Source organism: Microbacterium sp. GXF7504, from assembly GCF_054798235.1.
This window is the reverse complement of the sequence record NZ_JBSJZI010000002.1, coordinates 561772-616249: the sequence shown is the minus strand read 5'-3', so window position 1 is coordinate 616249 and position 54478 is coordinate 561772. Positions and strand designations below refer to the sequence as shown.

Sequence of the window (54478 nt, the reverse complement as noted above, 5' to 3'; positions counted from 1 at the left end):
CCGGCGGCAGGACCCGCAAGAACGTCGTCGGCTACGACCTCACCGGACTGTTCGTCGGATCCGAGGGCACCCTCGGGGTGATCACGCGTGCCACGGTCCGGCTCGAGCCGATCCCGCCGGGGGAGCCGTGCACGTTCCGCGCGAGCTTCGACAGCCTGCCGGACGCCGGACGTGCGGTCACCGCGATCGTCTCCAGCCCCGCGCGGCCGGAGGTGCTGGAACTCCTGGACGCGGCCAGTGTGCGGATCATCGAGCGGTACCGGCCCAGCGGGCTCACCGAACCGGGCGCCGCCCTGCTCGTGGGCCAGGCGGTGGGTGCGGATGCGGCCGCGCACGCGGAGGCGATCGTCGCGCTGTGCCGGGAGCACGGTGCGGTGGACACCGCCGTCAGTGACGGCGACGCGCTCCTGGAGGCCCGCCGGCTCGCGAACCCGGCGCTGAACGCCGCGGGGCTGCGGGTGTCGTGCGACGTCGGTGTCCCGGTTGCGCAACTCGCCGAGATGTTCGCCGGGATCGAGGAGATCTCCCAGCGTCACGGCCGTGGCATCAGCACCGTCGCGCACGCGGGCGACGGCAACCTGCATCCGACCGTCGAGGCTGCCGACACCCCCGAGGAGCACGAGGCGGCCGGTGTCGTCATCGACGACATCACCCGGCTCGCCCTGTCGCTCGGCGGCACCATCAGCGGTGAACATGGCATCGGCTCGGTCAAGCAACATGAACTCGACTGGCAGCTTGACGCGACGAACCGGTCGGTGCACCATGCGATCAAGGCCGCGCTCGACCCGCGCGGCATCCTCACCCCGCACCGCGCGATCTGACCTTCAGCCCCCGATCCGCGCCTGCACGAGCCGCAGGACGTCGGGGTCGCGCACGACGATCCGCGCCTCCGTGACCGCGGACGCGGTGGATGCGAGCGTCCCGACCGCGACGTCGACCGCGTCCTCCAGCGGCCAGGCGTAGATGCCGGCGCTCACGAGCGGGAACGCGAGGGTCTGCGCGCCGAGTGCGTCGGCGACCTCGAGGGCGCGGCGGTAGCACGACACGAGGAGTCCCCGGTCGCGTTCCCCGGCGGCGTGGTTCGGGCCGACCACATGGATGACCCACCGCGCGGGGAGCTCGCCCGCATCCGTCCACCCGGCGTCACCGGTGGCGAGACCGTGCGGGAAGCGTTCGATGCACGAGCGCAGGATGCGGGGCCCGCCGGCGCGGTGGATCGCGCCGTCGACGCCGCCGCCGCCGCGCATCGCGCGGTTCGCGGCGTTCACGACCGCGTCCACCCGCTGGTCGACGATGTCGCCGAGGACGACCGTGACCCGCGTCATGGGCTCACCGCGTCGTCCTCGCCGCCGGGCGGGAAGTCGCTGCGCTCGGGCCTGCGCGTGAGGTACACCGCGCTCGCGGCGCACCCGCCCCACACGATGACGATCGACAGCAGCATGAAGACGACGGCGACCGCGGTCATCGGACCGCTCCCTTCTTGCGACGGCCGGGATCGGGCACCGGCGGCCAGGCGGTGAAGTCGTCGGGGGAGCGCCGCCACGGCGCGGCCGAGAGCACCCCCGTCGCGACCAGGATGAGCCCGATCGAGCCCCACCCGAACACCAGCAGGTACCAGTCCGGCAGTCCGCCGTATCCCTCGAGGATGAGCGTGACGATGCGTTGCACGAGCATGTAGCCGAGCACGATCGGGCCGACCACGCCGACGAGGATCGTCCAGACGGCGCCGACCTGGAAGGTCGACACCGCGTTGAGGTGGGACCGGAGCTCCGGGCCCTTGCGGCGTGCCCAGATGACGAGCACGGTCATGAGCACGGCAGCCCCGACGATGCCGATGTTGTTCGCCCACTGGTCGACGACGTCGAGCGCGAGCAGCCCCGTCGTCGTGGCGAACAGGAGGAGCGAGAGCACGGCGGAGACACCGCCGACGCCGATCGCGGCCGCGCGCCGGCCGATGCCGAACTTCTCCTGCACCGCGGCCGACACGACCTGCAGCACCGAGATGAGCGAGGTGAATCCGGCGAGCGCGAGCGACCCGAAGAAGAGGCAGCCGAAGAACGCGCCGCCGGGCATCTGCGAGACGATCACCGGGAAGGTGATGAACGCGAGACCGACGCCGGTCAACCCTTCCAGATCATCGATGCCGCCGCCCTGCTGCACCGCGAAGAACCCCAGGGTCGCGAACACGCCGATGCCGGCGAGGATCTCGAAGGACGAGTTCGCGAACGCGACCACCAGGCCCGGCCCGGTGAGGTTCGCGCGGCGCTTGCGGTACGAGGCGTACGTGATCATGATGCCGAACGCGATGGACAACGAGAAGAAGATCTGACTGTAGGCGGCGATCCACACATCCGGGTTCGTCAGGGCCGCCCAGTTCGGTGTGAACAGCGCGTTCAGGCCCACGGCCGCCCCGTCGAGGAACAGCGCCCGCACGACCAGCACGAGGAACGCGATGACGAGCACGGGCAGCCCGATCACGTTGACCCGTTGCAGGCCCTTCGCGACCCCTGCGGCGAGCACCACGATCGTGACGATCCAGATGGCGGCGAGGGGCACGAGCACACCGGGGACGAACTCGAGGCTGAGCCCGGGCTCGCCGGTGCGCAGGTAGTCCCCGGTGAAGAACGCCGCCGGCTCCTCGCCCCACCGCAGGTCGAACGAGAACACGAAGTAGCTCACCGCCCACGCCAGCACGGCCGTGTAGTACAGGCCGATGACGAACGCGATCATCACCTGGAACCAGCCGAGCGACTCCAGCCACCGCCCGCCGGTCCCGCCGAGGCGCCGCAACGCGGTCGGGGCGGCACCGCGGAACCGGTGCCCGATCGCGTAGTCCAGGAACAGGATCGGGATGCCGGCGGTCAGCAGCGCCACGAGGTAGGGGATGAGGAACGCCCCGCCGCCGTTCTCGTAGGCGACGCCGGGGAACCGCCAGATGTTGCCGAGGCCGACGGCGGAGCCGATGGCGGAGAGGATGAACCCGATCTGGCCGGTCCATTGCTCACGGGGCGGCGCGGAAGTGGTCATGGTGCTCCTTCGTCGTTCCGGCGAAGCTAGCAAAGGGCCGGCGCCGGGACGAGGGGCTTGTGGACGATGTCCCTGTGCACGTGCGGAATAGGGTGGTGCGCACGCTATCGGGTGCGTGGCGGCTTCGGGAGGCTGGAGGCATCCCCGGCCATGGTGGCCGGGCAGCTCGAAAGGACTCCCGTGAACACTGCTCCCGTCCGCCCCTCCGTCGTCACCGCCGCCTTCTGGATCTGGCTGCTGGCCGCCCTCTCCGGGATGGTCTCGGTGGTCACGATGCTCGTCGCCGTCAACGTGCTCGCCACCCTCGGCTCCATCGCGGCGGAGGAGCCCGAGGCCTACCTCTTCGTGACCGGCTTCGGGCTCATCGTGGCCTGGATCGCGATCGCGATGGTCGTCTTCCAGGTCATCCTCTCCGTGCTCTACCGCGACGGCCGCAACTGGTCCCGCATCACGCTCGCGGTGTTCGCGGTGCTCTCCATCGCCACGGTCGTGATGGACGTCACCTCGCTGTTCGCGTGGGTGTACGTCGCCGCGAACCTCATCGCGCTCGTGCTGTCCTTCCTGCCCGAGGCCAACACGTACTTCGCCACCGCCGGGACCCGCCGCCGCACCGCCGCGCCGGTCGAGGCCGCCACGGCATGACCCGCGATTGGGTGCGGCGTCCGGCGGGCACGCCGGCGCCGCGCCCGGCGCACGTCCCGTCCGAACACGCCGTCGACGACGGCGTGTTCGGACCCGACAGTCTGACCTGGCGGTTGCACGCCGGCCGCAGCCTGCTCCTCGCCGTGGTCGCCGGCACGGCCACGCAGTTGCTGCATCCCGTCCTCGTCCGCGCCGACGAACACGAAGCGACGGCACCGGGGCACCGGGCGCGGGCGACCTACCGGCACGTGCTGACCGTCACGTACGGCGACACCGCGGCGGCCAAGCATGCGGGGCGGTCGCAACGCCGCATCCATCAGTCCGCCGCCGCCGCCGACGCGGTGGCCGGCGCGGTCGGCGGCGCGGATGCGGAGGAGGCGCTGCGCTGGGCGCACAACGCCCTCACCTGCATCGCGCTCCGGGCGTTCCGCCGCTACGGGCCGGCGCTTCGCCGCGGGGACCCCGACCGGTACGTACGGGAGCAGGCGCTGGCCGCGGAACTGGTCGGCATCGACCGGATGCTGCTCCCCGCCTCGGCCGCCGAACTCGACGACTACATGACGCAGACCACCGGCCGACTCGCGGTCACGGCGGCGACCGTGCGCGCGCATGCGGCGCTTCGCCGCAGTGCGCCGACGGGTCGGCTGCTCACCGCGGCCGCCGAGGGGCTCATGCTGCCTGCGCACCGCCGGCTCCTCGGCCGCCCCGGCACGCCCGCAGGCGACCGCACGGTCAGGGCGGCGGCCCGGATGCTGCTCGCGCGCCCCGGCATCACCGCGAGGGACTGAGCGAGGCGGCGAGGCCCGACCGGCCGGTGATCCCGAGCTTCGCGTACATGCGTCCGAGGTGCCCTTCCACGGTCCGCACCGAGAGCACGAGCGCGGACGCGATGTCGCGGTTGGACAGCCCCGCCGCGACCATGGCCGCGATCTCCCGTTCGCGCCGGGTGAGCGGCGTGTGCACGACGGCGGCGGCATCCGGCAGGCCCAGGAGCGCCGACAGCATCGAGCGCGCCCGTCCCGCCTCCGCGGCGAGGTCGTGCTGTCCCCGCTCGGCCGCCAGCCGCTCCGCCTGCCCGGCGCAGTCCGCGGCGCACGCGAGCATCCCGATCGCCTGGAACGCGGTGCTCACCCGGAGGAGCCCCGGCGCGTCCGCCTCGGTCAGCAGGCGCGCGTGTCGCAGCTGCAGGTCGTGCACGTCGCCGTCGAGGTCGTCCTCCAGCGCGGTCAGGCGGGCCGCGGCCGCGGTGTCGCCGCGACGCACCGCGAGATGGAGGGCGCGCGCGGCTGTGCCGTGGAGGCCCCGAGCCTCGAGGTCGTCGGCGAGGTCGACGGCGGCGGCGACCGATCCGGTCTCGGCGATCGTGACCGCGAGCAGCGACAGCTCGTCGTCCGGACTGAGCACGAAGTTCTGCGAGCGGTGCAGCGCCCGGTACTCGCGCGCGGCACGCCTGGCCCGGTCGAGGTCGCCGGCGAGGGCGCTCGCCTCGGCGAGCTGCGCGAGGGCACGGGGGAGGAAGTCCGGCGGTCCTTCGGCGCGGATCGTCCAGACCGCGTCGCCCGCGGCGGTGAGCGCGCGCGTCGCGTCGCCGGCTGCGAGGGCGACCTCCGCCTCCGCGACCCGGTGCACGGCGTCGTCCAGTCGCAGTTCCGCGGCGGATCCGCCGCGCAGCGCGCCGTCCACCTCCGCGAGCGCGGCGGTCACCCCGGCCGATCGCAGGACGGCGACGAACGCGGCGGATGCGGTCTCCTCGCCGACCCAGGTGGTGGCACCGAGGTCGCGGGCCGCCCGGAGCGCCGCCCGCACCTGCACCGCGCCGGCGTCCGGGCGGCCGAGCGCGGTGAGCACGATCGCGTGGATCGCGTCGACCCGCTGCCGGAGCGGTGCGGCCAGCGGGCGGGCGTGCGCATGCTCCTCGTGGGCGCGCGCGAACGCCCCGCCGTACGCCAAATGCAGCACCCGGTGGCCGTGGAGTTCGCGGAGCCGCGCGTGGGCGTCGGCTGCCGCGGTCCGCAGCACGTCCGCCGCCGCATCGAGCACGGTGAGGGCCGCGTCGACGTCGCGTTCCTGCGCGTGCACGGCGTCGGCGCGCGCCGCAGCGGTCGCCACCCACTGCTCGGACGTCTCGTCGTCCCACGGCGTGGGCCGCGCGCGGAGGAGCGAGTCGGCGCGGTCGAGGAGCAGCAGGGTGTCCTCCGTCCGCCCCAGCCCTCGCGCGGCGTTGGCCGCAGCGTGCAGGAGGGGCACGGCTTCCGCCCCGGCGTGCGCGACCGCGGCGGACGCGATCGCGAAGGCGGCGTTGTTGTCGTGGACGGCGTTGGCCGCGGTGGCGGCGCGCCAGGCCAGCCGGGCCGGCACCGGTCGCCCGGTGCGCAGGGCCCACAGCACGGTGCGGACATGCCCGGGGCCGATGGCCGCGTCGGCGTCCCGGATCCGATCGTAGGCGAGCCGGTGCAACGCCTCCGCGCGACCGGGTGCCAGCGAACGGCGGATGCAGTCGCCCACCGCCGGCGAGACGAAGCGCAGCGCGCCGCCGTCGTCGACCCGGAGCACGCCGGTGCGGTGTACCTCTGCCAGCGCGGCGGACGCCGCATCCGACACCTCCGTGAGGGGCAGCGGCTCGCTCACGGCGATGCGTTCGAGGAGGTCACGCGCGGCGGGCGAGCAGCGGGCGAGCTCGGCCTCGGTGCGGATGCGCAGCGCGAGCGGGTCGAGCTCCGCCACGAGATCCCACCCGCTCCCGATCTGCCGGACGGCGCCCGTCCGCACCGCCGCATCCAGCAGTGCGACCACGACGGCGTGGACGCCGGCGCTCGCACGCCACAGTGCGCCGGCCAGGCGCGCGCTGACCGGCGCCCCCAGCGCGTCGGTCACGGTGGTGACCAGTCCGTCGCGGGTGAGCGGTTCGAGGGTGAGCACGACGGCGCGCCCCGAGGCCACCGCATCCGACACTGCGGGCGGCAGCTCCGCCCCGGTCCGGGCGGTGAGGGCGATCGGGACGCCGTTCGCCAGCGCCGACCCGACGGCATCGTCGTCGGCCGCGGCACGCACCGGCACGGCGTCGGGACGCACCGATGCCGCGACGCGGACGGCCTCGTCGGCGAGCCGGCTCTTGCCGACCCCGGGCGGGCCCACCACCAGCAGACAGCGCGGTCCGTGCTCGGCGGTCAGCGCCTCGACCGCGGTCGTCCGTTCCCGCTCGCGACCGCTGAACGGCCAGATCACCCCACGCACTGCATCCCCCTCGGCCCTCATGCATGCTATGCCCGAGCCGAGGCCGTCGCGCGCGATGCGCGGCGCGGGTCGCCGATGGCTGCGATCAGCGCATCGCGTCGCCGATGTAGGAGTACTTCAGGAACACCTCGGCGGCGATCCCCGCCTCCTCCAGCACGCCCTGCACGGCGGTGAGCATGTAGCTCGAGTCCCAGCCGAGGTACAGCGACCATCGCTCGTCGAGCTCGTCCCACTGCCCGTTCCAGGCCTGGCCCTCGTACACCGGCCCGCCCTGTCGCGCGCTGTAGGCGAGCACCGCGGCGCGGTCGTCGGCCCAGAGGCGCTTGAACACGCGGGCGAAGAGGTACTTGATGTCGGGGACCTCCCAGTGCTCACCGCGGTACTCGACGTAGGCGAACTCGCGCTCCCAGCCGCGCGGCCAGCCGCGGCGGTGGATCCCGTCGAGGATCGGGGTGAGGCCGTCGTCGTCGATCGCGGTGACCTCGGGTCGTGCCCACAAGGCGACCAGCCGCGCGGTGAGCGCCTCGGTCCGCGCCGCGATCGCCGCCGTGCCCCAGGCGTCCTCAGCTGCGATGTCACGAGTCAGTCCGATGCCGCTGCGCGCATACAGGGCGCGCTTGTCGGGGTAGGACAGGTCGAACGCGCGCTCGGCGAGCGGTTCCTCCAGGAGGGTGAGGTTCCCGAGCGTGCCGGCGAGGGCGCGGTGACTGTTCTGCTCGTCGTCGCCGTACTCGCCCCACGTCCGGACACCGTCGCCGCTCCAGCCGTCGCCGGGCGCGAGCGGGAAGACGTGCTCGACCTCGACGTCGTCGAGGCGCTCCAGCCCCGCGAGGCGCCCGAGCACGTACGCCGGATGCGGCAGTTCGCCGTACTTCACGGCGACACGGACGCGCTCGTCGCTGGGGGAGATGCGGGCGATGGCCCGCCAGAGCGCCTCGCGGCCCAGCATCCGGGCCCGGCACAGCCGTGCGACGAGGCGGTCGGTGGGCATGCCGACGAGGGTGCGACGCAGCAGCAGCGCCTGCACGTACTCCAGCGTCTGCACGAGCTCCGCCCGGGGGAGGTCGCCGTGCAGGTGGTCGTGGTAGGCGCGCATGACGAGCGGCGACATCGCGCGGCCGAAGGTGCCGAGGTACCCCAGTTGCCGGGTGAGCTCCTCGTCGGGCGCGTGGCCCGGGTCGAGGAGCACCCGGAAGATCTCCGAGTACGCCTTCCACTCGGCGGCGTGGCGGTGGAGGGTCTGTGCGTCCAGCCGCGGGAACCGGCGCCGGAACGCGTCGTAGACGCCACGTCCGCCCCGGACCACGACCTCGCGACCGGTGAGCATGACCAGGTAGTGGCGCCAGAACTCGCCGATGGCCTCGCCGGTGTTCTCCTCGATCGGCACCCAGAACGTGCGCTCGACCTCGAGCTGCTCGGCGTGCGAGAGGCCCATCAGCACGTAGTTGTGGATGAGCTCGTGGTCGCGGAGCGGTTCGCCGGTGGAGTTGAGGCTCTCGAAGATCTGCTGCGCGTTCGCGTGCGCCCCGAGGGTGATCGCGACGTGCTCGAGCCGCTGCAGCCCGCGCCAGATCCGGGCGACCTCGTCGGGGCGGATCTGGCTGCGGAAGAACGCGTAGTTGTCGTCGAACCGCGAGACGCGCCCGGCGTCGGCGGGGGAGCGGCGCTCGAGCACGACGCTCTCGAACACCTCGGCCCAGGCCCGGTGCGGCCGCAGTTTCGTGCGCGACGGGTCGTCGGGGCGCACGAGCACCCGTCCGAGCTCGGCGGCGAGGTCGGGGTCGGTCGCACGGACCGTGTGCTGCAGTGCGGCCACGAGCAGCATGAGCGTGGTGATCCGCTGCTGCCCGTCGATGAGCACGAGCTCGTCGTCCGCGGTGCCGCTCGTGGTCGAGAGGATCGATGCGAGGAAGTGCGTGTGGCCGTCTTCGGCGTCCGCCACGGCGCGCACGTCGGCGAGCAGCTGCTCGCATCCGCCGATGTCCCAACGGTACTGCCGCTGGTACACCGGCACCACGATGCTCGTCACCTCGTCGGAGAGCCAGCGGATGGTCCCGACCGCGGTCGCGTCGACGTTCGTGGCGGTGCTCGTAGCCGTCGTCATGGTGCGTGTTTCCTCCGTGATCGGCGTTTCCGGCGCACGGTCATGCGCGACGCGACCGAGATGGATTTTACCGGCCGGGCTCTCAGGGGGCGGGAGACGGGCGGGGATAGGCTGACCTCACCTGGGCTTGTAAAAACTTCGCTGGCCCCAACCGAAAGGCATGATTCGTCATGGGTTACATCACGTCCGCCGCGCTGGAGGAGACGGGATACGTCGTCCTCGACCGCTACAACCAGGAGATGGATCCGAAGGAGTGGCTCGACATCGAGTACGTCGACTGGAAGTCCTCCGGCGACACCCGCTTCGCGCCCCTCGCCTCGGCCAAGGGTGAGATCGAGTGCAACGGCTTCTGGAACCACAAGCCGCCGCGCACCGACAAGGACGGCGTCTTCATCCCCTCGCAGGTCGAGAAGGCCCCCAACCTCACCCGCCGTGCGCAGGAGCCGGGCGCGAACGTCGGCCGCTGCCGCGTCATCGAGCTGCAGCCCACGCCGTACGGCGAGTGCCTCTACAACCTGCACCAGGACGACAACAACCGCCTGAACCCCGACGGCACCGGCTGGGTCGTCCGCGGCTTCTTCAACCTCACCGACGACCAGGACAGCTTCTTCGTGCTCCGGCACAACCGGACCGACCCGGAGGGTGAGGTGCGCATCGCGCTGCCCGCCGGCGCACAGCTGATCATCGACACGCAGCGTCTGTGGCACGCCGCCACCCACCGCGGCACGGAGCCGCGCTACTGCCTCATCACCTCGTGGGAGTCGGGCCCCGAGCTCGACGCCTACATCGAGAAGTACCACGGCGTGAACCACGTCGAGAGCGTCCCGCTGTCGCAGGAGGAGCTCGACGAGGGCCAGGCCGAGCAGGCGCGCCGCGACGCCGCCCGCGCCGCGTACTACGCCGCCAAGGGCCAGGCCGAGGTCCAGGCCATGAGCGAGGCCTGAGGCTTTCGCGCAACGAGGAACGCCCCGGCCGATCGGCCGGGGCGTTCCCTGTTCGGGCGCGGTCGCTCAGAGGAGCGCCGCGTCGTCGCGGTTGCGGTGCTGGATGCGGTGACCCACCCAGAACCCGATCGCGATGACGCCGACCAGCGCGATGCCCAGCATCCACGGGAGCAGGTTCGGCACCGCGGTGCTGGCGCCGGTCGCCAGCTGCACCGAGCCGTCGGCGAGCTGTCCGTTGCCGTCGGCGAGGGCGGCCGCGCCGTCGCGCAGGTCGACGCTGCCCTCGAACAGCTCGTCCGAGCCGTCGGAGAGGCGGGTCGCACCGGCGGCGAGCTCCGATGCGCCTGCGGAGAGCGAGCTCGCGCCCTCGGCGAGTGTCGTCGTCCCTTCGGCCAGCGAACCGGCGCCCGCCGAGAGGTTGCCCGCACCGGCCGCGAGGTTCTGTGCGCCGCTGTTCAGGCGCTGCGCGCCGGCCGAGAGGTTCTGCACACCGCTCGAGAGCGTCGCGGCACCGGCGGCCACGGTGTTGACGCCGTCCCGGAGTTCGACGGACTTGCCGGCGAGGTTCTGCGCACCCGCGACGACCGTGTTCAGACCCGGCCAGTTGTTGCCGGCGTCGCCGTTCAGGTACAGATCGACACCGCCGATGACCTGGCCGACGCCGTCACGGGCGCTGACGAGGCCCTCGGCAAGCAGCGGTGCGGCGTACGCAGCGTCCTTCACACCGTCCAGCACAGCGGCCGCGGTCATCAGGGTGGTGCGCTCCTCGGTGGTGAGGTCGGTGTGGGTGGCAAGCTGCTGGAGCCCAGTGACCAGGCCGAGAGAAGTGATTCTGCCGGCGGCGCCTTGGATAGCCGCCTTGTTGGTGATGAGCGCCTGCACGCCGGGCGTGATGCCGTCGCTGATCGACTTGTACAGCTCGTTCTGCACCTTCGCGCGAAGGCCCTCGACGTACTGCTTCGACCCGGCGACACCGGTCGACAGCTGCGCCGCGCCCGCAGCGAGCTGGCCTGCGCCGTCGGCGGCGCGAGCCGCGCCGTTCGCGAGGTTCACCGCACCCGCGGCGGCGGTGTGCGCACCGCTCGCGAGCGTCGACGCGCCGGAGGCAGCCGTCGCCGCACCCGCGGCGAGCGTCTCGGCGCCCGCGGCGAGGGAGGCCGCGCCGCTGGCCGCCGAGGCCGCGCCGGAGGAGAGCCGGGTCGCGCCGTCGGAGGCGCTGTGCGCGCCCGCCTCCAGGTCGTCCGCGCCTTCGGCGAGGTCGCTCGCACCGGCGGAGATCCGACTCGTGCCGTCGGCGACCTGGGACGAACCGTCGTTGGCGGTCGACGCACCCGAGGAGAGCTGCATGGCCCCGTCGGAGAGCTTCGACACGGTGGCGAAGTAGAGGAACACCATCACGGCGAGGAGGACTGCGAGGACCGTGACGGCGATCCGCATCCCCCAACCGTGACGGTGTGCTGCTGAGGTGCTCGACATTGAGGACTCCCTAATCGTGCCCGCTCCCGTGCGGACATCTGGTCGCGCGAGGCTAACAGGGGATTCCCAGCCGACCGGGCACCTCTTCGCCCGGAACTAAGTGTCACCCGGTCTGAAACCGGGTCTCTTGTATGCCGTCTACAAACGCGCGGTCAGATGTCGACCGAATCGCCGGGCTCGAGCTCGAGGAACTCGCCACCGTGCTGCTCGACCGCCCACTGCAGCCGGGCACGGCCGATGCCGAGGCCGGCGCGGGACAGCGTCATGTCGTGGGTGCCGAACGCCCGCGCGGGCTTGACCGCCAGCACGAAGTCCATCGCGTCGCCGATCTTCAGCCACGGGGCGCCGACGGGCGCGGCGAGCAGATCGACCTGCACACCCTCGGGCACCGCGTAGGAGTCACCGGGGTAGTAGAACGTGTCGTCGACGAGCACGCCGACGTTGTCGATGACGGGGATGCTCTCGTGGATCACCGCGTGCACCCCGCCGAAGAACCTCAGGGCGAACGGGCCGACGGCGATCGCGTCGCCGGGGGAGACGACCGTGACGTCGTACCCGGCGGCCGCCTTCGCGACCCCCTCCGGGGCGTAGATCGGGGTTCCGGGGTGGGTCTGCAGGATGCGGTCGAGGTGCTCCGGCGTCCAGTGGTCGGCGTGCTCGTGGGTGAGGACGACACCCACGATGCCGTGCAGGTCGGGGAGGGGCGAGGTGAAGCTGCCGGGGTCGATCACCAGCTTCTTGCCGTGCTTGTCGAGGACCAGTGCTGCATGCTCGTGCTTCGTCAGGCGCATGCATGCAGTCAACTCCGCGCGGGCGCCGTCGGGCAACCCGCCGCGGGCGACACGCGCGGGTGTCACGGGCCGATTTTGCGGGGGTTCGAACGCCGTGTCATACTTGATGAGTTGCCGGAACGGCAGCGAGAAAGTACAAGGCCCCATCGTATAGCGGCCTAGTACGCCGCCCTCTCACGGCGGTAACGCGGGTTCGAATCCCGCTGGGGTCACCATCAGAAGAAGCCCTCCGGTTCGCCGGAGGGCTTCTTCGTTTGCGCACCGGCGCCCCTGACCGGTCGAAGTCAAGCCGGGCGCGTGTCCTCCATCGCCGTCGCTATGGTCCGAGGGAAGGAGAGGAGCGTGATCGGCATGCGCTTCACGAGATCGCTGGGGGCCGTCGTCCTCGGCGCCGCGGTGCTGGCCTCGGCCGGATGCGGCGCGCACATCCCGACGGATCCCGACGGCACCCTCGATCGGGTACGCGGGGACGAACTGCGCGTGGGCGTGTCGCCCAACGCGGGCTTCGTCGAGGTCGACGGCGACGTCCCGAGCGGGACCGAGGTGCGGGCGATCGAGGCGTTCGCCGACTCGCTGGAGGCCGACGTCTCCTGGACCGTCGGGTCCGAGGAGGCCCTCGTGCGCGGGCTGGAGGACGACCGGCTCGACCTCGTCGCCGGCGGCATCACGGACGACACGCCGTGGGTGGACCGCGCCGGGATGAGCCGGCCCTACGCCGACGTCACGGACGCCGACGGCAGGACGCGTCACCTGGTCATGCTCGTCCCGCTCGGGGAGAACGCGTTCCTGTCCGAGCTGGAGACGTTCCTCGGGACGTACATCGAGGAAGAAGGCCTGCGATGAGCGCGGGCGCGGTGCGGTTCGGCGACACGGAACTACCGCAGCGGCAGGTCGAGATCCTCCGCCGCGCGATCCGCCTCGAGTGGATCACGATCGGATTCCTCGCCGTCACCGTCACGCTCGTGTTCCTCGTGCTCGGCAACTCGCAGGCGATGAAGGCCGCGTGGATCGAGGACCTGCTGTCGTTCATCCCCCCGCTCGCCTTCCTCGTCGCCGTGCGGTTCAACCGTCGACCGCCGACCCCACGGCACCCGTACGGGTTCCACCGGTCCGTCGGCGTCGGGCACCTCGTCGCGGCGGTCGCCCTGTGCGCCATGGGCGGCTACCTGATCGTCGACTCCGGCATCGGCCTCGTCACCGCCGAGCACCCGACCATCGGCACGGTCGAGCTGTTCGGGGTGACCCTGTGGCTCGGCTGGCTCATGATCGGCGTGATGGTGATCACCGGCATCCCTCCGGTGATCATCGGGCGGATGAAGATGCGGCTCGCGCGCGACCTGCACAACAAGGTGCTGTATGCGGACGCCGACATGAACAAGGCGGACTGGCAGACGGCGGTGGGCTCCATCGTCGGTGTCACGGGCATCGGGCTGGGGTTGTGGTGGCTCGACTCGGTCGCGGCGCTCTTCATCGCCGGGGGCATCCTCCGCGACGGATTGAAGAACCTCCGCGGCGCGGTCGCCGATCTCATGGACGAGCGTGCGACCACGTTCGACGACCGGAAGCCGCATCCGCTCGCGCACGAGGTCGACGAGTTCCTGTCCGCACTGCCGTGGGTCGACAGTGCCGGGAGTCGCGTCCGCGACGAGGGGCACGTCTTCCACATCGAGGCGTTCGTCGTCCCGGTGGACGGACGGATCCCCGACCTGGACGCGTTGGAGGCGGCTCGGCAGGGCTGCATCGACCTGGACTGGAAGGTGCAGGACATCGTGCTGGTGCCGGTCCGCGAGCTGCCCGCGGTCGTGTCGTAGCCGGCACCGGCCCGCGCCGGGTCAGCCGTCGGTGCGGTCCCCGCCGGCCCGCGATCGACGGCGGCGGACGAGCCGGACGACACCCCAGACGACGAGCGCTGCGATCGCCGCGACCGCGACCCAGGGGAGCAGGAACCCGAGGGCGACGACGACGCCGTTGGCGGCGGCGACCAGCCAGGACCACCCGGCGGTCAGACCGTCGCCGAACCCCGCCGGATCGGCGCTCACCCGTTCGGCGTCGGGCTCGACCGTGACCGTGAGGGTCGAGGACGCGACCTGGTCCCGGTACCACTCCAGTTGCTGCCGGTACGACTCCAGCTGCGCCTGCCGGTCGGCCAGCGCCGTCTCGGCCGCGATGAGGTCGGAGACGTCCTGCGCCTGGGCGAGGAGCGCCGTGAGCCGGTCGACGGACGCCTGGGATGCCGCCACGCGCGCCTCGAGGTCGATCGTCGCCGTCGTCACGTCCTGCCGGTCGACCGCGGTCGCGGTGACCGTCCCCACCTCCGAGAGTCGCGCCATCAGCGCGTCCAGTCGGTCCGCCGGAACCCGGACGGTGATCCAGGCGCCGCTTTCGGCGGACGGCACGGTCATCCCCTCCAGGTCGACGGCGCCGGGGCCGTCGCTGCCGACGCGCATCGCCTCGACATGCCCGCCGAGGTCCGCCGCCGAGGTGCCGATCCGATCCACGGCGGCCTCGACGTCGGCCGCGCGGACCGTGGCGGAGGCCGTCGTGATGACGGCGCGGGCCGTGGCATCGGCGGTGAACGCGGCGTCGCCGCGTTCGGCCTCGGCCGTCCCGGGCATCGGCGCCGACTCGATCGTGGCGTCCTCGAGCGCCACGCCCGAGTCCGCACCAGGCGCGACGAGGGTGCCGACCGCGGGGGAGAGGACGGCGGCGACCACCACGACCGCGGCCGCGGCACCCCCGACCACCCACCATCCGGTGCGGCGACCGCGGCGGCGGCGCGCCTGGTCGCGGTCGCGGGCGATGCCGGTGAACACGGCCTCCTCGATCGCGTCGATCCGTGACTCGTCCAGTGCGGGAAGCACCGCCGTGTCGTCGGCGTGCCGGTTGTCGGTGCTCATGTCTGCTCCTTCACGACGGTCCGCAGGCGCGTGCGGATGCGGGAGAGACGGTTCCGGACGACACCGTGTGCGACGCCCAGCTCCGCGGCCGCCGCAGCGTAGGCGTACCCCTCGGTCGCGCACAGGCGGAAGATCGCCCGGTCGAGCTCGCCGAGCCGGTCGACCTCGCGCAGGATCGCGTCCGCGAGCGCGTCGTCGACGACCTGCTGCTCGACGTCGACGCCGGCGGGGAGCGTCTCGTCGACGGCGTCCGCGGTGTGGGCGCGGTCCCGCGCACGACGGCGGATGCGGTTCGCCGCCTGGTACCGGCAGACGGTGGCGAGCCACGGCAGGAGGGACGTCCCCGCCAGTTCGAGCCCGGGAAGCTTCCGCCAGGCGACGATGAACGTCTCCTGGGTGATCTCCTCCGCATCGCCGCCGTCCCGGACGAGGCCGTGCGCGATCCAGTACACCGGGCGCACATACGCCCGGTACAGCGCACGGAACGCGTGCTCGCTCCCGGCCGCGGCCAGTGCCACGAGCGCGGTGTCGTCGCGCGGGTCCTCGTCCATCCCCACCCCTTCGGATCGTCTCTCGTCTTCGAGGTGTCCGGTCCGCGCCGATCGTCTCACGGAAGATCCGTCCAGGGCGGTCTCGCTCAGCCGGCGAGGGCGTCCGCGAACCAGCGCGCGTACCGCGCCCACGGTTCGCCCTGCGCGCGCAGCCCGGCGATGTGGGCGTCCAGCTCGGCGGTTCGGGTGAACCACTCGCCGCCCTCGCGGAACGCGGCGAACTGCAGGTGTCGTCGACGCTCGAGCTCCCGTCCGCCGCGCTCGAAGGCGAGCAACTCGTCGTGCCGGATGGCGGCGAGCCGTCGTCGCGGTGTCGCGCTGGTGCCGATCTTCACCCGCTCGGCGTAGCCGAGGTAGTAGACGACCTGGATGCGGGGGAGCGGAAGCTCCGGATCGGGCGCGTCGCCGTAGCGCCACCCGCACACCGCGCAGTGCGCGTCGCGGCCGCGGCGTTCCCCCGCCGTGGCACCGCACAGCGCGCATGGACCGGGGAGCTCAGTGGGCACGCGTCGACGCTACGCCCCGACGCCGACACCCGCGCTGTCCTCGGGTCGCAGGTTCAGGGTCGCCCCCCGCATGCCGTGTGAGCCGTCTCATGCACTGTTCACCCGCCGGAAACCCATCGTCCGCACCCGTCGTCCACGATCGGTGCACGGGAGGTGGACGATGGCGACACTGCGGGTGCTCAACCTGTACGAGGGCTTCTTCGCCGGTGGGGCGCGGGTGCTGCACACCGAGGTCGTGGCGGGGCTGCACGGCCCCACGCAACAGCACCGGGTGCTCTCGCTCTCGAACGCCGCGCATCGCGAGGGCACGGTGCAACCGATGGTCCGGGACCACCGGTACCGTCGACTCGTCGCCGCCGGGGTCGAGGTCGAGGCCTTCGACCGCACGGCCGGTGCGGAACCGCCTGCGCCGTGGTCGTTCACCGCCGAGCAGCTGGAACGGGCCGCCGACGCGGTCGCCCACGCCGACGTGGTCGTCGTGCTGAAGGAGCAGCCCGTGTCGCTCCTCCTCGCGCTCGGCGCACGCGGGATGCTGCCGGACGTGCCCGTCGTCGTGTGCCTTCACCGCTCCGACCCCGCCCACGCCGGTCCGGCGCTCGAGTGGCTCCGCACGGCGGCCGGGCGGGGGATCGTGGACGCAGCCGTCGCCTGCGCCGAGTCCACCGCATCCGCGTACGGCGCCGTCGGCGCCCTGCCGGGCGAATGGTCCGTCATCCCCAACGGCGTCGACCTCGGGCGCTTCCGCCCCGGCCGGGCGAGCGAACGCGCCCGCATCCGGCGGACGCTCGGGATCCCGGATGGCGTACCGGTCGTCCTCTCGGCCGCCCGGTTCGACCCGATGAAGGACCCCGAGCTGTTCCTGCGCGCGGTCGCCGCCCACACCGCGCGGTCGGATGCGCATTACGTGCTGTGCGGCGCCGGCATGGAGCGCGGAAACGTCGCGCTCCGCGAGCTCGTCGCCCGCACGGGCGCGGATGCCGCGCCGCTGCATCTGCTGGGCATCCGGGACGACATGGAGTCGCTCTACCGGATCGCGGACGTGGTCGCGCTCACGAGCGCCTACGGCGAGGCCTCGCCCCTGTGCCTGCTCGAGGGTGCGGCCAGCGGTGCCGTGCCGGTGACCACGGACGTCGGCGACGCCGCGGTGCGCACCGCCGGGTTCGGCCTGGTCACGGGCCGGTGCCCCACGCAGGTCGCGGCGATGTGGGACGAGGTCGTGGCGGGGCGTCGACGGCTGCGTGCCCGGACGATCGCGTCGCGCCCCGCACTCGACCGGCGGCACATGATCGAGGCGTATCGGGCCGTCCTCGAGCGGGCGGCGGATGCGGGACGACTCGCCGCCTGAGGCGCCCCCGTAGACTGGATCGGACCGGTCGGGAGACCCCCCGCATCCGCTTCCGGAAGGTTTCCATGGGCTTCGAGATCCCGGTGTGGTTCCAGATCACCGCACTGGTCGTGTTGAGCGTCATCCTGCTCGCCGACCTGCTGCTGATCCTCAAGCGTCCCCACATCCCCTCCGTGAAGGAGGCGACCGGGTGGATCGTCTTCTACGTCGCGTTGGCGTTGGTGTTCGCCGTGGTGCTGCTGGGCGTCACCGGGAGCGGGGATGCGGCGGGGGAGTTCCTCGCCGGATGGCTCACCGAGTACAGCCTCTCGGTCGACAACCTCTTCGTCTTCGTGCTGCTGATGACGCAGTTCTCCGTGCCGCGGCGCTATCAGCAGGAGGTGCTGATGGTGGGCATCATCATCGCGCTCGTGCTGCGCGGACTGTTCATCCTGCTCGGCGCCACGCTCATCGAGAACTTCAGCTGGATCTTCTACATCTTCGGCGCGTTCCTCGTCTTCACCGCCTGGCGCCAGGCCTTCCCCGGCAAGGAGGACGACGACGCGAACGCGGAGACGTGGATCGTGCGGTTCCTGCGCCGGTTCATCGACATCACCGACCACTACGACGGGTCGAAGCTGCGCACCACGTTCCAGGGCAAGCGGATGTTCACGCCGATGCTGCTCGTGTTCATCGCGATCGGGTTCACCGACCTCATCTTCGCGATCGACTCGATCCCGGCGATCTTCGGCATCACCCGCAGCGCCTTCATCGTGTTCACCACGAACCTGTTCGCGCTCATGGGGCTGCGCCAGCTCTACTTCCTCCTCGGGGGGCTGCTCGACCGCCTGCGCTACCTCCACTTCGGCATCGCGTTCATCCTCGCGTTCATCGGCGTGAAGCTCTTCCTGCACGCCCTCCACGAGAACGAGGTGCCGTTCATCAACGGCGGCCACCCGGTCGAGTGGGCGCCGGAGATCTCCACGTGGATCTCGCTCGGCGTCATCGTGCTCGCGATGGCGGTCGCCACGGTCGCGAGCGTCGTCGGTGCGCGGCGGGAGGCGAAGCGCGAAGCCGTCGATGGCGCGGACTGACCGGCGCCCGGTGGTAGCCTGAGCGGGTGCGGATCGCTCTCCTCCTCCTTAGCGGCCGCGACGGGTGCTCGTTCCAAGCCTGACTCGTCGCGGAGTTCGTCGCGGGCTTGCCACCCTCTTCACTGGAGTACGACAACCATGAGCATTTCTGCATCCGACGTCCCCGAGCGTCCCCGCACCCTGGCCGAGAAGGTCTGGGACAACCACCTCGTCGTCAAGGGCGAGAACGGCGAGCCCGACCTCATCTACATCGACCTGCACCTGGTCCACGAGGTGACCAGCCCGCAGGCGTTCGACGGCCTGCGCGCCGAGGGCCGTCCGGTCCGCCGGCTCGATCTCACGATCGCGACCGAGGACCACAACACCCCGACGCTCGACATCGACAAGCCGATCGCCGACATCACCAGCCGCACCCAGATCGAGACGCTGCGCCGCAACGCCGCCGAGTTCGGCGTGCGCATCCACTCGCTGGGCGACGCCGAGCAGGGCATCGTCCACGTGGTCGGCCCGCAGCTCGGCCTCACGATGCCCGGTGTCACGGTCGTCTGCGGCGACTCGCACACCTCCACCCACGGCGCGTTCGGCGCGATGGCGTTCGGCATCGGCACGAGCGAAGTCGAGCACGTGCTGGCCACGCAGACCCTGCCGCTGAAGCCGTTCAAGACCATGGCCATCACGGTCGAGGGCGAACTGAAGCCCGGTGTCACCGCGAAGGACATCATCCTCGCCGTCATCGCGAAGATCGGCACCAACGGCGGCCAGGGCTACGTGCTGGAGTTCCGCGGCAGCGCCATCCGCTCCCTCTCGATGGAGGGGCGCATGACGATGTGCAACATGTCGATCGAGGCCGGTGCCCGCGCCGGCATGGTCGCGCCCGACGAGACGACCTTCGCCTACCTCGAGGGGCGCCCGCACGCGCCCAAGGGGCAGGACTGGGAGGATGCGGTCGCCTACTGGCGCACGCTCCCCAGCGACGAGGGCGCGGTGTACGACGCCGAGGTGTTCCTCGACGCGAACGAGCTCGAGCCGTTCGTCACCTGGGGTACGAACCCGGGCCAGGGCGTCTCGCTGAACGACGTCATCCCCACGCCGTCCGACTTCACCGACCCGAACGAGCGGGTGGCCGCCGAGCGGGCGCTGGAGTACATGGACCTGCAGCCCGGTACGCCGCTGAAGGACGTCAAGGTCGATGCCGTGTTCATGGGGTCCTGCACCAACAGCCGCATCGAGGACCTGCGCGCGTTCGCGTCCGTCGTGAAGGGCCGCAAGAAGGCCGACGGCGTGCGCGTGATGGTCGTGCCGGGGTCGGCCCGCGTCCGGTTGGAGGCCGAGGCCGAGGGGCTCGACAAGGTCTTCACCGAGTTCGGCGCCGAGTGGCGCTTCGCCGGCTGCTCGATGTGCCTGGGCATGAACCCCGACCAGCTCGCCCCGGGCGAGCGCTGCGCGTCCACCTCGAACCGCAACTTCGAAGGACGTCAGGGCAAGGGCGGTCGCACCCACCTGGTCTCCCCGCTCGTCGCCGCGGCGACCGCCGTGCGCGGCACGCTCTCGAGCCCGAGCGACCTCGAACCCGTCGAACAGCTGATCGGAGCGGAGGTCTGACATGGAGAAGTTCAGCAGCCACACCGGCGTCGTCGCCCCCCTGCGCCGCTCCGCGGTCGACACCGACCAGATCATCCCCGCCGTCTACCTCAAGCGGGTCACCAAGACCGGCTTCGAGGACGCCCTGTTCGCCAACTGGCGCCAGGACCCGGCGTTCCTCCTCAACCAGCCCGCGTACACGAACGCGTCCATCCTCGTGGCCGGCCCCGACTTCGGCACCGGCTCGAGCCGCGAGCACGCCGTCTGGGCGCTGCGGGACTACGGCTTCCGGGTCGTGCTCAGCCCGAAGTTCGCCGACATCTTCCGCGGCAACGCGGGCAAGCAGGGCCTCGTGACCGGCGTCATCACCGAAGCCGACGTCGAGGCCATCTGGGCCGCGGCGGAGGCCGCGCCCGGCGCCGAGATGACCGTCGACCTGGTCGAGCGGACCGCCGTGCTCGGCGACCTCCGGGTTTCGTTCGACATCGACGATTACACTAGGTGGCGCCTGCTGGAGGGGCTCGACGACATCGGGCTGACCCTCCGCAACGAAGACAAGATCGCCGCCTACGAAGCGCGACGAGAATCCTGGAAGCCCCGGACGCTACCCGTTCAGCAGCTTCCCGCACAGTGAGGGAACGCCCCATGACACTCCTCGGCGAGACCAACGCGACAGGCAAGAAGGCGACCGAGGGGGAGATCCTCTCGATCCGAGGCGGGCGGGCGCTGTCCGGCACCGTCGAGGTGAAGGGCGCCAAGAACCTCGTCACCAAGGCCATGGTCGCCTCGCTCCTCGGCGAGGAGCCCAGCATCCTCCGCGACGTCCCGGACATCAGTGACGTCGCCGTGGTGCGCTCCCTCCTCGAGGTCCACGGCGTCCGCGTCGCCGAGGGTCCGGAGGCGGGCTCCCTCAGCCTCGACCCCTCGGACGTCGAGAGCGCCCACATGGAGGAGATCGACGCGCACGCCGGTGCGTCCCGCATCCCGATCCTCTTCTGCGGCCCGCTGCTGCACCGCCTGGGTCAGGCGTTCATCCCCGACCTCGGCGGCTGCCGCATCGGCGACCGCCCGATCGACTTCCACCTCGACGCGCTGCGCAAGTTCGGCGCCGTCGTCGAGAAGCTGCCGAGCGGCATCCGCCTGTCGGCGCCGCAGGGGCTCCACGGTGCGAGCATCCACCTCCCGTACCCGAGCGTCGGGGCCACCGAGCAGGTGCTGCTCACGGCCGTGCGCGCCCGCGGCACCACGGAACTGCGCAACGCCGCGATCGAGCCCGAGATCATGGACCTCATCGGCGTGCTGCAGAAGATGGGCGCCATCATCTCGTACGAGCCGAACCGCGTCATCGTCATCGAGGGCGTCGACAAGCTCCGCGGCTACGACCACCGCGCCATCTTCGACCGCAACGAGGCGGCGAGCTGGGCCTGCGCCGCGCTCGCGACCGACGGCGAGATCTTCGTTGCCGGCGCGAAGCAGCAGGACATGCTCACGTTCCTGAACGTGGTGCGCAAGATCGGCGGCGACTTCGACATCCGCGAGGACGGCATCCTCTTCCGCCGCGGCGGCGACCTGCGCGCCACCACGGTCGAGACCGACGTGCACCCCGGGTTCATGACGGACTGGCAGCAGCCGCTCATCGTCGCGCTGACGCAGGCGGAGGGACGCTCGATCGTCCACGAGACCGTCTACGAGAACCGCTTCGGCTTCACGCAGGCGCTGGTGAAGATGGGCGCGGACATCACGGTCTACCCGAACGGCCTGCAGGACGGTCCCCGCCGTGTGCCGCGCCGCACGCTCGAGCAGGCGGCCGTCATCGAGGGGCCGACGCCGCTGCGCGGCGCCGACATCACCGTGCCCGACCTGCGCGGCGGCTACAGCCACGTCATCGCCGCGCTGGCCGCCGAGGGCGAATCGGTCGTCCGCAACATCGGCATCATCCGCCGCGGCTACGCCGACTTCCTCGACAAGCTCTCGGCACTCGGCGCCGACTTCTCCGTGATCGGCTGATGGCGCGCCACCGCAGACACGTCGACCGCGAGAAGTCGCGGCTGAGCGTCTTCTGGTTGCTCGGGGCGATCATCGTCCCGGTCTTCGGGATCTTCGCGAAGATCGAGATCGAGGGCGAGGAGCACCTGCCCGAGCGCGGGCCGTTCGTGCTCACCCCCAACCACTACAGCGAGGTCGACCCGCTCGTCATCGCGATCTCGGTCTGGCGGCTCGGGCGCGCACCCCGGTTCTTCGCGAAGGAGAGCCTGTTCCGCGTCCCGGTCCTCGGACCGGCGATGCGCAAGGCGGGCATGATCCCCATCGCGCGACAGTCGTCGTCCTCGGCCGCGAAGGAGACGCTGGACACGGCCCGGAAGCTCGTCGCCACCGGCTCCGGCATCATCGTGTACCCGGAGGGCACGCTCACCCGCGACCCCGACCTCTGGCCGATGCGCGGCAAGACGGGCGCGGCCCGGCTCGCGCTCGCGGGCGACCTGCCGCTCATCCCGGTGGCGCAGTGGGGCGCGCAGGAGATCATGCCGCGCTACGGCGCGTTCCGCTTCTGGGCGCTGCGTCGGCGCGTGCGCGTGAAGTTCGGCGCCCCGCTCGACCTGTCCGGGTCGAAGGAGCACGCCAACGAGTCCGCCGAGCAGGCGCGGGTCACCGGTGTGCTGATGAACGAACTCGCGCACCTGCTCGAGGGGCTGCGCGGCGAGACCGCCCCTGCGGAGCGGTGGAACCCCGTCGCGCACGGGCAGAAGGAGACGGGACGCCTTGAGCCGGAAGCCTGAGCCCGCACCCCGCGTCGCGGTGCTCGGCGCCGGCAGCTGGGGCACCACGTTCGGCAAGATCCTCGCCGACGGCGGCGCGCACGTCACGATGTGGGCGCGGCGGCCCGAGCTCGCCTCGGAGATCCGCACCACCCACCGCAACAGCAAGTACCTGCCCGGCATCAACCTGCCGCGCAACATGAGCGCGACCGCCGACCTCGCCGAGGCCATCGACGGCGCCACCCAGATCTACCTCTCGGTGCCCAGCCAGACCCTGCGGGCGAACCTCATCGGCATCCGTCCGCTCGTCGAGCAGTCGGACGTGCCGATCGTGTCGCTCATGAAGGGCGTCGAGAAGCGCACCGGGATGCGGATGAGCGAGGTCATCGAGCAGGAGCTGCGCTGCGACCCCGCGCGCATCGCCGTCGCCTCCGGCCCGAACCTGGCGCTCGAGATCGCGCAGGAGCAGCCGACGGCCGCGGTCATCGCCTCCAGCAGCCTGGAGACGGCGGAGGCCGTCGCCATCCGCGCCCGCAACCGGTACTTCCGCACGTTCGTGAACACCGACGTCATCGGCACCGAGTTCGGCGGCGTGCTGAAGAACCTCATCGCCGTCGCGATCGGCATCGTCGACGGCGTCGGGTACGGCGAGAACACGAAGGCCTCCATCATCACGCGCGGGCTCGTCGAGATGACCGACTTCGCGGTCGCGAACGGCGCGCAGCCCGAGACCCTGCAGGGCCTCGCCGGCCTCGGCGACCTCATCGCGACGTGCCAGTCGCCCCTCAGCCGCAACAACACCGCCGGGCGACTGCTCGGGCAGGGGTACAGCTTCCAGGACGTGGTCGAGCACATGCAGCAGACCGCCGAGGGCCTCGGATCGGTCGCGCCGATCCTGCAGCTCGCGCGGTCGAGCGGCGTGCAGATGCCGATCGTCGAGCAGGTCAAGCGGGTGCTCGACGGCACGATGGACCCGCGCGAGATCGCACCGCACCTGACCACCGACGACGACACCCCACAGGGGGAGAGGACCCAGCATGGACAAGCCGGCAGTGGCGGTGCTCTTCGGCGGGCGCTCCAGCGAGCACTCGATCAGTTCCGCAACGGCGGGCGGGGTGCTCCGCGCGATCGATCGTGAGCGCTTCCGGGTCGTCCCGGTCGGCCTGACCCGCGAGGGCGCGTTCGTCCTCGAGGACGACGACCCGGACAAGTTCCGGATGGACCCGGCGCGCATGCCGGCGGTCGCGGACAACGGCACTCGCATCATCTGGCCCGAGGCGGCCGGCGACCGCATCCTGCGCGTCCGCCGCACCGACGGGACGGTCGACGAGCTCGGCCCGGTCGACGTGGTGCTGCCGATCCTGCACGGTGCGCACGGCGAGGACGGCACCATCCAGGGCTTCTTCGACACGCTCGAACTGCCGTACGCGGGCGGCGGCGTGCTGGACTCCGCGGTCTGCATGGACAAGCACTTCATGAAGGTCGCCCTCGCCGCATCCGGTGTGCCCGTCGCGCCCGGGATCACGGTGCGCGCGCAGGAGTGGGAGACCGACGCGGACGGCGTGCGGGCCCGGATGGACGGCCTGTCGTACCCGCTGTTCGTGAAGCCGTGCCGTGCGGGATCGAGCGTCGGTGTCTCGAAGGTGCACGGCCCGGACGAGATCGCCGAGGCCATGCGCATCGCGTTCGCCGAGGACGACAAGGTGCTCGTCGAGGCGGGCGTGATCGGCCGGGAGGTCGAGGTCGGCGTGCTCGAGGGCCGCGACGGCGGTCCGGCGCGCGCCTCGCTCCCGGGTGAGATCGTGCTGAGCGGCCGCGAGTTCTACGACTTCGAGGGCAAGTACCTCGGCGGCGACGGCGTCGACGTGGTCTGCCCGGCGGCGCTCACCGACGACGAGATCGAGATGCTGCGCGCCATGGCGCTCCGCGCGTTCGCCGCCGTCGACGGGCGTGGCCTCGCCCGCGTGGACTTCTTCCTCACCGCCGACGGCCCGGTCGTGAACGAGCTCAACACGATGCCCGGCTTCACGCCGATCTCGATGTTCCCCAAGTGCTGGATCGCGTCCGGCATGAGCTACCCGGACCTCATCTCCGAACTCATCGACACCGCGCTCGCCCGCTGACCCGCCCGCGCCGCAGCAGGAGAAATCCGGAGAACAGGAGGATCCGCAGCGGATCGTCCTGATCCGGTGATCTCTCCTGATCTGGTGCGGGCGGATGCGGCGGGGTCAGGCCGCGGGGCGCTCGGTGCACTCGGCGGTGCGCGGCAGCGTGCCGACGAGGGGTGCGAGCCCGGCGAGGACGTTCCGCACGTCGTAACTGGCGACGGCGTCGTAGTCGACGTACACCTCGACCGCCGGCTGCCGGCCGAAGGTCGTGAACCGGACCCGGGGCGAGTCCGAATCGTCGACGAGCCAGTCGATGCCCTCGACGCTCTGGCAGAGCAGTTCGGATGCGGCGGGCGCCTCGACGCCGCAGGTGAGCAGGATGGCGGCCGGGTCGCCCCAGGCGCCGGTCGCCTGGGCGTCGGTCCAGCGTCGTTCCTGACCGGCGAGCCGGTCGGGGAGGTACGCCGTGACGCGCGCGCACGCCGGATCGTTCGCCTCCGGGGCCGCCTGCAGCGACACCGTGCCGGCGCACCCGGTGAGCCCGGCGGCCGCTGCGACGAGGACGGCGAGCAGACGGGCGGAGCGGGTGCGGATCACCCCTCCAGGCTAACCCGGCCCCGTCGACGCCCCGGCCGCGGGCGGCGCGGCCGGAGCCCGTGGCTCGGTAGCGTGGAGGCATGGACGAGACGGTCGGCGCACTGGGTGAGCGGGAGGTGCTCCGCCGCATCCTCGACCGGATCGGACCGAGCGCTGCGGAGGTGGGGCCCGGCGACGACGCGGCAGTGCTGCGCGCGCCCGGTGGGCGCGTCGTCGTCACCACGGACACCCTCGTGCACGGACCGGACTTCCGGCTCGCCTGGTCGAGCGGATCCGACCTCGGCTGGAAGTCCGCGGCGGTGAACCTCGCCGACGTCGCCGCGATGGGGGCGCACCCGACGGCCCTCTTCGTCGCCCTCGCGATGCCGGACGACACCGAGGTCGCGTTCGTCGAGGCCCTCGCGGACGGGCTCCGCGAGGCCTGCGCGGCGCTCGCGCCCGACTGCGCGGTCGAGGGCGGCGACCTCGCCGCATCCGACACGCTCACGATCGCGGTCACCGCCCTCGGCGTGCTCCCGGACGGCGAGCCGGTGCTCCGGTCCGGGGCACGCCCGGGCGACATCGTCGCGCTCGCGGGCGACGCGGGCGTCGCGGCGCGCGGGCTGCGGCTGCTGTTCGACCGGTTCCGCGACGCCGACGGCGTGCCGATCCGCGTCACGCCCGACCTCGTCGCCACGCTGCCCGAGGAGGACCGTGCCGCGCTCGCCCGACAGCTCCGCCCCATGCCGCCGATCGCGCTCGGCCCTGCCGCCGCGGCGGCGGGTGCGACGGCGATGATGGACGTCTCCGACGGCCTCGTGCTGGATGCGGCACGGCTCGCGGCCGCATCCGGGGTCACGGTCCTGCTCGATTCCGGCGTGTTCGCCGACCCGGCGCTCGCGCTCGGCGGCGGCGAGGACCACGCCCTGCTCGCGACCTTCCCGGCCGACACGGCACTGCCCGACGGCTTCCGGCGGATCGGCGCGGTGCGGGATGCGGGTGCGCACCCGGTGCTCGTCGACGGCGCGCCGCCGGCCGGCCGCGGCGGCTGGGACCCCTACGCGGACTGGGATTCGGCGAGGGGCTGAGCCCACCACACCGCGGTGTCGCCGTAGACCTTGGCGCGCACCTGCTCGAGCCCCGCGGCCGCCCAGTCCGGTTCGCTCGCCCGCTTGCCGCGCTCGACCACGACGAGCGCGTCGGCGCTCAGGCGTGAGGCGAGCAGCCGCAGGTCCTCGTCCATGTCGGCGTCCGAGAGCTCGTACGGCGGATCGGTGAACACGAGGTCGAACGCCTCCGTGTGCTGTCGCAGGAACGCCTGCACCCCGCTCCGATGCACCCGTGCCGGCGCGCCGACGACCTTCGCGACCCGGGCCGCGTTCCGCTGCGCGACGGATGCGGCGGAGCCCGCCTTCTCGACGAGGTCGGCGCTGCGGCCGCCACGGCTGAGCGCCTCGAGCCCGAGCGCGCCGGAGCCCGCGTACAGGTCGAGTACGCGGGCGCCCGCGATCGCGTCCGCGCTCTCGAGTGCACCGAACAACGATTCGCGCACGCGTTCGCTGGTGGGGCGGGTGCCGCGGTCGGGCACGTCCAGTCGGGTGCCGCCGGCGGAACCGGCGATGATCCGGGTCACCGTCCCAGCCTAGCCACGACGGTTCAGCCCTCCCCGCCGTCCTCCTCGCGCAGCCGCGGTTCGGTCCGCAGCGCCGGACGCACGCCCGCCTTGTCGGCGTAGAACGCGCGGATGCGGTCCATGTCGGCGGCGACGTCGCCGGTCAGCCGGAGGGTGGGACCGAGCCCGGTCGTCATCGTGGTGCGATCGACGTAGCCGAGGGTGACCGGCATGTCCGCCTGCGTCGCGATGCGGTAGAAGCCGGACTTCCAGTACGACCCGGCGCCCCGAGTGCCCTCGGGGGTGACGACGAGTCCGAACACCTCGCCGCCGCGCACGCGTCCCACGACCTCGGCGACGATCCGCGACGGGTCGGACCGGTCGACCGGGATGCCGCCCAGCCGGCGCATGAGCGGCCCGCGCCAGCCGCGGAACAGGCTGTGCTTGCCGAGCCAGCGCACCGGGATGCCGAGCCGCCAGGCGATCGCGAGCATGATGACGAAGTCCCAGTTCGACGTGTGCGGGGCGCCGATGAGCACCGTGGGCCGCTCCGGCGGTGCCTCGGTGACGAGCTTCCACCGGCTGACGCGCCAGTAGGCGCGGGCGATGAGCATGCGCAGCATCCGTCCACGCTAGCGGGACCGCGGCATGTCCCCGGTGCCGCCTAGACTTTGCGCGTGACCGTGACCCTCGACAGCCGCCTCGACGGCGTCGTGGGCGGCAAGACCGCATCCGCGCTCGCCCGGGCGTTCGGCATGCGCACCGTCGGCGACGCGCTCGGCCACTATCCCCGCCGGTACGCGAAGCGGGGCGAGCTCACCCCGATCGACTCGCTGCGGGTGGGCGACCAGGTGACCATCGTCGCCGAGATCGAGTCCGCGAACGAGCGACGCATGCAGAGCCGCAAGGGCACGATCCTCGAGGTGATGATCACCGACGGCCGTGGCCGGGTGCAGCTCACCTTCTTCAACCAGGCGTGGCGGCTGGGCGAGCTCGTGCCGGGCAAGCGCGGCATCTTCTCCGGCAAGGTGGGGGAGTACCGGCACGGCAAGCAGTTCGCCCATCCCGACTACGAACTGTTCACCGACGTCGACACGGCGGTGATGACCGCGCAGGCGTACGCGCATCAGCCGATCCCCATCTACCCGGCCACGGCGTCGCTGCCGAGCTGGAAGATGTGGAAGATCATGCAGCACGTCCTCGACGTGCTCGGCGACCTGGACGATCCGCTCCCCGAAGACCTGCGGGCCGAGCACGGCCTGCTCCCGTTCCGGCGGGCACTGGAGTGCGTGCACCGCCCCGACTTCGAGGACCAGGTGGCGCCCGCCCTGCAGACCCTCCGGTGGCACGAGGCGCTCGTGCTGCAGACGGCGCTCCTGCAGCAGCGACAGTTCACCCGTGCGCTGTCGGCGACGGCGCGCCCCGCGGGCCCGCTCCTCGAACGGTTCGACGCCGCGCTGCCGTTCGAGCTCACCCCCGACCAGGCCGAGGTGGGGGAGCGCATCGCGGCCGACCTCGTCGGCGCATGGCCGATGAACCGCCTCGTGCAGGGCGAGGTGGGCTCGGGCAAGACGCTCGTGGCGCTCCGCGCCATGCTGCAGGTCGCGCAGAGCGGCGGGCAGTCCGCGCTCATCGCACCCACGGAGGTGCTCGCCGCGCAGCATCTGCGCTCGATCACGCGGATGCTGGGTCGCGAGCTGGCGCCGGAGCTCATGCCGACGCTGCTCACCGGCCAGATGCCGGCGGCCGAACGCCGCCGGGCGGCGCTCCGCGTCGCCTCCGGCCAGGCGCGCATCGTCGTCGGCACGCACGCCCTGCTCAGCGAGAAGACGACCTTCGCCGACCTCGGCCTCGTGGTGGTCGACGAGCAGCACCGGTTCGGCGTGGAGCAGCGGGAGGCCCTGCGCGCCAAGGGCACGAGTCCGCACGCGCTCGTGCTCACCGCGACGCCGATCCCGCGCACGGTCGCGATGACCGTCTTCGGCGACCTCGACGTGTCGACCATCCGGACGATGCCCGCGGGCCGAGCGGGCATCGAGACGTTCGTGGCGCCGCTCGCCGAGCATCCGGGGTGGTTCGCGCGCGTGTTCGACCGCGCCGCGGAGGAGATCGCGCAGGGACGGCAGGTGTTCGTCGTGTGCCCCGCGATCGACGTCGAGGGCGACACCGAAGTGGCCGAGCCCGCCGACGACCTCGCCGTGCCGGGCGAGGACGACGGCGAGAACAAGCGCACCCGCTGGGGCGTCGTGCAGCTCGCGCGACTCCTCGCCACGCATCCGCGGTTCGCCGAGCTCCGGGTGGAGGTGCTGCACGGCAAGCTCCCCGCCGAGGAGAAGGACCGCATCATGCGTGCGTTCGCCGACGGCGACATCGACGCCCTGGTGGCGACGACCGTCATCGAGGTCGGCGTGGACGTACCGAACGCCTCGACCATGATCATCATGGACGCCGACCGGTTCGGTGTCTCCCAGCTCCACCAGCTGCGTGGTCGCGTCGGCCGCGGCGGGGTGCCGGGGCTGTGCCTGCTCGTCACCGAGGCGGCGGCGGCCACGCCCGCTCGGGAGCGGGTCGAGGCGGTCGCCGCGACCCTCGACGGCTTCACCCTCGCCGAGGTCGACCTCGAGCTCCGGGGCGAGGGCGACGTGCTCGGCGACGCACAGTCCGGGGTGCGTTCGTCGCTGCGGCTGCTGCGGGTCGTCACCGACGCCGACCTCATCGAGACCGCGCGGGCCGCGGGCGAGCGGATCCTCGCCGAGGACCCGGCGCTCGAACGGCACCCCGGCCTCGCCAAGGCCATCGAGCAGCGACTGGATGCGGGCGAGCGCGCCGCGCTCGCGAAGAACTGAACGAATCGCCGCATCCGCTTCCCGACGCAGGGGCAAGAACCGCGAATCCTTCCGCCGCGCGTGCCCGTCCCCGCCACGGCACCCGGTTACGCTGAGGGGGTGAGCAACCGGATCGCCGTCGTCCCCGGATCCTTCGACCCGCCGACCCTCGGCCACCTCGACGTCATCCGTCGTGCGGCCGGGTTGTACGACCAGGTGCACGTCGTCGTGGTCCACAACCCCGGCAAGGAGGCCATGCTGCCGATCGCGCAGCGGCTGAGCCTGCTGGAGCAGTCGATCGCCGAGGCCGACATGGACACCGACCACGTGACCGTCGCGTCGTGGAGCGTCGGCCTGCTCGTGGACTACGCCGCCGACGTGGGCGCGGGGGTGCTCGTGAAAGGCATCCGCTCGCAGGTGGACGTGACCTACGAGACGCCGATGGCGATCGTGAACCGCAACCTCGCCGGCATCGAGACGGTGTTCCTGCTGCCGGACCCGTCGCACGCGCTCGTGTCGAGCTCGCTGGTGCGGCAGGTTGCGGCGCTCGGCGGTGACGTGTCGCCCTACGTGCCGCCGGCGGTCGCCCGCTTCCTCGACACCGGCGCCCGCGGGATCTGAGGCCGGTAGACTCCCCGGGTGAGAACCCACCGTCCCGGCCCGTTCAGCATCAACGTCCGCGACATCGTCCGCCGTCCCGGCGAGATGCGCGAGACCGAGCGCGACATCGTCCTCACCGAGCGTTGGGGTGAGGGCCTGGTCGCCGTCGACGAAGGCTCCACCGTCGAACTCGACGCGCGGCTCGAGTCCGTGCACGAGGGCATCCTCGTGTCGGGCGAGGCCCACGCCGAGTACTCCGGTGAGTGCGGTCGATGCCTCACCGAGATCGCCGAGCCTGTCGAAGTCGAGTTCCAGGAGCTTTTCGCGTATCCTGGTAAGGAAGCGAACGACTTCGAGGTTCAAGACGACCACGTGGATCTTGAAACTCTGGTCAGGGACGCGATCGTCCTGTCGCTTCCGTTCCAGCCGGTCTGCCGGCCCGATTGCCCGGGGCTCGATCCCGTCACGGGTGAACGACTGGCCGACAACACCGCACCGGAACCGGAGCAGCCCCTCGATCCGCGATGGGCAGCGCTTGCGGATCTGGTCGCGGAACCGGCCGAAGAGCCCGGGGAATCCGGGCGCCCCCAGAACTCCCAGAACTCCTAGGAAAGAGATAGAGCATGGCTGGCAACCCTCCCAAGCGCAAGGTTTCGCGCTCCAACACCCGTTCGCGCCGTGCGCAGTGGAAGGCCGAGGCCCCCGCGCTCGTCAAGACCATCGAGAACGGCAAGGTCGTCTACAGCCGTCCCCACCAGGCGAAGGTCGTCACCGACTCGCAGGGCACCGAGCTGTTCCTCGAGTACAAGGGCCGCAAGGTCGCCGACGTCTGATCCGCGTCCCATGACGGACGTGGCGGACTTCACCGCACTTTCCGAGAAGCTCGGGGTCACCATCGATCCCGAGCTTCTCGCTCTTGCCCTGACCCATCGCTCGTACGCGTACGAGCACGGGCAGATCCCGCACAACGAGCGCCTCGAGTTCCTCGGCGACTCGGTGCTCGGCCAGGCCGTCACCGTGCGGCTGTACAACCGGCATCCCGAACTCGACGAGGGCTCCCTCGCCAAGCGCCGGGCGAGCGTCGTCTCGACCGTCGCCCTCGCGGAGGTCGCCCGGGGCATCGGCCTCGGTCGCTTCGTGCGGCTCGGCCGCGGTGAGCAGCTCACCGGCGGCGACGACAAGGACTCGATCCTGGCCGACACGATGGAGGCGCTCATCGGCGCCACCTACCTGTCGGCCGGTCAGGATGCGGCGACCGAGCTCGTGCTGCGGCTCGTCGAGCCGCTGCTCGCCGACCCGGAGCGGTACGGCGCGGCGATCGATCCGAAGACGAGCCTGCAGGAGCTCGCCGCGGCGCAGGGCAGACCCGCACCGGTGTACCGCGTGACCTCGTCCGGCCCCGATCACGCCCGCACCTTCACCGCGGTCGTCGAGGTCGGCGACGAGCGCACCGAGGGCACCGGGACGAGCAAGAAGCACGCCGAGATGGCGGCCGCGCTGCAGGCCTGGCACCGGCTCAGCGGTCGTGCCTGAACTCCCCGAGGTCGAGGTCGTCCGCGCCGGACTCGAACCCGCGGTCGCCGGCGCCCGGGTGCTCGGCGTCGAGGTGCTCGACGAGCGCGCACTCACCCGGCACACGGGCGGCGCGGCCGACTTCGAACGGCGGCTGACCGGTCGCGGCATCGCCGCCGCCGTCCGTCGCGGCAAGTTCCTGTGGCTGCCGCTCGACGGCGCGTCAGAGTCGGCGGTCGGCGTCGGCGAGGCGGTGGTCGGGCACCTCGGCATGAGCGGCCAGCTGCTGCTGCGTGAACCCGGTGCGCCCCGGGAACGGCACGAGCGGGTGCGGCTCTCGATCCAGCATCCGGCGCACGGCGAGCTCGCCGTCGTGTTCAGCGACCAGCGCACGTTCGGCTCGCTCGCGATCGACGCGCTGGTCCCCACCCCGGACGGCCGCGCCGGCGGCTACGGCAGCCCCGTGCTGGCGGTGCCGACGCAGGTCGCGCACATCGCGCGCGATCCGCTCGATCCGGCGTTCGACGATCGTGCGTTCCGCGCGGCGCTCGGGCGCAAGCGCGTCGACGTGAAACGCGTGCTGCTCGACCAGACCGTGGTGAGCGGCATCGGCAACATCTACGCCGACGAGGCGCTGTGGGCATCCCGCATCCATCCCGAGACGACGGCCGCCGCCCTGTCGACCCGCGCCGTGAACCGGCTGCTCGCCGAGGTGCGGGCGGTGCTGGAGAAGGCCCTGGCCGAGGGCGGCACGAGTTTCGACGCGCAGTACGTGAACGTGAACGGGCAGGCCGGGTACTTCGCGCACTCGTTGAACGCCTACGGGCGCACCGGCATGCCGTGCCCCCGGTGCGGGACGCCGCTCGTGCGCGTGTCGTTCACGAACCGCTCGAGCCACTTCTGCTCGCGCTGTCAGAAGCGCCGGACACTCCCCGCCTGAGCCCGCGCACCTCCCGCTCCCGTGCACAACTGCGGAGTCGGTGGGCGACACGCCGGTTCCGGATGCGGTGGGCACGGCGTGTCGGTGGCGATCTCCGCAGTTGTGCTCGCGGGGAGTGCCACGGGGTGGCGCCGGTGCGGGTGCGGATTCGTTTCGGGTGCGGGCACCCGCATCCCGTGCACAACTGCGGAGTCGGTGGGCGACACGCCGGGTCCGTATGCGGTGGGCGCGGCGTGTCGGTGATGATCTCCGCAGTTGTGCTCGCGGGAGTGGGAGCCGGATCAGGCGAGGACCTTCTTCCACGCCCCCTCGTACGCGACGGGGACGAAGCCGACGGCCTCGTTGATCGAGAGCATGTGGCGGTTCTCCTCGGCGTTGTAGGTGCGAACGCGCGGCGAGTCCGGGAACAGGTCGCGCCAGGCGAGCAGGCCCGCCGCCTTCACGAGCATCCCGAGCCGGTGGCCGCGGTGTTCTGCGAGCACGAGCGTGTCCTCCTGATGGGATGCGGCGGTGGGGTCCGGGCCGATCGCGAGTTCGTTGAACGCGCACAGTTCGCCCGTCGCGACGTGCTGCGCGGCGGTGACGAGCATGCGGCGGCCGCCGTCGAGGTGCTCGGCCTCGGTGCGACGGATGCGGTCGGCATCCCACTCCTCCTCGTCGTACTCCATGTCGCCCGAGGGTGCGTCGGTCACCATCCGCGCCTTCATCCGGGCGTAGTCGTCGAGCACGGCGTCGGGCGCGGGCGCCTCCCACTGCACCACGCGGTAGCCGACGGCGTGCGCCTCGGCCTCGCGCAGGTGCGCCTCGAGCGCCGCACGTGAGCCCGGGAGGGGGAACGCGCTGGCGCGCACGACCTGCTCGAGCGTCCACCCGTGACGCTCGAGGAACCGCGCGGCATGGTCGCGCGGCACGGAGCCGACGCCGGTCGGCGGTGTCAGGTGCGTCCCGTCGCCGTCGTGGTGCTCCACCCAGGTCTGCAGCACGGTGCGGCCCTGGGCGTACGCCTCGTGCTCGAGCAGCGCGAGCGCGGCCGACCCGATGCCCGCGCCCCAGGCCTCCCGCAGGAGGTCGACGCTCAGGAACGCGGTCCGCGCGCCGGCCTCGAGCTGGCGGTCGAGGCCGAGCACGCCCACCGCCGTGCCGTCGCGCAGCACGAGCCGGTGCACCCGGTGCACGTCGGGCGACGGCCGCATCGCGGGCAGGATCTCCGCCGCGGTCATCGTGTGGTCGTCGGTCCCGGTGATCTCGCGGAGCACCCGGTTGCGGATGTCGACGAGCGTGCGGAAGTCCGCCCCGTCGGCGGCGTCGGCGGATGCCGGGACCGCGACGGGGCGGAACTCGATGCTCGGTGGGTTCATGCTGCACCTCCCGGTGCGTTGGGATGCGCTGCGCGGACGGGGTCCGCTCAGCGCGGGGGAAGGGAGAAGGGTGCGTACGCGACCGACAGGTCGTGCTCGCGGCGCACCTGCTCGCGGAGCAGGTGGCGGGCGTAGTCGTCGCGCGCCACCCGGTGCGTCGAACGGTGGCGGCCCCAGACGAGCAGCCAGAGTCCGACGCGCATGGCGGTGCGCTCGAGGAGGGTGGGGCGGACGACGGAGCGGACGGCGGCGGTCGAGACCGTCGAGGCGCTGCGGCGTTCCTGTGTGGTGGTGGGCGAATGCGTGGTCTGCATGATCGGCTTTCGTTCGGATGGGATGGATGCGGGAAGAAGCGGAGGAGCGACCGTGCGCGTGTCGACGCGCGTGGTCATCGCGGAGGGATGCGGGCGGCCGGGACGCACCGGGGACCGGCACCCGATCGGGGCGCGGACCGCGCCACGGGAGGGGCGGCGGGGAGGTCACGCCCGGGAACGGGCGGAGTCCTCCTGCGCGGCGCTCAGCCTGCGGCGTTGCAGCGCGCGGCCCCGGTCTCCGGGAACGCGGTGCGAGCCGTCGCGACGGAGACACGGGTCGCGGTGACGGCTGCGGTGAACGCTGGCGTGATCATCATGGCGACCCTCCTCTCGACGTCGGAACGGTGTGCGCGGAACGGCACGGGCAGTGACGCTATCCCAGGATTCCCAGGTTCGTCAACACCCCGGGCGTGTCGCGCGCCCTGGCGGGGCGTCGCTCCCCGTGGTGGTGCGGCTGCTCCGGTACCGTGATGACGGTGATCGTCGAGCAGGCCGGAGGACGCTGATGCACCTGAAGAGCGTCACGCTCAAGGGGTTCAAGTCGTTCGCGCAACCGACGACCTTCGCGTTCGAGCCCGGTGTCACCGCGATCGTGGGTCCCAACGGCTCCGGCAAGTCGAACGTCGTCGACGCGCTCGCTTGGGTGATGGGGGAGCAGGGCGCGAAGACCCTCCGCGGCGGCAAGATGGAGGACGTCATCTTCGCCGGCACCTCCACCCGTGGCCCGCTCGGCCGCGCCGAGGTGCAGCTCACGATCGACAACGCCGACGGCGTGCTCCCGATCGAGTACGCCGAGGTCACGATCAGCCGCACCCTCTTCCGCAACGGGGCCAGCGAGTACGCGATCAACGGCGAGTCCTGCCGACTGCTCGACGTGCAGGAGCTCCTCAGCGACTCCGGCCTCGGCCGCGAGATGCACGTCATCGTCGGACAGGGGCGCCTGGACACCGTGCTGCAGGCGAGCCCGGAAGACCGCCGCGGCTTCATCGAGGAGGCCGCGGGCATCCTCAAGCACCGACGCCGCAAGGAGAAGACCCTCCGCAAGCTCCAGGCGATGGAGGCGAACCTCACCCGTCTCTCCGACCTCGCCGGCGAGATCCGGCGGCAGCTGAAACCCCTCGGCCGGCAGGCGGAGGTGGCGCGCGAGGCCGCGACGATCGCCGCGGTCGTGCGCGATGCGAAGGCGCGGCTCTACGCCGACGAACTCGTCACGCTGCGGCTCGAGCTCGGCGACCACGTCCGCAACGAACAGGAGCGGCACGCCGAACGCCTGGTGCTCCAGGACCAGCTCGACCAGGTGCGCGCCCGCATCGCCCGGCTCGAGGCGCAGCAGCGCTCCGAGGCCGTCGACGAGGCACGCCGCGTGGCGTTCGCGCTCGAACAGGTGCAGGAGCGGCTCCGTGGCGTCTACACCCTCACCGGCCAGCGGCTCGCGCTGCTGAGCGCCGACGAGGACGCCCTCATCCCCGCCCAGACCGTGTCGCAGGCCGACATCGACGCCGCCCGCGCCGAACTCGACGAGATCTCCGCGGGCGTCGGCGACGCGCAGGATGCGGCGGCCGCCGCCGGACGCGAGGTCAGCCGTGCCCGCGCGGAACTCGACGCGCTCGACGCCGACATCGCGGCCCAGAGCGCACTGGTCTCCGAGCACGACATGCGCATCTCGGCCCTCCGCGGCACCGCGGAGGCCGCCGCATCCGCCCTCGCCGCGGTGCAGGCGGGCGTCGAGCGTCAGCAGCGGGCACTCGACGCCGCGCTCCAACGGCGGACGGATGCGGAGGAGGCCCTCGCCGGGATCGACACGGACCTCGTGCCGGAGGAGTCCTCCGCCGAACACGCCGCCGACTACGAACAGGCGCAGCGCCGCGCGGCCGAGGCCGAGGCCGACGTCGCGGGCATCCGGGAACGGCTCCACGCCGCCGAGCGCGAGATCGACGCGCTGACCGCGCAGGTCGCGACGCTCGGGCGCGCACTCGACGTCCGCGGCGGCGCGTCCGAGCTCATCGCCCGCGGCGACGTCGGCGTCCGGGGTCTCGTGGGCGACGCGGTGCAGGTGCAGGCCGGCTACGAGGCGGCCGTCGCCGCGGCCCTCGGCGGGATCGCGGAGGGCGTGCTCGTCGACACGGCCGAGGTCGCGCGCGAGATGGCGGACCACGTCCGCGGCTCCGACCTCGGCGTCGTCGACATCGCGATCGCGCAGGTGACCGCCCCGCCGCCGGTCGACGTGCCCGCCGGCGCGGTCCGGGCGGTCGACGTCGTCACGGCGCCGGACGGCGTCCTCGGCCTCCTCGCCCGTGTCGTGGTCGTCGACGACCTGGCCGCCGCGCAGGCCGTCGCGGCGCACTCCGAACTCACCGTCGTCACCCGGGCCGGCGAGATCGTCACGCGGTACACCGTCCGTGCCGGCACCGGCCCCGGCCGTTCCCGCCTCGAGCTCGCCGCCGAGCGCGATGCGGCGGCGGAGCGACTGGGGGAGCTGACCGTCGTGGCCGACTCGCTCCGCGACGCGCTCTCCGACCGCACCCGTGACCTCGCCGAGGCCCGCCAGACCACGAAACAGCGCCTGGACGCCCTCCGCGCGCACGACGCCGCCCTCGCCGCGCACGCCGAGCAGCTGAACCGCGCGACCGTCCGCCACGAAGCCGCGGTCGCCGAATGCGAGCGCCTCACCCAGGCGCTCCGTCAGGTGCAGACGGCCGTGGCCGAGGCGGAGGACTCCGCCCGGGTCGCGAACGAGCAGCTCGCGAACGCGCTCGAGGCGCCGCGGCCCGTGCTCGATGCCTCCGCCCGCGAGGAGTTCCTGGCGGCCCTCGAAAAGGCCCGCGAGGACGAGATGCGCGCGCGCCTCGACGTCGAGACCATGCGGGAGCGCATCCGCGCGGTGGAGCAGCGGATCGCCGCGATGGAGCAGCAGCGCACGCGGGAGCGCGCCGCAGCGGAGGAGGCCGCGCGGCGCGCGGTGATCCGCCGTCGGCAGCGCGAGATCGCATCCGAGGTCGCGGCGCAGCTGCCCGCCCTCCTCGACTCGGTCGATCGGTCCGTGAGTCAGGCGCGGGTCGAACTCGCCGCCGCGGAGTCGCAGCGGACGGCCGTCACGGCGGAGCTGGCCGAACACCGCCGGCAGGAGGGGGCGGCGCGCGAACGACTGGCGGCGCTCACCGAGAGCGTGCACACGCTCGAGATGCACATGCACGAGAAGCGCCTCCACGTGTCGAGCCTGCTCGAGCGCGTCGCCAGCGAGCTCGCCCTCGATGAAGACGTGCTCGTCGCCGAATACGGCCCAGACCAGCCCATCCCCGTGGATTCCGGCGACGAGGAGACGGTGGCGTTCGACCGTGCCGCGCAGAAGCGCCGACTGCAGGAGGCGGAGCGCAAGCTCGCCCAGCTCGGGCGGGTCAACCCGCTCGCGCTCGAGGAGTTCGCAGCGCTCGAGCAGCGGCACGCGTTCCTCACGGAGCAGCTCGCAGACCTCACCCAGACCCGCCAGGACCTGCTGACGATCATCGCCGACCTCGACGAGCGGATGCAGACGATCTTCCTCGACGCCTTCGAGGACACCCGCGAGGCGTTCACCGAGGTGTTCCCGATGCTGTTCCCCGGCGGCACCGGCAGCATCTCGCTCACCGACCCGGACAACCCGCTCACGACGGGCATCGAGGTGTCGGTGCGCCCGGTCGGCAAGAAAGTCGAGCGGCTGTCGCTGCTCTCCGGCGGCGAGCGTTCCCTGGCGGCGGTGGCCCTGCTGGTGGCGATCTTCACCGCGCGTCCGAGCCCGTTCTACATCCTCGACGAGGTCGAGGCCGCGCTCGACGACGCCAACCTCGGACGCCTGTTGAGCGTGTTCGAGAAACTCCGCGACTCGAGCCAGCTCATCGTCATCACGCACCAGAAGCGCACGATGGAGATCGCGGACGCGCTGTACGGCGTCTCGATGCGGCAGGACGGCGTCTCGGCGGTCGTCGGCCAGCGGGTGCGCGAGGCCGCCGCCTCCTGAACCGGCGCCGCCGCCGCGCCGACTACCGTTGAGGCATGACCCGCCACACCGCGCGCCTGGGCGCGACCGCCGCCGTGCTCGTCCTCGCCGCCGCGCTGACCGCGTGCACCGGTGACGGCGCCGACCCCGCGACCCCGTCGGCGTCCGCATCCGCCTCCGCGGCCGGCGACGCGTTCGCGGGGATCGGGTTCGAGGAGGGCGCAGCACTCGACCCGTCGTGGCAGGCGCAGTGGGGCGACCCCTTCATCGGGAGGACCGACTTCACCGAGTACATCGCCGACGACGGCAACGGCACGTGGGCGTACCGGGAGGAGGCCACCGGCTGCGTACTCGGATACTGGCAGGGGCCGGTCGAGGGTTTCGACCCGGCGGCGGGGGATGCGGCGGCATCCGACCAGCTCCTCGCCCTCCAGTTCGGCGCCGAGGCGGCCGACCTCGCGGACTACGTCGGCGACGACGTGCTCTTCGCCTCCTTCGACGGCCCGGTCGCGGCCCGCTCCGTCGCGGGCGCCGACGACACGACCGCGACCACGTACATCGTCGCCGCGCGCACCTTCACCGCCCTCGGCGCAGGTCTCGTGGCGACCCTCGACTGCCCGCAGGAGGTCGACGTGTACGCGCAGTGGGTGCAGCTGCTGTCCGATCCCGGCGCGTTCACCGCCGTCGTCGGCCCGCTCGGCTGATCCGCTGCCCGTAGGCTGGAGGCATGGCAGAGCGATCATGGTCCCTGGGGCGCGCACTGCGCGGGATGTTCGTCAAACCCGTCATCGACGAGAACACCTGGGACGACCTGGAGACGGCGCTGCTCACCGCGGACTTCGGTCCCGACATCACCGAGCGCCTCGTCGACGAACTGCGTGAGAAGGTCGAGCGGTACCGCACCACCGACCCGAAGGACCTGCAGCGGATGCTGAAGGAGTCCCTCGAGGAGCACTTCGCGAAGTTCGACACCACCCTTCGTCTCACGGAGCGTCCCGCGGTCGTGCTCGTCGTCGGCGTCAACGGCGTCGGCAAGACCACCACGATCGGCAAGTTCGCGAACTTCCTGCGCCGGTACGGGCGCTCCATCGTGGTCGGCGCCGCCGACACGTTCCGCGCCGCCGCCGTCGACCAGCTCGCGACCTGGGCCGAGCGCGGCGGCGCGCAGATCGTCCGGCCGCAGCAGGAGGGGCAGGACCCGGCGTCCGTCGCCTACCAGACGGTCGAGTACGCCATGAAGACCGGCACCGAGATCGTCATCATCGACACCGCCGGGCGGCTGCACACCAAGGGCGGCCTCATGGACGAGCTCGGCAAGATCAAGCGCGTCGTCGAGAAGCAGGCCCCGATCAGCGAGGTGCTGCTCGTGCTCGACGCGACGACGGGGCAGAACGGCCTCATGCAGGCGCAGGCGTTCCTTGAGCACGCCGGTGTGACGGGCCTGGTCATCACCAAGCTCGACGGCTCCGCGAAGGGCGGGTTCGTCCTCGCGGTGCAGGAGCGCACCGGCATCCCGGTGAAGCTCCTCGGGCAGGGCGAGGGCATCGGCGACCTCACCGGCTTCACCCCGCACGTGTTCGTGGAGCAGCTCGTCGGCTGAGCGACGCGCCCGGGACGGCCGACGCGCCGCCGCGGACTACCCACGGAGGCGCGAGCCTGCTTTCATTGGGGCATGGCGATCGAGCACGACTTCTTCGGGCTGCTGGAGTCCGGCCCCGACGGGTCGATCTTCTGGTCCGAGACCGTGGTCTTCGGCGACCAGTCCGTGACGGTGGACCTCACCGCGCCCGACCAGGACGACGTGTCCCAGGCCGCCCTCGACGTGGCCGCGGCGCTCGTGTCGTCGCTGGAGACGATCGACCTCATCGCCCGCGAGGCCATGGTCTCCGAGCTCGGCGACCGGACCAGCGAGGTGATCGAGTACATCCTGCAGCAGCAGGAGGCCCACGGCGACGACATCGTCGACTTCCTCGTGGACGAGTCCGGCGACGTGCAGATCGACATCATCAAGGCGCTGCGGCTCATGAGCCTGACGATCCTGGCCGACGAGCACGGCGGCGCCGACCCGTTCGCCGTGCTCGAGTACGCGCTCGACACGGACGCGACCGACGACGTGCTGCTCGTCAACCTCGACTCCGAGGGCCGTGTCCAGTCGGTGACCAGCGCCGACTGACGCGTCTCACACCGCCTGCGCGAACGCGGCGCCCTCACCGGCGAGGTCGCGCGCCAGGTGCGCGAGCTCCGGCGGGATCTCCCGCCCCTTCGCCAGCATCGACTGCGCCCACAGCCGCCCCGCGCGGTAGGACGAGCGCACGAGCGGGCCGGCGAGCACGCCGAGGAACCCGAGCGCCTCCGCCTCGGCCTTGAACCCGACGAACTCGTCCGGACGCACCCAGCGGGCCACCGGCAGGTGTCGCGGCGAAGGGCGCAGGTACTGCGTGATCGTCACGATGTCGCACCCCGCCTCCCGCAGGTCGGCGAGGGCGGCGACGACCTCCGCATCCGTCTCGCCCATGCCCAGGATGAGGTTCGACTTCGTGATGAGGCCGTCCTCGTGCGCGGCGGTGATCACCCCGAGCGAGCGCTCGTACCGGAACGCCGGTCGGATGCGCTTGAAGATGCGCGGCACGGTCTCGACGTTGTGCGCGAACACCTCGGGTCGCGACGCGAACACCTCCGCGAGCTGGGCGCGGTCGCCCGAGAAGTCCGTCGCCAGGAGCTCCACACCGGTGCCCGGGTTCTCCGCGTGGATGCGGCGGACCGTCTCCGCGTGCAGCCACGCCCCGCCGTCGGGGAGGTCGTCGCGTGCGACACCGGTCACGGTCGCGTAGCGCAGCCGCATCCGTGCGACGCTCTCGGCCACGCGCCGCGGCTCGTCGGTGTCGTAGTCCGCCGGGCGGCCGGTGTCGATCTGGCAGAAGTCGCACCGACGCGTGCACTGCGAGCCGCCGATGAGGAACGTCGCCTCGCGGTCCTCCCAGCACTCGAAGATGTTCGGGCAGCCTGCCTCCTGGCACACGGTGTGCAGCTGCTCGTCCCGGACGAGCGCCTGCAGCGCCTGGTACTCGGGGCCCTGCCGCGCCTTCGTCCGGATCCACTCGGGCTTCCGCTCGATCGGGGTCTGCGCGTTGCGTACCTCGAGGCGCAGCATCCGCCGCCCGCCCGGCTCCGTCGCGCTCATGCCGGCACCGCCGCGAACTCGTCGCGGAACCGTTCCGCGACGACGTCGACGACGTCGGCGGGGGAGACGCGCCGGCCCGTCACCGCGGTCAGGGTCGTCACCCCGGCGTCACGGATGCCGCACGGCACGATGCCGTCGAACCCGGTCAGCGTGTTGTCGCAGTTGAGGGCGAACCCGTGCATCGTCACGTTCCGCTCGACCCGCACACCGATCGCCGCGACCTTGTCGTCGCGGCCGTCCCCGGCCACCCAGACGCCGCTGCGGCCCTGCACCTGCCGGCCCTCGACGCCGTACTCCCGCAGGACGTCGATGAGCACGCGTTCGAGGCGTCGGACGTGCGCGACGACGTCGGCCGGCGACCCGAGCCGCACGATCGGATACCCCACGAGCTGTCCCGGGCCGTGCCAGGTGATCCGTCCGCCGCGGTCGACGTCGATCACGGGCGTGCCGTCGACCGGCCGGTCGCCCGGCTCGGTGCGCGTCCCCGCGGTGTACACCGCCTCGTGCTCCAGCAGCAGCAGCGTGTCGGGCCTCGCGCCCGCGAGCACCTCGGCGTGCACCCGACGCTGCAGCTCCCATCCCGCCAGGTACGGCACGTAGGCGGGCGCGAGCCCGGCCTGGACGATCTCGAGCACGGCGGCCCTCCCGTCATCGGTTTCCGGATCGAGTCCAACAATAGCGTCCATGGCCCGAGATCGTAGGCTGTCCACGTGTCCCGCCCGATCGGTCGCCCCCGCGTGTCGTCCCGCGCGACCATCGCCGAGGCCGCGTGCGAGCTCTTCCTCGAGCAGGGGTACGACGCCACCTCGATCTCCGACATCACCCGTCGAGCGGGTGTCGCGCGCTCGAGCTTCTTCAACTACTTCGGCGCCAAGGGGGACGTGCTCTGGGGCGGATTCGACGAGCGCGCCGTGGCCGTCGCCGAGGCGCTCGCGGGCGGGACGCCCGTCGTCGACGCCCTGGCGGGTTTCGCCGAGGGGGTTGAGCCCGACGCTCTCGCCCTCGCGATCACGAACGTCGACGCCATGGGGATCACCGCCGAGCTCGAACGCGACCGGGCCCTCCGGCAGCGGCGCGTGCAGCGCTACGTGACGGCACGGCTCGCCCGCGACGGCGTCGGTGGACTCGCCGCCGAGGTGCGCGCCGGGGCGTACGCGGCCGCGGTGATGGCCGCGCTGTGGACCTGGGCCGACCGCACCTGGGCGGGCCCGCCGCTGGCCGCCATCCTGGCCGACGCCCTCGACGAGGCCGCCCGCGTCGCGGACTGAACGCGGCGGGCGAGCCGCACGGCGTCGTCGGGCCCCCGTGCCGCGTAAACTCGACCTATCATGGCGACTTTCGGCACACTCTCCGACCGGCTCACCGAGACCTTCCGCAACCTCCGCACCAAGGGCAAGCTCAGCCCCGCGGACGTCGACGGCACCGTCCGCGAGATCCGGCGCGCCCTGCTCGACGCGGACGTCGCACTCCCGGTCGTCAAGGACTTCACCGCGAAGGTGCGCGAGCGCGCCCTCGGCGATGAGGTGAACCGCGCGCTGAACCCCGCCCAGCAGGTCGTGCAGATCGTGAACGAGGAGCTCATCGGCATCCTCGGCGGCGAGCAGCGCCGGCTGCAGTTCGCGAAGAACCCGCCGACCGTGATCATGCTCGCCGGCCTCCAGGGCTCGGGCAAGACGACGTTCGCCGGCAAGCTCGCCCGTCAGCTGGAGAAGGACGGCCACACGCCGATCCTCGTCGCGGCCGACCTGCAGCGTCCGAACGCCGTGAACCAGCTGCAGGTCGTCGCGGAGCGGGCAGGTGCCGCCATCTACGCACCCGAGCCCGGCAACGGCGTCGGCGACCCCGTCAAGGTCTCCCGCGACGGCGTCGAGTACGCCCGCCAGAAGCAGCACGACGTCGTCATCATCGACACCGCCGGCCGGCTCGGCGTGGACGCGGAGCTGATGCAGCAGGCCGCGGACATCCGCAAGGCCACGAACCCGGACGAGGTCCTCTTCGTCATCGACGCGATGATCGGTCAGGACGCGGTCAACACCGCCAAGGCGTTCCAGGACGGCGTCGACTTCACCGGCGTGGTGCTCTCCAAGCTCGACGGCGACGCCCGTGGTGGTGCCGCGCTGTCGGTCGCCTCGGTCACCGGGCGGCCGATCATCTTCGCCTCGACCGGTGAGGGCCTCGACGACCTCGAACCGTTCCACCCGGACCGCATGGCGAGCCGCATCCTCGACCTCGGTGACATCCTGACCCTCATCGAGCAGGCGCAGCAGGCCTTCGACGAGGCCGAGGCGATGAAGGTGGCCGAGAAGCTCGCCACCGAGCAGTTCACGCTGGAGGACTTCCTCGAGCAGCTGCAGCAGATGAAGAAGATGGGCTCGATGAAGAAGATGCTCGGGATGCTCCCGGGCATGGGCTCCATGAAGCAGCAGCTCGAGGACTTCGACGAGCGCGAGATCGACCGCACCGAGGCGATCATCCGGTCGATGACGCCGGCCGAGCGCCGGAACCCCAAGGTCCTGAACGGGTCGCGACGTCTGCGCATCGCCAAGGGCTCGGGCATGACCGTGACCGACGTGAACCAGCTCGTCCAGCGGTTCGAGCAGGCCGCGAAGATGATGAAGACCGTCGCGCGCGGCGGTGTGCCCAACATCCCGGGCATGGGTCCGATGGGTCGCCCCGGCGCCTCGAGCAAGCGCGGCAAGCAGCAGAAGGCGAAGAAGTCGCGTTCGGGGAACCCCGCCAAGCGGGCGGCGGAGAACGCCGGACTCGCGACCGCGCAGTCCGAGGCGCCGACCGGCTCCGGGTTCGGTCTCGGCGGCGGGGACAAGGCGCCGACCGCGGCGGACCTCGCCGAGCTGCAGAAGCTCCTCGGCAAGGGCTGAGTCCCGGGACTCAGCGCTCCGGGACGGCCGTGAGCCGGTCGCGGCGGGTCGGCCCCGACCGGAACTCGCGGATGAGGTGCTGCACGACCCCGTGGAGGTCGCCGTCGGCCGCATCCGCCACGGCGAGCTGGCGCTCGTAGCTCGCGCCCTGCGACAGGATCGTCTCCAGGCCCGCGAACTCCTGCGCGCACTTGAGCTCGTCGGCGATGTCCGTGAGCCGCGCCATGGTCTCGCGGAGGTGGTCCGCGACGGGCTCCTGCCGCCCGTCGCGATCGACGATCACGCGGGCGTCCATGCCGTACCGGGCCGCACGCCACTTGTTCTCGCGGATGAACCAGGGCTGCAGGGCCTCCAGGTCCTCGCCCGCGTCCAGGCGGCGGGAGAAGTCCTCGACGAGGGTCTGGGCGAGCGCCGCGACCGCCGCCAGCTCAGGCAGGGTCGACATCCCGTCGCAGGCGCGGATCTCGACGGTGCCCCAGCGCGGCGCCGGACGCACGTCCCACCGCACCTCCGTGGCATCCGCCATCACGCCGGTGCGCTGCATGTCGTCGAGGTAGCTCTCGTACGAGGCCCAGTCGGGCAGGATCCAGGGCAGGCCCGCCGTGGGCAGCTGCTGGAACACCAGCGAGCGGTTCGACGCATATCCGGTGCGCTCTCCCGCCCAGAACGGACTGGATGCCGACAGCGCCTGCAGGTGCGGCAGGTACGTGGAGAGGGCGCCGATGATCGGCATCACCTTGTCGACGTCGTCGACGCCGACGTGCACGTGGATGCCCCAGATCATCATGTTCCGGCCCCACCACTGGGTCCGTTCGATGAGGGTGTGGTACCTGGTCTTGTCGGTGACCTGCTGGTCGTACCACTGCGCGAACGGGTGGCTGCCGGCGGAGAGGAGTTCCACCCCGGCCGGATCGGTGACGGTGCGCAGCGCCGCGATGGCGTCGCCGATGTCGTCGACGGCCGCCTCGACGGTGTCGCCGACGCCGCTCGTGACCTCGACGGTGTTGGTGAGCAACTCCTCGGTCACGGTGAACCGCTCGGGTGCCGTGGACTCGGCGAGGAGCTCGATCACCTCCGGCCCGCGGGGGACGAGATCACCGGTGTCGCCGTCGGCGAGCATGAGCTCCCACTCGATACCGACCGTCGAGCGGGGGGAGGTCGCGAAGGGCACCGTCACCGGCTCAGTCTGACACGGGTGGACGGCCTGTTCGCGGCATCCCGGTTCATCTGGCAAAATAGACGGTTGGACCGTCCGTCCGACCCTCTATCCGACGGCGTCCGACCCCAGAGCTTCCGCCGGGTGTGCACCCCACGCTCCAGGCGCTCAGTTCGTCCACCTTCACACGTTCAGGAGAATCGTGGCAGTCAAGATCCGTCTCAAGCGTCTCGGCAAGATCCGTGCGCCCTACTACCGCATCGTCGTCGCCGACTCGCGCACCAAGCGCGACGGTCGCGTGATCGAGGAGATCGGCAAGTACCACCCGACCGAGGAGCCCTCGCTCATCGAGGTCGACTCGGACCGTGCGCAGTACTGGCTCTCCGTCGGCGCCCAGCCGACCGAGCAGGTGCTCGCGCTCCTCAAGCTCACCGGCGACTGGGGCAAGTTCAAGGGCGACAAGGACGCGAAGTCCACCGTCAAGGTCGCCGAGCCCAAGGCCGCCTTCGAGATCGACGCCAGCAAGAAGTCGGTCATCAAGCCCAAGGCCGAGAAGAAGGCCGAGCCGGTCGCCGACGAGGCGCCTGCCGCCGACGAGAGCACCGAGGCGTAATTCCGTGCTGACCGCCGCGCTCGAACACGTCGTCAAGGGCATCGTGGATCGCCCCGATGACGTGCGTATCGCTTCCCACACCTCGCCCCGCGGGGACGTCCTCGAGGTGCACGTGCACCCCGACGACCGGGGACGCGTGATCGGGCGCGGCGGTCGCACCGCCAAGGCGCTTCGCACCGTGATCAGCGCGCTGGCGGCCCCCGCGCGCATCCGCATCGACGTCGCCGACGACTGATGGACTCCTCCTCGTCGTCCTCCCGGGCGAACGGCGCTGCGCGCGCGCCCCGCACCGGTGACAAGACCCAGCTCCGTGTCGGCCGCCTCGTCAAGGCCCACGGACTCAAGGGCGCGCTGAAGCTCGAGCTCTACACCGACGATCCCGACGGCCGTTTCGTGCCCGGCGCGGTGTTCACGCTCCAGGTGCCCGACTCCTCGCCGTGGTTCGGCAAGACCGTCACGGTCCGCGAGTTCCGGTGGATGAACTCCCACCCCGTCGTCTTCCTCGAGGGCATCGAGGACCGTACCGCCGCCGAGAGCATCGTGCGCGCGATCCTGTGGATCGATCAGGACGCCGACGCGCCCGCTGAGGACGACGCCTGGTACGACCACCAGCTCGTCGGCCTGGCGGTGTTCCGCGACGACGCCGCCGTGGGCCGCGTCGTCCGAGTCGAGCACCTGCCGGCGCAGGACCTGCTCATCGTGAAGCACGGTGACCGCGAGGTGCTCGTGCCGTTCGTCAAGGCCATCGTCCCGGAGGTGGACCTCGCGGCCGGACGCGTCGTCGTGACCCCGCCCGCCGGTCTGTTCGAGGACCTCGCCGACGAGGACCCCGCGCCGGAGGGCGAGCCCGCCGACGACGCCCGCGCCGACGCCGAGGACTGATCCGGTGCGCGTCGACGTCGTCTCGATCTTCCCCGGCTTCTTCGACGTCCTCGAGGTGTCGCTGCTGGGCAAGGCCCGCGGCAAGGGCCTCCTCGACGTCCGCGTGCACGATCTGCGCGACTGGACCCACGACCGCCACCGGACGGTCGACGACACCCCATACGGCGGCGGCGCCGGCATGGTGATGAAGCCCGAGCCCTGGGGCGAGGCGCTCGACGCGATCGTCGCGGATGCGGGCACCCGCCCGACCATCGTCTTCCCGTCGCCGGCGGGGGAGCGGTTCACCCAGGCCACCGCCCGCGACTGGGCCGAGCGCGACCACCTCGTCTTCGGCTGCGGCCGCTACGAGGGCATCGACGAACGGGTGTTCGCGTACGCCGCCACGCTCGGCGAGGTGCGCCTCGTGAGCCTCGGCGACTACGTGCTCAACGGCGGCGAGGTCGCCGCCATGGCGATGATCGAGGCGGTCGGCCGCCTCATCCCCGGCGTCGTCGGCAACCCCGAGTCGCTCGTCGAGGAGTCGCACGAGGACGGGCTGCTCGAGTACCCCTCGTACACGAAGCCGGCCTCGTGGCGCGGCCACGACGTGCCCGAGGTGCTCCTCAGCGGCCACCACGGCCGCATCGCCGCGTGGCGCCGGGAGCAGCAGGTGGAGCGCACCCGCACCCGTCGCCCCGACCTCCTGCCCGACGACCGGCACGCCTGACCGAACTCCTCGGTTCCGACCGTCCGGCACGCCTGACCGGACTCCTCAGTTCCGGCCGTTCCGCGGCCCCCGGACCCTGCCCGGCGGCGTTTCTGCGGAGTTCGGGCGTGCTCGGCGTGCGCACAACGCAGGCGGAATCGCGGCCGCGTGCCGGAATCCGGCGGGTTCGGCCGATTCTGCCTGAGTTGTGAACGCGGCCGACGTCAGTCGACGCCGAGGAACGAACGGTCGGTGAGGATGACGGGGCCGTCCTCGGTCACCGCGACCGTGTGCTCGGCGTGGGCGCCGCGCGAGCCGTCGGCGCTGCGGAGCGTCCAGCCGTCGGGGTCCGTGACGAGCTCGTCGGTCGTCGCGAGGAACCAAGGCTCCAGCGCCATGACCAGGCCCGGGCGGAGCGGGTAGCCGCGGCCGGCCTTGCCGTCGTTCGGCACGTGCGGGTCGCCGTGCATGACGCGGCCGACGCCGTGTCCGCCGAAGTCGGTGTTGATCGAGTAGCCCTCGCCGTGCGCGACGGCCGCGATCGCCGCGGAGATGTCGCCGATGCGGTTGCCGACCGTGGTCGCCGCGATCGCCGCATCCAGTGCGCGCTCGGCGGTGTCGATGAGGCGGAGGTCCTCGTCGCGGGGCGTGCCCACGACGAACGAGACGGCGGAGTCGGCCACCCAGCCGTCGATCGACACGGCGAAGTCGAGCGAGACGAGGTCGCCGTCGCGCAGCGTGTAGTCGTGGGGGAGCCCGTGCAGCACGGCGTCGTTCACCGAGGTGCAGATGACCTTGCCGAACGGGCTGGCGCCGAACGACGGATGGTAGTCGATGTAGCAGGACTCGGCACCGGCCTTGCGGATGAGCTCGTGCGCGCGCCGGTCGATGGCGAGCAGGTTCGTGCCCACCTTCGTCTCCTCCCGCAGGGTCGCGAGGGTCTCGGCGACGAACCGTCCGGCCGGTCGCATCTGTTCGATCTCGGCCGGGGTGCGCAGTTCGATCATGGTGCTGGTGCTCCTTCTGTCCCATTCATTCTCCCGCACCCGGCGGGCGGCGGCTGAGCGGATGCGGTGAGAACCGGCCGAGACCGGGCGCACCGGCCTCCCGCCGCGTAGCATCGGTGCATGCTGATCCGGCGCGCGTACTTCGCCTCGCTGATCCCGGCCGCGTTCGTCCTGCCGCTCTGGCTGTTCGTCGGCTGGGGGCTGTTCGACGCCGGAGGGTGGGCGTTCCTCTGGGTGCTGTTCATCGCGATCCCCTCGGTGCTCGTCGGCAACCTCGCGTTGGCGCTCCTCGTCCGCGCGCGGCCGACGGTGCGGGCCGAACGTGCGCTGTCGTGGCCGGACGTCGCGGGTTTCGGCCTGTGGCACGTGCTGACGATCGCGGTCGGCTTCTACGGCCGGCAGTGGTGGGCGCTGCTGTTCGTGCTGACGGTGGTCGTCGGCCTCGGCGTGTTCTGGTCGACGCTCGTGCAGCTCTGGCGCGAGGCGCGACCGAGCAGCATCCTGCAGTACACGACCGCCGGCACCGCCTACCTGCCCCCGCAGCAGGAGCGGCCGCGCGCCGCGCAGGGCGGGCCCGAGGTCATCGTCCTCTCGGAGTCCCCGCGTCCGCAGGACTGAGCCGGTTTGGCCGGTGCCCCCAGGCATGGCAGAATGGTTGTTTGTGCCCTGGCCCGGCTCTGCCACAGGGGAGCCCGTCGTTCACTCCGCGTGATCGGCGCCGGGTACACACATCCGTGCAAGCCAACGTTCCGCCGCCGACCTGTGGCGGTTGCAGAGAGACAGACCCATGCAGATCCTCGACGCCCTCGATGCGGCATCGCTCCGCTCCGACATCCCGGCATTCGGCCCCGGTGACACCGTCAAGGTGCACGTGAACATCACCGAGGGCAACCGCTCGCGCGTCCAGGTCTTCCAGGGCGTCGTGCTCGGTCGCCAGGGCGACGGTGTCCGCGAGACCTTCACCGTCCGCAAGATCAGCTTCCAGGTCGGCGTGGAGCGCACCTTCCCGGTGCACTCGCCCGTGATCGAGAAGATCGAGGTCGTCACCCGCGGTGACGTGCGTCGTGCGAAGCTGTACTACCTCCGCGAGCTCCGTGGCAAGAAGGCCAAGATCAAGGAGAAGCGCGAGAACTGATCGCGCCCCGCGAAACGGACCCCGTGACCTGTCGGTCGCGGGGTCCTCGCGTTTCCCCACGCCTGCGCGGTTCGGGGACGCACCTGTGCGACGCTAGAGGATGCGGCGCCTCCCCGCCGCACGAAGGAACCGACTGATGACCATGGACGCGACGCCCGCCCCCGACGCCCCGGAGACGGAGGATCGCCGACCACGCGGGATGCTGACGTTCCTGCGCGACGTGCTCATCATCGTCCTCATCGCCCTGGTGGTCTCGTTCGTCGTGAAGACGTTCCTCGTGCGGTCGTTCTACATCCCGTCCGCGTCCATGGAGACCACGCTGATGGAGCTCGACCACATCCTGGTGGACGAGCTCACCCCGCGCTTCGGCGGGTACGACCGTGGCGACGTCGTCGTGTTCGAGGACCCGGGCGGGTGGCTCGGACCGCGTGTCGCCACCGAGGAGCCGGGCAACCCGGTCGCGGTGGCGGCGGACTGGCTGCTCTCGCTGGTGGGGCTCTCCTCGTCCGACAGCGAGGACCACCTCGTGAAGCGGATCATCGGGCTCCCGGGCGACCACGTCGTCTGCTGCAACGAGCTCGGGCAGGTCACCGTCAACGGCACCGCGATCGACGAGTCGTCGTATCTGCTGCTCCCGGAGCCGGGCGCCGCCGCGTCCGCCGTCGCGTTCGACGTGACCGTGCCGAAGGACTCGCTCTGGCTCATGGGCGACAACCGCTACCGGTCGAAGGACTCCCGGTACAACCAGGAGCAGCCGGGGAAGGGCTTCGTGCCGCTGGACAACGTGGTCGGCCGCGCCTTCGTCATCACCTGGCCGCTCGACCGGTTCGGCCTCATCGACGCCCACCACTCCGTCTTCGCGGGGGTGCCGTCCCCGGAGGACGACGGATGACCGTCGTCGAGCCCACCCTCCGGCGGGAGCGGCAGCTGCTGCGGGAGCATCCCGTGATCATCGCGTGCGACGAGGTCGGGCGCGGCGCCCTCGCAGGACCCGTCGCGGTCGGCGCGGCAGCCGTCTCCACGCGCCACGCCCGGCGCCGCGTGCCCGAGGGGCTGCGCGACTCGAAGCTCATCCCGCACGCCCGCCGCGCCGCCGTCGCCGAACGCGCGGCGTCGTGGGTCGACGCTTCCGCCGTGGGATGGGCGACCTCGGCCGAGATCGACGAGGTCGGCATCATCCGCGCGCTCGGCCTCGCCGCGCACCGGGCGCTCGCGTCGCTCGTCGACCAGGGCGTCGTGTTCGAGGACGGGATCGTGCTGCTCGACGGCAACCACGACTACATCTCGCTCGTCGGTCCGGTCGGCTGCCGGGTGCAGTCGGTGGTGAAGGCGGACCGGGACTGCGCGAGCGCGGCCGCCGCATCCGTCGTCGCCAAGGTCGCGCGCGACACGCACATGCTCGAACTGCACGAGGACGCCCCGGTCTACCTGTGGGAGCGCAACAAGGGGTACGCGAGCCCGGAGCACCGCACCGCGATCCGCGAGCACGGGCTGAGCCGGCACCACCGGTCGAGCTGGGCGATCGCCGACGCCCCCACGCTGTTCTAGGCTGGATGCACCATGGATGACGACGTCTTCGAGGACTACGACCGTGAGCTGGAGCTCGCCCTGTACCGGGAGTACCGGGATGTCGTTTCGCAGTTCCAGTATGTGATCGAGACCGAGCGGCGGTTCTACCTCGCCAACGAGGTCAACGTGGTGCGCCGGGACACGGAGCACGACTTCTACTTCGAGATCTCGATGAACGACGTCTGGGTGTGGGACATCTACCGGGCCGACCGCTTCGTGAAGTCGGTGCGCGTGCTCACGTTCAAGGACGTCAACGTCGAGGAGCTCACCCGCCGCGACTTCCAGCTCCCCGACGAGCTCTCGCTCGACAACTGACGCCTGCGCTCCGCTCCTCCCCAGGGCGGTGCGGGCCGTGCCCGTCCACGGGTGCGCGATGCGCCCGCCGGCCCGGGGTACCGCCGCGGGACGCTGGCGGCATGGCAGCGAAGGACGAGCTCGGCAGAGCCGGTGAACAGGCGGCGGCGACCTACCTCGCGGCGCGCGGCTGGACGATCCTCGACCGCAACTGGCGGTGCACGGACGGCGAGCTCGACATCGTCGCCGCGGACGGCGACGAACTCGTCGTCGTCGAGGTGAAGACCCGCGCGAGCGACCTGTTCGGGCATCCGTTCGAAGCCGTCGACGCCCGCAAGCGGGCGCGGCTGTGGCGGCTCGGGCGGGCCTGGTGCGCGGCGAACCCGGATGCGGCGCGCGGCCGTCGGCTGCGGCTCGACGCGGTCTCGTTGCTCGGCCGCGGCCCGTTCGCCCTCGAGCACCTGCGGGACCTGCGATGAGCGTCACCCGCACCTGGGCGGTCGCGCTCGTCGGCGTGGACGCGACGCTCGTCGAGGTCGAGGCGGACGTGTCGGCGCAGACACCGGAGTTCCGGATCATCGGCCTCGGGGACCGCGCGCTCACCGAAGCCGTGCAGCGCGTGCACAACGCGTGTGCGAACAGCGGACTCGCGCTGCCGCGGCGCCGGCTCACGGTGAACCTGTCGCCCGCGAGCCTGCCCAAGCACGGCTCCGCGTTCGACCTCGCGGTCGCCGTCGCCGCCGTCGCCGAGGAGGCGGGGCTCCGACCCGATTCGGTGTCGGCGACCGTCCACCTCGGTGAACTCGGGCTCGACGGGCGACTCCGGCCGGTCCCCGGGGTGCTCCCTGCGTCGGTCGCCGCCGCCCGCGCGGGCCGTCGCCGCATCGTCGTGCCGGCCGCGAACGCCGCGGAGGCGGCGCTCGTCCCCGGCCTCGACGTGGTCGGGGCGGTGAACCTCGCCCAGGTCGCACTGCTGCACGGCGCCGACGTCGAGGTGCCCGAGCAGGAACCCGTCGCACGGGACGCCCCGCCCGAGCCGGAACGCACGGCGCCGGAGCTCGCGGACGTGGTGGGGCAGCGGGACGCGGTCGCGGCGCTCGTGGTGGTCGCCGCGGGTGGGCACCACCTGCTCATGAGCGGACCGCCCGGCGCCGGCAAGACCATGCTCGCCCACCGGTTGCCGGGGATCCTCCCGGAACTCGACGAGGACGCCGCGCTGACCGTCGCCGCCATCCGGTCGGTGTCGGGGCTCCCGGTCACCGACCTGTCCCGCGTGCCGCCCATCGAGGCGCCGCATCACAGCGCGAGCATGGTCGCACTCATCGGCGGCGGCTCCCGCATCCTGCGTCCGGGCGCGATCGCCCGCGCGAGCGAGGGCGTGCTGTTCCTCGACGAGGCGGGGGAGTTCCCGGCGAGCGTCCTCGACGCGCTCCGGCAGCCGCTCGAACGCGGCAGCGTCGACATCCACCGCGCCGGGGTCTCCGCCCGGTTCCCAGCCCGGTTCCAGCTCGTCCTGGCGACGAACCCCTGCCCGTGCGGGAACGCCGGGGTCCGCGGTGCGCGCTGCGAATGCCCGCCGATGGCGATCCGCCGCTACCTCGGGCGGCTGTCGGGTCCGCTCCGCGACCGCATCGACGTCGAACTGCAGCTGCGGCGCGTCGCACGCACCGGGGCCGACCCGGGTGGCCGCATCACGACCGCCGAGGCGAGGGCGCAGGTGACGGCGGCGCGGGAACGCGCCGCGACGCGCCTGCGGGGGACGCCCTGGCGCCGCAACGCCGAGGTGCCGGGCACCTGGCTCCGGGAGGGGCCGAGGCTGCCCGCGCCGGACGTGCGGCGCGGACTCGACGCCGCCCTCGAGCGAGGGGCGCTGACGCTGCGCGGGTACGACCGGGTACTGCGCGTCGCCTGGACGCTGGCGGACCTCGCCGGTCGTGACCGGCCGGACGCGCAGGACGTGGGCCGGGCGCTCTTCCTCAAGAAGGGGATCGAGGCATGAGCTCCGTGCCGTCCTTCGAAGACCTCCTGGCGGGTGTGGGCCCCGGCGGCGGTCTGCTCGGGGCGCGGGGGAGCGACACCGCGCACCGCCGTGCCGCCGCCGTCGTCTGGGGCGCGCTGGCCGAACCCGGGGACGGCGTCGCGGGCGCGCTGCGCGGGTCGCTGGGCGGGAACGAGGCGTACGACCTCGTGGTCGCGGGCGACCGGGTCGCGGAGGCGTCGGCCGCCACGGGGCTCGACCGCCGTGCGGTGGCGGAAGCCAGGGCGCGGTGGCTGCCGCGTGCGGTGCCGGGACTGCTCGCCACCGCGCTGGCGGATGCCGCGCGGGTCGATG

General features: G+C 72.1%; 58 protein-coding genes and 1 tRNA gene (2 of these 59 running past the window's edge). 40 read left to right on the top strand and 19 right to left on the bottom strand.

The genetic code is table 11. From position 1 onward, the window contains the following. A protein-coding gene (locus tag ACWAUO_RS07105; RefSeq protein ID WP_460774221.1) for an FAD-binding oxidoreductase crosses the window boundary here: on the top strand, positions 1-821 show its 3' portion. Its footprint begins 544 nt before the window's first position; only the last 821 of its 1365 coding nucleotides appear in the window; its start codon lies beyond the left edge, outside the window; its stop codon occupies positions 819-821. Positions 822-824: 3 nt separating this feature from the next. Here the strand turns inward: ACWAUO_RS07105 and ACWAUO_RS07100 are convergent, their stop codons facing one another. Genes ACWAUO_RS07100 through ACWAUO_RS07090 form a run of 3 tightly spaced genes read right to left on the bottom strand, consistent with a single transcriptional unit; the run spans position 825 to position 3027 of the window. Continuing rightward, positions 825-1325 carry a macro domain-containing protein gene (locus ACWAUO_RS07100; protein ID WP_460774220.1) on the bottom strand — a complete coding sequence of 167 codons (501 nt, stop codon included), beginning with the start codon at positions 1323-1325 and terminating at the stop codon, positions 825-827. Then, entirely contained in the window at positions 1322-1465 is a 144-nt protein-coding gene (locus ACWAUO_RS07095) for a methionine/alanine import family NSS transporter small subunit (protein ID WP_460774218.1), read from the bottom strand. Before ACWAUO_RS07095 ends, ACWAUO_RS07100 begins: the two co-directional genes overlap by 4 nt. Further along, on the bottom strand, positions 1462-3027 hold the full coding sequence (locus ACWAUO_RS07090) for a sodium-dependent transporter (protein ID WP_460774217.1): 1566 nt from the start codon (positions 3025-3027) through the stop codon (positions 1462-1464). The genes ACWAUO_RS07095 and ACWAUO_RS07090 overlap by 4 nt, the downstream gene beginning before the upstream one ends. A 180-nt stretch (positions 3028-3207) precedes the next feature. On the opposite strand from ACWAUO_RS07090, the gene ACWAUO_RS07085 reads away from it, so the two are divergent. Both ACWAUO_RS07085 and ACWAUO_RS07080 read left to right on the top strand, forming a co-directional pair. Further along, a complete protein-coding gene (locus ACWAUO_RS07085) occupies positions 3208-3669 on the top strand; it encodes a hypothetical protein (protein ID WP_460774215.1) in 462 nt (153 codons plus the stop codon). Continuing rightward, positions 3666-4457, top strand: a complete 792-nt coding sequence (locus ACWAUO_RS07080) for an oxygenase MpaB family protein (protein WP_460774214.1) — start codon at positions 3666-3668, stop codon at positions 4455-4457. Before ACWAUO_RS07085 ends, ACWAUO_RS07080 begins: the two co-directional genes overlap by 4 nt. Here the strand turns inward: ACWAUO_RS07080 and ACWAUO_RS07075 are convergent. Together ACWAUO_RS07075 and ACWAUO_RS07070 are read right to left on the bottom strand one after the other, a co-directional pair. Next, complete coding sequence (locus ACWAUO_RS07075) at positions 4441-6903, bottom strand: helix-turn-helix transcriptional regulator (RefSeq protein ID WP_460774213.1); 2463 nt, start codon at positions 6901-6903, stop codon at positions 4441-4443. The genes ACWAUO_RS07080 and ACWAUO_RS07075 overlap by 17 nt on opposite strands. Positions 6904-6988: 85 nt before the next feature. Continuing rightward, on the bottom strand, positions 6989-9007 hold the full coding sequence (locus tag ACWAUO_RS07070) for a DUF262 domain-containing protein (RefSeq protein ID WP_460774212.1): 2019 nt from the start codon (positions 9005-9007) through the stop codon (positions 6989-6991). Between the two features lie 170 nt (positions 9008-9177). Between ACWAUO_RS07070 and ACWAUO_RS07065 the strand changes: the two genes are divergently transcribed. Then, entirely contained in the window at positions 9178-9951 is a 774-nt protein-coding gene (locus tag ACWAUO_RS07065) for a hypothetical protein (RefSeq protein WP_460774210.1), read from the top strand. Positions 9952-10017: 66 nt separating this feature from the next. Here ACWAUO_RS07065 and ACWAUO_RS07060 read toward each other — a convergent pair whose 3' ends face one another. Together ACWAUO_RS07060 and ACWAUO_RS07055 are read right to left on the bottom strand one after the other, a co-directional pair. Further along, entirely contained in the window at positions 10018-11388 is a 1371-nt protein-coding gene (locus ACWAUO_RS07060; protein WP_460774209.1) for a hypothetical protein, read from the bottom strand. A 191-nt stretch (positions 11389-11579) separates the two neighbouring features. Further along, positions 11580-12218, bottom strand: a complete 639-nt coding sequence (locus ACWAUO_RS07055) for an MBL fold metallo-hydrolase (protein ID WP_460774208.1) — start codon at positions 12216-12218, stop codon at positions 11580-11582. Between the two features lie 139 nt (positions 12219-12357). On the opposite strand from ACWAUO_RS07055, the gene ACWAUO_RS07050 reads away from it, so the two are divergent. The 3 genes from ACWAUO_RS07050 to ACWAUO_RS07040 all read left to right on the top strand — a co-directional run bounded on the left by ACWAUO_RS07050 (position 12358) and on the right by ACWAUO_RS07040 (position 14029). Then, positions 12358-12433, top strand: a tRNA-Glu gene (locus ACWAUO_RS07050). A gap of 136 nt (positions 12434-12569) precedes the next feature. Continuing rightward, positions 12570-13061, top strand: a complete 492-nt coding sequence (locus tag ACWAUO_RS07045) for a hypothetical protein (protein WP_460774375.1) — start codon at positions 12570-12572, stop codon at positions 13059-13061. Beyond that, positions 13058-14029 (top strand): cation diffusion facilitator family transporter, encoded by a 972-nt coding sequence (locus ACWAUO_RS07040; protein WP_460774206.1) that lies wholly within the window; start codon positions 13058-13060, stop codon positions 14027-14029. Before ACWAUO_RS07045 ends, ACWAUO_RS07040 begins: the two co-directional genes overlap by 4 nt. Positions 14030-14050: 21 nt before the next feature. Here ACWAUO_RS07040 and ACWAUO_RS07035 read toward each other — a convergent pair whose 3' ends face one another. From ACWAUO_RS07035 to ACWAUO_RS07025, 3 genes are all read right to left on the bottom strand, one after another. Next, positions 14051-15115, bottom strand: coding sequence for a DUF4349 domain-containing protein (locus ACWAUO_RS07035; protein ID WP_460774205.1), 1065 nt, complete (start codon positions 15113-15115; stop codon positions 14051-14053). Further along, a complete protein-coding gene (locus ACWAUO_RS07030; RefSeq protein WP_460774203.1) occupies positions 15112-15666 on the bottom strand; it encodes an RNA polymerase sigma factor in 555 nt (184 codons plus the stop codon). The genes ACWAUO_RS07035 and ACWAUO_RS07030 overlap by 4 nt, the downstream gene beginning before the upstream one ends. 86 nt (positions 15667-15752) lie before the next feature. Next, positions 15753-16172, bottom strand: a complete 420-nt coding sequence (locus ACWAUO_RS07025; RefSeq protein ID WP_460774202.1) for a GIY-YIG nuclease family protein — start codon at positions 16170-16172, stop codon at positions 15753-15755. A gap of 160 nt (positions 16173-16332) precedes the next feature. On the opposite strand from ACWAUO_RS07025, the gene ACWAUO_RS07020 reads away from it, so the two are divergent. The 8 genes from ACWAUO_RS07020 to ACWAUO_RS06985 all read left to right on the top strand — a co-directional run bounded on the left by ACWAUO_RS07020 (position 16333) and on the right by ACWAUO_RS06985 (position 25050). After that, the gene (locus tag ACWAUO_RS07020; RefSeq protein WP_460774200.1) at positions 16333-17517 is read left to right on the top strand and encodes a glycosyltransferase; all 1185 of its coding nucleotides are present in this window, start codon (positions 16333-16335) and stop codon (positions 17515-17517) included. Positions 17518-17582: 65 nt separating this feature from the next. Beyond that, entirely contained in the window at positions 17583-18590 is a 1008-nt protein-coding gene (locus ACWAUO_RS07015; protein ID WP_460774198.1) for a TerC/Alx family metal homeostasis membrane protein, read from the top strand. Between the two features lie 138 nt (positions 18591-18728). Continuing rightward, positions 18729-20192 (top strand): 3-isopropylmalate dehydratase large subunit, encoded by a 1464-nt coding sequence (gene leuC / locus ACWAUO_RS07010; RefSeq protein ID WP_460774196.1) that lies wholly within the window; start codon positions 18729-18731, stop codon positions 20190-20192. Between the two features lies 1 nt (position 20193). Beyond that, on the top strand, positions 20194-20805 hold the full coding sequence (gene leuD / locus ACWAUO_RS07005; RefSeq protein WP_460774194.1) for a 3-isopropylmalate dehydratase small subunit: 612 nt from the start codon (positions 20194-20196) through the stop codon (positions 20803-20805). An 11-nt stretch (positions 20806-20816) separates the two neighbouring features. Beyond that, positions 20817-22178, top strand: coding sequence for a UDP-N-acetylglucosamine 1-carboxyvinyltransferase (gene murA / locus ACWAUO_RS07000; protein ID WP_460774192.1), 1362 nt, complete (start codon positions 20817-20819; stop codon positions 22176-22178). Then, positions 22178-22948 (top strand): lysophospholipid acyltransferase family protein, encoded by a 771-nt coding sequence (locus ACWAUO_RS06995; protein ID WP_460774191.1) that lies wholly within the window; start codon positions 22178-22180, stop codon positions 22946-22948. The genes murA and ACWAUO_RS06995 overlap by 1 nt, the downstream gene beginning before the upstream one ends. Next, entirely contained in the window at positions 22932-24065 is a 1134-nt protein-coding gene (locus ACWAUO_RS06990) for an NAD(P)H-dependent glycerol-3-phosphate dehydrogenase (RefSeq protein ID WP_460774189.1), read from the top strand. Before ACWAUO_RS06995 ends, ACWAUO_RS06990 begins: the two co-directional genes overlap by 17 nt. Then, positions 23965-25050 carry a D-alanine--D-alanine ligase family protein gene (locus tag ACWAUO_RS06985; RefSeq protein ID WP_460774187.1) on the top strand — a complete coding sequence of 362 codons (1086 nt, stop codon included), beginning with the start codon at positions 23965-23967 and terminating at the stop codon, positions 25048-25050. Before ACWAUO_RS06990 ends, ACWAUO_RS06985 begins: the two co-directional genes overlap by 101 nt. 105 nt (positions 25051-25155) lie before the next feature. Here ACWAUO_RS06985 and ACWAUO_RS06980 read toward each other — a convergent pair whose 3' ends face one another. Then, a complete protein-coding gene (locus ACWAUO_RS06980) occupies positions 25156-25632 on the bottom strand; it encodes a DUF3515 family protein (protein WP_460774185.1) in 477 nt (158 codons plus the stop codon). Between the two features lie 80 nt (positions 25633-25712). Here ACWAUO_RS06980 and thiL point away from each other — a divergent pair, with 80 nt between their 5' ends. Then, the gene (gene thiL / locus ACWAUO_RS06975) at positions 25713-26699 is read left to right on the top strand and encodes a thiamine-phosphate kinase (protein ID WP_460774183.1); all 987 of its coding nucleotides are present in this window, start codon (positions 25713-25715) and stop codon (positions 26697-26699) included. On the opposite strand, the gene rsmD is transcribed toward thiL, so the two are convergent. Further along, positions 26669-27244, bottom strand: coding sequence for a 16S rRNA (guanine(966)-N(2))-methyltransferase RsmD (rsmD, locus tag ACWAUO_RS06970; protein WP_460774181.1), 576 nt, complete (start codon positions 27242-27244; stop codon positions 26669-26671). The two genes, thiL and rsmD, sit on opposite strands and share 31 nt — an antisense overlap. A 23-nt stretch (positions 27245-27267) precedes the next feature. Then, positions 27268-27846, bottom strand: a complete 579-nt coding sequence (locus tag ACWAUO_RS06965; RefSeq protein ID WP_460774180.1) for a 1-acyl-sn-glycerol-3-phosphate acyltransferase — start codon at positions 27844-27846, stop codon at positions 27268-27270. Between the two features lie 54 nt (positions 27847-27900). Here ACWAUO_RS06965 and ACWAUO_RS06960 point away from each other — a divergent pair, with 54 nt between their 5' ends. From ACWAUO_RS06960 to mutM, 6 genes are all read left to right on the top strand, one after another. Next, a complete protein-coding gene (locus ACWAUO_RS06960; protein WP_460774178.1) occupies positions 27901-30069 on the top strand; it encodes an ATP-dependent DNA helicase RecG in 2169 nt (722 codons plus the stop codon). A gap of 99 nt (positions 30070-30168) precedes the next feature. After that, entirely contained in the window at positions 30169-30669 is a 501-nt protein-coding gene (gene coaD, locus ACWAUO_RS06955) for a pantetheine-phosphate adenylyltransferase (RefSeq protein ID WP_460774177.1), read from the top strand. An 84-nt stretch (positions 30670-30753) separates the two neighbouring features. Continuing rightward, positions 30754-31257, top strand: a complete 504-nt coding sequence (locus ACWAUO_RS06950; protein WP_460774374.1) for a YceD family protein — start codon at positions 30754-30756, stop codon at positions 31255-31257. Positions 31258-31271: 14 nt separating this feature from the next. Next, positions 31272-31481 carry a 50S ribosomal protein L32 gene (rpmF, locus tag ACWAUO_RS06945; RefSeq protein WP_013586329.1) on the top strand — a complete coding sequence of 70 codons (210 nt, stop codon included), beginning with the start codon at positions 31272-31274 and terminating at the stop codon, positions 31479-31481. 10 nt (positions 31482-31491) lie between these two features. Further along, positions 31492-32181 (top strand): ribonuclease III, encoded by a 690-nt coding sequence (gene rnc, locus ACWAUO_RS06940; RefSeq protein WP_460774175.1) that lies wholly within the window; start codon positions 31492-31494, stop codon positions 32179-32181. Further along, positions 32174-33100 carry a bifunctional DNA-formamidopyrimidine glycosylase/DNA-(apurinic or apyrimidinic site) lyase gene (gene mutM, locus ACWAUO_RS06935; protein ID WP_460774174.1) on the top strand — a complete coding sequence of 309 codons (927 nt, stop codon included), beginning with the start codon at positions 32174-32176 and terminating at the stop codon, positions 33098-33100. The genes rnc and mutM overlap by 8 nt, the downstream gene beginning before the upstream one ends. A 281-nt stretch (positions 33101-33381) precedes the next feature. On the opposite strand, the gene ACWAUO_RS06930 is transcribed toward mutM, so the two are convergent. After that, a complete protein-coding gene (locus ACWAUO_RS06930; RefSeq protein ID WP_460774172.1) occupies positions 33382-34458 on the bottom strand; it encodes a GNAT family N-acetyltransferase in 1077 nt (358 codons plus the stop codon). A 47-nt stretch (positions 34459-34505) separates the two neighbouring features. Continuing rightward, on the bottom strand, positions 34506-34772 hold the full coding sequence (locus tag ACWAUO_RS06925; RefSeq protein WP_460774171.1) for a hypothetical protein: 267 nt from the start codon (positions 34770-34772) through the stop codon (positions 34506-34508). Positions 34773-35277: 505 nt separating this feature from the next. Between ACWAUO_RS06925 and smc the strand changes: the two genes are divergently transcribed. The 4 genes from smc (at position 35278) to ACWAUO_RS06905 (ending at position 40918) form a co-directional block, all read left to right on the top strand. Next, entirely contained in the window at positions 35278-38766 is a 3489-nt protein-coding gene (smc, locus tag ACWAUO_RS06920) for a chromosome segregation protein SMC (RefSeq protein WP_460774170.1), read from the top strand. A gap of 35 nt (positions 38767-38801) precedes the next feature. Further along, positions 38802-39449: a hypothetical protein gene (locus tag ACWAUO_RS06915; RefSeq protein WP_460774168.1), complete on the top strand. Its 648-nt coding sequence runs from the start codon at positions 38802-38804 to the stop codon at positions 39447-39449. Positions 39450-39472: 23 nt separating this feature from the next. Continuing rightward, positions 39473-40345 carry a signal recognition particle-docking protein FtsY gene (gene ftsY / locus ACWAUO_RS06910; RefSeq protein WP_460774167.1) on the top strand — a complete coding sequence of 291 codons (873 nt, stop codon included), beginning with the start codon at positions 39473-39475 and terminating at the stop codon, positions 40343-40345. Positions 40346-40417: 72 nt separating this feature from the next. After that, entirely contained in the window at positions 40418-40918 is a 501-nt protein-coding gene (locus ACWAUO_RS06905; protein ID WP_460774164.1) for a DUF2004 domain-containing protein, read from the top strand. A gap of 6 nt (positions 40919-40924) precedes the next feature. Here the strand turns inward: ACWAUO_RS06905 and lipA are convergent, their stop codons facing one another. After that, positions 40925-41926, bottom strand: a complete 1002-nt coding sequence (lipA, locus tag ACWAUO_RS06900; RefSeq protein ID WP_460774163.1) for a lipoyl synthase — start codon at positions 41924-41926, stop codon at positions 40925-40927. Beyond that, positions 41923-42561: a lipoyl(octanoyl) transferase LipB gene (gene lipB, locus ACWAUO_RS06895; protein ID WP_460774161.1), complete on the bottom strand. Its 639-nt coding sequence runs from the start codon at positions 42559-42561 to the stop codon at positions 41923-41925. Before lipB ends, lipA begins: the two co-directional genes overlap by 4 nt. A gap of 75 nt (positions 42562-42636) precedes the next feature. On the opposite strand from lipB, the gene ACWAUO_RS06890 reads away from it, so the two are divergent. Next, entirely contained in the window at positions 42637-43194 is a 558-nt protein-coding gene (locus ACWAUO_RS06890) for a TetR/AcrR family transcriptional regulator (protein ID WP_460774160.1), read from the top strand. A 60-nt stretch (positions 43195-43254) separates the two neighbouring features. Continuing rightward, a complete protein-coding gene (gene ffh, locus ACWAUO_RS06885) occupies positions 43255-44805 on the top strand; it encodes a signal recognition particle protein (protein ID WP_460774158.1) in 1551 nt (516 codons plus the stop codon). A 10-nt stretch (positions 44806-44815) separates the two neighbouring features. Here the strand turns inward: ffh and ACWAUO_RS06880 are convergent, their stop codons facing one another. Beyond that, a complete protein-coding gene (locus ACWAUO_RS06880) occupies positions 44816-45982 on the bottom strand; it encodes a glutamate--cysteine ligase (RefSeq protein ID WP_460774157.1) in 1167 nt (388 codons plus the stop codon). Between the two features lie 181 nt (positions 45983-46163). Between ACWAUO_RS06880 and rpsP the strand changes: the two genes are divergently transcribed. The 4 genes from rpsP to trmD are packed head-to-tail and all read left to right on the top strand — an operon-like array spanning position 46164 to position 48162. Further along, positions 46164-46574, top strand: coding sequence for a 30S ribosomal protein S16 (gene rpsP, locus ACWAUO_RS06875; protein WP_460774155.1), 411 nt, complete (start codon positions 46164-46166; stop codon positions 46572-46574). Positions 46575-46578: 4 nt separating this feature from the next. After that, positions 46579-46809: an RNA-binding protein gene (locus tag ACWAUO_RS06870; RefSeq protein ID WP_460774152.1), complete on the top strand. Its 231-nt coding sequence runs from the start codon at positions 46579-46581 to the stop codon at positions 46807-46809. Beyond that, entirely contained in the window at positions 46809-47456 is a 648-nt protein-coding gene (gene rimM, locus ACWAUO_RS06865; protein WP_460774151.1) for a ribosome maturation factor RimM, read from the top strand. Before ACWAUO_RS06870 ends, rimM begins: the two co-directional genes overlap by 1 nt. Before the next feature lie 4 nt (positions 47457-47460). Continuing rightward, entirely contained in the window at positions 47461-48162 is a 702-nt protein-coding gene (gene trmD, locus ACWAUO_RS06860; protein ID WP_460774149.1) for a tRNA (guanosine(37)-N1)-methyltransferase TrmD, read from the top strand. Between the two features lie 203 nt (positions 48163-48365). On the opposite strand, the gene map is transcribed toward trmD, so the two are convergent. Next, a complete protein-coding gene (gene map / locus ACWAUO_RS06855; RefSeq protein ID WP_460774147.1) occupies positions 48366-49148 on the bottom strand; it encodes a type I methionyl aminopeptidase in 783 nt (260 codons plus the stop codon). 120 nt (positions 49149-49268) lie between these two features. Between map and ACWAUO_RS06850 the strand changes: the two genes are divergently transcribed. From ACWAUO_RS06850 to dprA, 8 genes are all read left to right on the top strand, one after another. Beyond that, positions 49269-49766 carry an MFS transporter permease gene (locus ACWAUO_RS06850; protein ID WP_460774145.1) on the top strand — a complete coding sequence of 166 codons (498 nt, stop codon included), beginning with the start codon at positions 49269-49271 and terminating at the stop codon, positions 49764-49766. A gap of 169 nt (positions 49767-49935) precedes the next feature. After that, complete coding sequence (gene rplS / locus ACWAUO_RS06845; RefSeq protein WP_460774143.1) at positions 49936-50283, top strand: 50S ribosomal protein L19; 348 nt, start codon at positions 49936-49938, stop codon at positions 50281-50283. Positions 50284-50419: 136 nt separating this feature from the next. Continuing rightward, positions 50420-51175, top strand: a complete 756-nt coding sequence (gene lepB / locus ACWAUO_RS06840; RefSeq protein ID WP_460774141.1) for a signal peptidase I — start codon at positions 50420-50422, stop codon at positions 51173-51175. After that, complete coding sequence (locus ACWAUO_RS06835) at positions 51172-51831, top strand: ribonuclease HII (protein ID WP_460774139.1); 660 nt, start codon at positions 51172-51174, stop codon at positions 51829-51831. Before lepB ends, ACWAUO_RS06835 begins: the two co-directional genes overlap by 4 nt. A gap of 12 nt (positions 51832-51843) precedes the next feature. Continuing rightward, the gene (locus ACWAUO_RS06830; protein ID WP_460774137.1) at positions 51844-52167 is read left to right on the top strand and encodes a DUF2469 family protein; all 324 of its coding nucleotides are present in this window, start codon (positions 51844-51846) and stop codon (positions 52165-52167) included. A 101-nt stretch (positions 52168-52268) separates the two neighbouring features. Further along, positions 52269-52625, top strand: a complete 357-nt coding sequence (locus ACWAUO_RS06825) for a YraN family protein (protein ID WP_460774136.1) — start codon at positions 52269-52271, stop codon at positions 52623-52625. After that, entirely contained in the window at positions 52622-54145 is a 1524-nt protein-coding gene (locus ACWAUO_RS06820; protein ID WP_460774134.1) for a YifB family Mg chelatase-like AAA ATPase, read from the top strand. Before ACWAUO_RS06825 ends, ACWAUO_RS06820 begins: the two co-directional genes overlap by 4 nt. Next, positions 54142-54478, top strand: partial view of a DNA-processing protein DprA gene (gene dprA, locus ACWAUO_RS06815; RefSeq protein ID WP_460774132.1) — the start only. The gene runs 857 nt beyond the window's last position; 337 of the gene's 1194 nt are visible here — the first part of the coding sequence; it begins with the start codon at positions 54142-54144; its stop codon lies beyond the right edge, outside the window. The genes ACWAUO_RS06820 and dprA overlap by 4 nt, the downstream gene beginning before the upstream one ends.

Excerpts from the sequence above, each read along its gene's own strand:
- ffh (WP_460774158.1), top strand. The coding sequence starts at position 43,255 with ATGGCGACTTTCGGCACACTCTCCGACCGGCTCACCGAGACCTTCCGC.
- ACWAUO_RS06985 (WP_460774187.1), top strand. The coding sequence starts at position 23,965 with ATGGACAAGCCGGCAGTGGCGGTGCTCTTCGGCGGGCGCTCCAGCGAG.
- murA (WP_460774192.1), top strand. The coding sequence starts at position 20,817 with ATGACACTCCTCGGCGAGACCAACGCGACAGGCAAGAAGGCGACCGAG.
- ACWAUO_RS06925 (WP_460774171.1), bottom strand. The coding sequence starts at position 34,772 with ATGCAGACCACGCATTCGCCCACCACCACACAGGAACGCCGCAGCGCC.
- ACWAUO_RS07080 (WP_460774214.1), top strand. The coding sequence starts at position 3,666 with ATGACCCGCGATTGGGTGCGGCGTCCGGCGGGCACGCCGGCGCCGCGC.
- ftsY (WP_460774167.1), top strand. The coding sequence starts at position 39,473 with ATGGCAGAGCGATCATGGTCCCTGGGGCGCGCACTGCGCGGGATGTTC.
- ACWAUO_RS07100 (WP_460774220.1), bottom strand. The coding sequence starts at position 1,325 with ATGACGCGGGTCACGGTCGTCCTCGGCGACATCGTCGACCAGCGGGTG.
- ACWAUO_RS07090 (WP_460774217.1), bottom strand. The coding sequence starts at position 3,027 with ATGACCACTTCCGCGCCGCCCCGTGAGCAATGGACCGGCCAGATCGGG.
- ACWAUO_RS06995 (WP_460774191.1), top strand. The coding sequence starts at position 22,178 with ATGGCGCGCCACCGCAGACACGTCGACCGCGAGAAGTCGCGGCTGAGC.
- ACWAUO_RS06820 (WP_460774134.1), top strand. The coding sequence starts at position 52,622 with ATGAGCGTCACCCGCACCTGGGCGGTCGCGCTCGTCGGCGTGGACGCG.
- ACWAUO_RS06915 (WP_460774168.1), top strand. The coding sequence starts at position 38,802 with ATGACCCGCCACACCGCGCGCCTGGGCGCGACCGCCGCCGTGCTCGTC.
- ACWAUO_RS07030 (WP_460774203.1), bottom strand. The coding sequence starts at position 15,666 with ATGGACGAGGACCCGCGCGACGACACCGCGCTCGTGGCACTGGCCGCG.
- ACWAUO_RS06950 (WP_460774374.1), top strand. The coding sequence starts at position 30,754 with ATGCGCGAGACCGAGCGCGACATCGTCCTCACCGAGCGTTGGGGTGAG.
- rimM (WP_460774151.1), top strand. The coding sequence starts at position 46,809 with ATGGACTCCTCCTCGTCGTCCTCCCGGGCGAACGGCGCTGCGCGCGCG.
- ACWAUO_RS07060 (WP_460774209.1), bottom strand. The coding sequence starts at position 11,388 with ATGCGGATCGCCGTCACGGTCCTCGCAGTCCTCCTCGCCGTGATGGTG.
- ACWAUO_RS07095 (WP_460774218.1), bottom strand. The coding sequence starts at position 1,465 with ATGACCGCGGTCGCCGTCGTCTTCATGCTGCTGTCGATCGTCATCGTG.
- ACWAUO_RS06850 (WP_460774145.1), top strand. The coding sequence starts at position 49,269 with ATGCTGATCCGGCGCGCGTACTTCGCCTCGCTGATCCCGGCCGCGTTC.
- ACWAUO_RS06965 (WP_460774180.1), bottom strand. The coding sequence starts at position 27,846 with ATGCTGCGCATGCTCATCGCCCGCGCCTACTGGCGCGTCAGCCGGTGG.
- ACWAUO_RS07045 (WP_460774375.1), top strand. The coding sequence starts at position 12,570 with ATGCGCTTCACGAGATCGCTGGGGGCCGTCGTCCTCGGCGCCGCGGTG.
- ACWAUO_RS07065 (WP_460774210.1), top strand. The coding sequence starts at position 9,178 with ATGGGTTACATCACGTCCGCCGCGCTGGAGGAGACGGGATACGTCGTC.
- ACWAUO_RS07015 (WP_460774198.1), top strand. The coding sequence starts at position 17,583 with ATGGGCTTCGAGATCCCGGTGTGGTTCCAGATCACCGCACTGGTCGTG.
- leuC (WP_460774196.1), top strand. The coding sequence starts at position 18,729 with ATGAGCATTTCTGCATCCGACGTCCCCGAGCGTCCCCGCACCCTGGCC.
- rnc (WP_460774175.1), top strand. The coding sequence starts at position 31,492 with ATGACGGACGTGGCGGACTTCACCGCACTTTCCGAGAAGCTCGGGGTC.
- thiL (WP_460774183.1), top strand. The coding sequence starts at position 25,713 with ATGGACGAGACGGTCGGCGCACTGGGTGAGCGGGAGGTGCTCCGCCGC.
- ACWAUO_RS07055 (WP_460774208.1), bottom strand. The coding sequence starts at position 12,218 with ATGCGCCTGACGAAGCACGAGCATGCAGCACTGGTCCTCGACAAGCAC.
- rpmF (WP_013586329.1), top strand. The coding sequence starts at position 31,272 with ATGGCTGGCAACCCTCCCAAGCGCAAGGTTTCGCGCTCCAACACCCGT.
- ACWAUO_RS06825 (WP_460774136.1), top strand. The coding sequence starts at position 52,269 with ATGGCAGCGAAGGACGAGCTCGGCAGAGCCGGTGAACAGGCGGCGGCG.
- ACWAUO_RS07040 (WP_460774206.1), top strand. The coding sequence starts at position 13,058 with ATGAGCGCGGGCGCGGTGCGGTTCGGCGACACGGAACTACCGCAGCGG.
- ACWAUO_RS06830 (WP_460774137.1), top strand. The coding sequence starts at position 51,844 with ATGGATGACGACGTCTTCGAGGACTACGACCGTGAGCTGGAGCTCGCC.
- map (WP_460774147.1), bottom strand. The coding sequence starts at position 49,148 with ATGATCGAACTGCGCACCCCGGCCGAGATCGAACAGATGCGACCGGCC.
- ACWAUO_RS07020 (WP_460774200.1), top strand. The coding sequence starts at position 16,333 with ATGGCGACACTGCGGGTGCTCAACCTGTACGAGGGCTTCTTCGCCGGT.
- ACWAUO_RS06930 (WP_460774172.1), bottom strand. The coding sequence starts at position 34,458 with ATGAACCCACCGAGCATCGAGTTCCGCCCCGTCGCGGTCCCGGCATCC.
- ACWAUO_RS06835 (WP_460774139.1), top strand. The coding sequence starts at position 51,172 with ATGACCGTCGTCGAGCCCACCCTCCGGCGGGAGCGGCAGCTGCTGCGG.
- ACWAUO_RS07035 (WP_460774205.1), bottom strand. The coding sequence starts at position 15,115 with ATGAGCACCGACAACCGGCACGCCGACGACACGGCGGTGCTTCCCGCA.
- leuD (WP_460774194.1), top strand. The coding sequence starts at position 20,194 with ATGGAGAAGTTCAGCAGCCACACCGGCGTCGTCGCCCCCCTGCGCCGC.
- lipA (WP_460774163.1), bottom strand. The coding sequence starts at position 41,926 with ATGAGCGCGACGGAGCCGGGCGGGCGGCGGATGCTGCGCCTCGAGGTA.
- lepB (WP_460774141.1), top strand. The coding sequence starts at position 50,420 with ATGACCATGGACGCGACGCCCGCCCCCGACGCCCCGGAGACGGAGGAT.
- ACWAUO_RS06905 (WP_460774164.1), top strand. The coding sequence starts at position 40,418 with ATGGCGATCGAGCACGACTTCTTCGGGCTGCTGGAGTCCGGCCCCGAC.
- smc (WP_460774170.1), top strand. The coding sequence starts at position 35,278 with ATGCACCTGAAGAGCGTCACGCTCAAGGGGTTCAAGTCGTTCGCGCAA.
- ACWAUO_RS07070 (WP_460774212.1), bottom strand. The coding sequence starts at position 9,007 with ATGACGACGGCTACGAGCACCGCCACGAACGTCGACGCGACCGCGGTC.
- rplS (WP_460774143.1), top strand. The coding sequence starts at position 49,936 with ATGCAGATCCTCGACGCCCTCGATGCGGCATCGCTCCGCTCCGACATC.